Source organism: Kitasatospora sp. NPDC058032 (assembly GCF_042885845.1).
Classification (GTDB): domain Bacteria; phylum Actinomycetota; class Actinomycetes; order Streptomycetales; family Streptomycetaceae; genus Kitasatospora.
Genome location: NZ_JBHVRK010000014.1, coordinates 1 through 57,671 on the forward strand (window position 1 = coordinate 1; position 57,671 = coordinate 57,671).

Annotated in this window: 39 protein-coding genes, 1 rRNA gene and 4 pseudogenes (1 of these 44 running past the window's edge); 21 read left to right on the forward strand and 23 right to left on the reverse strand. The window is 73.1% G+C overall.

The features are described from left to right. The 14 genes and pseudogenes from ACFVUH_RS22200 to ACFVUH_RS22265 all read right to left on the reverse strand — a co-directional run. A 16S ribosomal RNA gene (locus tag ACFVUH_RS22200) occupies positions 1–288 on the reverse strand; the annotation flags it as partial. 565 nt (positions 289–853) lie between these two features. Beyond that, complete coding sequence (locus ACFVUH_RS22205; protein ID WP_355372056.1) at positions 854–1,810, reverse strand: acyl-ACP desaturase; 957 nt, start codon at positions 1,808–1,810, stop codon at positions 854–856. A gap of 254 nt (positions 1,811–2,064) precedes the next feature. Further along, positions 2,065–3,033, reverse strand: a complete 969-nt coding sequence (locus ACFVUH_RS22210) for a GlxA family transcriptional regulator (RefSeq protein WP_387915041.1) — start codon at positions 3,031–3,033, stop codon at positions 2,065–2,067. Then, positions 3,030–3,614 (reverse strand): cysteine hydrolase family protein, encoded by a 585-nt coding sequence (locus ACFVUH_RS22215; protein ID WP_387915042.1) that lies wholly within the window; start codon positions 3,612–3,614, stop codon positions 3,030–3,032. Before ACFVUH_RS22215 ends, ACFVUH_RS22210 begins: the two co-directional genes overlap by 4 nt. A 169-nt stretch (positions 3,615–3,783) precedes the next feature. Continuing rightward, positions 3,784–5,010, reverse strand: coding sequence for a TIGR02679 family protein (locus tag ACFVUH_RS22220; protein WP_387915043.1), 1,227 nt, complete (start codon positions 5,008–5,010; stop codon positions 3,784–3,786). Then, complete coding sequence (locus ACFVUH_RS22225) at positions 5,007–9,092, reverse strand: TIGR02680 family protein (protein ID WP_387915044.1); 4,086 nt, start codon at positions 9,090–9,092, stop codon at positions 5,007–5,009. The genes ACFVUH_RS22220 and ACFVUH_RS22225 overlap by 4 nt, the downstream gene beginning before the upstream one ends. 16 nt (positions 9,093–9,108) lie before the next feature. Beyond that, positions 9,109–10,323 carry a TIGR02678 family protein gene (locus ACFVUH_RS22230; protein WP_387915045.1) on the reverse strand — a complete coding sequence of 405 codons (1,215 nt, stop codon included), beginning with the start codon at positions 10,321–10,323 and terminating at the stop codon, positions 9,109–9,111. Beyond that, entirely contained in the window at positions 10,320–11,834 is a 1,515-nt protein-coding gene (locus tag ACFVUH_RS22235) for a TIGR02677 family protein (protein WP_387915046.1), read from the reverse strand. The genes ACFVUH_RS22230 and ACFVUH_RS22235 overlap by 4 nt, the downstream gene beginning before the upstream one ends. 240 nt (positions 11,835–12,074) lie before the next feature. After that, a pseudogene (vph, locus tag ACFVUH_RS22240) lies at positions 12,075–12,940 on the reverse strand (viomycin phosphotransferase). Between the two features lie 94 nt (positions 12,941–13,034). Beyond that, positions 13,035–13,163: pseudogene (locus tag ACFVUH_RS22245) on the reverse strand (family 1 glycosylhydrolase); the annotation flags it as partial. A 242-nt stretch (positions 13,164–13,405) separates the two neighbouring features. Further along, the gene (locus ACFVUH_RS22250; RefSeq protein ID WP_387915047.1) at positions 13,406–14,200 is read right to left on the reverse strand and encodes a phospholipid scramblase-related protein; all 795 of its coding nucleotides are present in this window, start codon (positions 14,198–14,200) and stop codon (positions 13,406–13,408) included. Positions 14,201–14,334: 134 nt separating this feature from the next. Further along, positions 14,335–14,448 (reverse strand): annotated as a pseudogene (locus ACFVUH_RS22255) (family 1 glycosylhydrolase); the annotation flags it as partial. Between the two features lie 172 nt (positions 14,449–14,620). Continuing rightward, complete coding sequence (locus ACFVUH_RS22260; protein ID WP_387915048.1) at positions 14,621–15,238, reverse strand: hypothetical protein; 618 nt, start codon at positions 15,236–15,238, stop codon at positions 14,621–14,623. Between the two features lie 351 nt (positions 15,239–15,589). Beyond that, positions 15,590–15,720 (reverse strand): annotated as a pseudogene (locus ACFVUH_RS22265) (family 1 glycosylhydrolase); the annotation flags it as partial. A gap of 371 nt (positions 15,721–16,091) precedes the next feature. On the opposite strand from ACFVUH_RS22265, the gene ACFVUH_RS22270 reads away from it, so the two are divergent. The 3 genes from ACFVUH_RS22270 (at position 16,092) to ACFVUH_RS22280 (ending at position 22,409) form a co-directional block, all read left to right on the forward strand. Then, positions 16,092–20,138 carry an AAA domain-containing protein gene (locus ACFVUH_RS22270; protein WP_387915049.1) on the forward strand — a complete coding sequence of 1,349 codons (4,047 nt, stop codon included), beginning with the start codon at positions 16,092–16,094 and terminating at the stop codon, positions 20,136–20,138. Beyond that, positions 20,138–20,980, forward strand: coding sequence for a hypothetical protein (locus ACFVUH_RS22275; RefSeq protein ID WP_387915050.1), 843 nt, complete (start codon positions 20,138–20,140; stop codon positions 20,978–20,980). The genes ACFVUH_RS22270 and ACFVUH_RS22275 overlap by 1 nt, the downstream gene beginning before the upstream one ends. Positions 20,981–21,218: 238 nt before the next feature. Further along, complete coding sequence (locus ACFVUH_RS22280; RefSeq protein WP_387915051.1) at positions 21,219–22,409, forward strand: hypothetical protein; 1,191 nt, start codon at positions 21,219–21,221, stop codon at positions 22,407–22,409. Between the two features lie 12 nt (positions 22,410–22,421). Here the strand turns inward: ACFVUH_RS22280 and ACFVUH_RS22285 are convergent, their stop codons facing one another. The 3 genes from ACFVUH_RS22285 to ACFVUH_RS22295 form a co-directional block, all read right to left on the reverse strand. Next, positions 22,422–23,033 (reverse strand): hypothetical protein, encoded by a 612-nt coding sequence (locus tag ACFVUH_RS22285; RefSeq protein WP_387915052.1) that lies wholly within the window; start codon positions 23,031–23,033, stop codon positions 22,422–22,424. A 277-nt stretch (positions 23,034–23,310) separates the two neighbouring features. Then, positions 23,311–24,651, reverse strand: coding sequence for a GH1 family beta-glucosidase (locus ACFVUH_RS22290; protein WP_387915053.1), 1,341 nt, complete (start codon positions 24,649–24,651; stop codon positions 23,311–23,313). A 127-nt stretch (positions 24,652–24,778) separates the two neighbouring features. After that, positions 24,779–25,540 carry a hypothetical protein gene (locus ACFVUH_RS22295; RefSeq protein WP_387915054.1) on the reverse strand — a complete coding sequence of 254 codons (762 nt, stop codon included), beginning with the start codon at positions 25,538–25,540 and terminating at the stop codon, positions 24,779–24,781. Positions 25,541–27,489: 1,949 nt separating this feature from the next. Between ACFVUH_RS22295 and ACFVUH_RS22300 the strand changes: the two genes are divergently transcribed. After that, positions 27,490–29,157: an FAD-binding oxidoreductase gene (locus ACFVUH_RS22300; protein WP_387915055.1), complete on the forward strand. Its 1,668-nt coding sequence runs from the start codon at positions 27,490–27,492 to the stop codon at positions 29,155–29,157. A gap of 133 nt (positions 29,158–29,290) precedes the next feature. On the opposite strand, the gene ACFVUH_RS22305 is transcribed toward ACFVUH_RS22300, so the two are convergent. Continuing rightward, positions 29,291–29,851: a hypothetical protein gene (locus ACFVUH_RS22305; protein ID WP_355372020.1), complete on the reverse strand. Its 561-nt coding sequence runs from the start codon at positions 29,849–29,851 to the stop codon at positions 29,291–29,293. Positions 29,852–29,977: 126 nt separating this feature from the next. Between ACFVUH_RS22305 and ACFVUH_RS22310 the strand changes: the two genes are divergently transcribed. From ACFVUH_RS22310 to ACFVUH_RS22320, 3 genes are all read left to right on the forward strand, one after another. Beyond that, positions 29,978–30,655, forward strand: coding sequence for a TetR family transcriptional regulator (locus tag ACFVUH_RS22310; RefSeq protein ID WP_387915056.1), 678 nt, complete (start codon positions 29,978–29,980; stop codon positions 30,653–30,655). A 183-nt stretch (positions 30,656–30,838) separates the two neighbouring features. After that, on the forward strand, positions 30,839–31,033 hold the full coding sequence (locus ACFVUH_RS22315; protein WP_355372015.1) for a DUF1918 domain-containing protein: 195 nt from the start codon (positions 30,839–30,841) through the stop codon (positions 31,031–31,033). A gap of 65 nt (positions 31,034–31,098) precedes the next feature. After that, positions 31,099–32,952, forward strand: coding sequence for a SpoIIE family protein phosphatase (locus ACFVUH_RS22320; protein WP_387915057.1), 1,854 nt, complete (start codon positions 31,099–31,101; stop codon positions 32,950–32,952). Here ACFVUH_RS22320 and ACFVUH_RS22325 read toward each other — a convergent pair. Continuing rightward, positions 32,949–33,692 carry a PIG-L deacetylase family protein gene (locus tag ACFVUH_RS22325; RefSeq protein WP_387915058.1) on the reverse strand — a complete coding sequence of 248 codons (744 nt, stop codon included), beginning with the start codon at positions 33,690–33,692 and terminating at the stop codon, positions 32,949–32,951. The genes ACFVUH_RS22320 and ACFVUH_RS22325 overlap by 4 nt on opposite strands. Before the next feature lie 275 nt (positions 33,693–33,967). Here ACFVUH_RS22325 and ACFVUH_RS22330 point away from each other — a divergent pair, with 275 nt between their 5' ends. The 5 genes from ACFVUH_RS22330 (at position 33,968) to ACFVUH_RS22350 (ending at position 39,566) form a co-directional block, all read left to right on the forward strand. Further along, positions 33,968–34,990: a zinc-binding dehydrogenase gene (locus tag ACFVUH_RS22330; protein WP_387915165.1), complete on the forward strand. Its 1,023-nt coding sequence runs from the start codon at positions 33,968–33,970 to the stop codon at positions 34,988–34,990. 36 nt (positions 34,991–35,026) lie between these two features. Beyond that, positions 35,027–35,407, forward strand: a complete 381-nt coding sequence (locus tag ACFVUH_RS22335; protein ID WP_355372064.1) for a MerR family transcriptional regulator — start codon at positions 35,027–35,029, stop codon at positions 35,405–35,407. Positions 35,408–35,480: 73 nt separating this feature from the next. Then, positions 35,481–36,170: an ArsR/SmtB family transcription factor gene (locus ACFVUH_RS22340; RefSeq protein WP_387915059.1), complete on the forward strand. Its 690-nt coding sequence runs from the start codon at positions 35,481–35,483 to the stop codon at positions 36,168–36,170. Next, entirely contained in the window at positions 36,167–37,462 is a 1,296-nt protein-coding gene (locus ACFVUH_RS22345; RefSeq protein WP_387915060.1) for an MFS transporter, read from the forward strand. Before ACFVUH_RS22340 ends, ACFVUH_RS22345 begins: the two co-directional genes overlap by 4 nt. A gap of 115 nt (positions 37,463–37,577) precedes the next feature. After that, positions 37,578–39,566: an FUSC family protein gene (locus ACFVUH_RS22350; protein WP_387915061.1), complete on the forward strand. Its 1,989-nt coding sequence runs from the start codon at positions 37,578–37,580 to the stop codon at positions 39,564–39,566. Between the two features lie 84 nt (positions 39,567–39,650). On the opposite strand, the gene ACFVUH_RS22355 is transcribed toward ACFVUH_RS22350, so the two are convergent. Both ACFVUH_RS22355 and ACFVUH_RS22360 read right to left on the reverse strand, forming a co-directional pair. Beyond that, positions 39,651–40,046: a chaplin gene (locus ACFVUH_RS22355; RefSeq protein ID WP_387915062.1), complete on the reverse strand. Its 396-nt coding sequence runs from the start codon at positions 40,044–40,046 to the stop codon at positions 39,651–39,653. Positions 40,047–40,223: 177 nt separating this feature from the next. Next, on the reverse strand, positions 40,224–41,648 hold the full coding sequence (locus ACFVUH_RS22360; RefSeq protein ID WP_387915063.1) for an amidase: 1,425 nt from the start codon (positions 41,646–41,648) through the stop codon (positions 40,224–40,226). 366 nt (positions 41,649–42,014) lie between these two features. On the opposite strand from ACFVUH_RS22360, the gene ACFVUH_RS22365 reads away from it, so the two are divergent. After that, a complete protein-coding gene (locus ACFVUH_RS22365) occupies positions 42,015–43,847 on the forward strand; it encodes a beta-galactosidase (RefSeq protein WP_387915064.1) in 1,833 nt (610 codons plus the stop codon). 118 nt (positions 43,848–43,965) lie between these two features. Further along, complete coding sequence (locus ACFVUH_RS22370) at positions 43,966–45,120, forward strand: serine hydrolase domain-containing protein (protein ID WP_387915065.1); 1,155 nt, start codon at positions 43,966–43,968, stop codon at positions 45,118–45,120. Between the two features lie 90 nt (positions 45,121–45,210). On the opposite strand, the gene glmS is transcribed toward ACFVUH_RS22370, so the two are convergent. Both glmS and ACFVUH_RS22380 read right to left on the reverse strand, forming a co-directional pair. Then, a complete protein-coding gene (glmS, locus tag ACFVUH_RS22375; protein WP_355371991.1) occupies positions 45,211–47,037 on the reverse strand; it encodes a glutamine--fructose-6-phosphate transaminase (isomerizing) in 1,827 nt (608 codons plus the stop codon). Between the two features lie 46 nt (positions 47,038–47,083). Further along, on the reverse strand, positions 47,084–47,368 hold the full coding sequence (locus tag ACFVUH_RS22380) for a hypothetical protein (protein ID WP_327683601.1): 285 nt from the start codon (positions 47,366–47,368) through the stop codon (positions 47,084–47,086). 203 nt (positions 47,369–47,571) lie between these two features. On the opposite strand from ACFVUH_RS22380, the gene asnB reads away from it, so the two are divergent. From asnB to ACFVUH_RS22415, 7 genes are all read left to right on the forward strand, one after another. Beyond that, complete coding sequence (asnB, locus tag ACFVUH_RS22385; RefSeq protein WP_355371988.1) at positions 47,572–49,422, forward strand: asparagine synthase (glutamine-hydrolyzing); 1,851 nt, start codon at positions 47,572–47,574, stop codon at positions 49,420–49,422. Positions 49,423–49,688: 266 nt separating this feature from the next. Next, positions 49,689–50,825 carry a hypothetical protein gene (locus ACFVUH_RS22390; RefSeq protein ID WP_355371986.1) on the forward strand — a complete coding sequence of 379 codons (1,137 nt, stop codon included), beginning with the start codon at positions 49,689–49,691 and terminating at the stop codon, positions 50,823–50,825. Positions 50,826–50,948: 123 nt separating this feature from the next. Next, positions 50,949–52,457 (forward strand): pyridoxal phosphate-dependent decarboxylase family protein, encoded by a 1,509-nt coding sequence (locus tag ACFVUH_RS22395; RefSeq protein WP_387915066.1) that lies wholly within the window; start codon positions 50,949–50,951, stop codon positions 52,455–52,457. 56 nt (positions 52,458–52,513) lie between these two features. Then, complete coding sequence (locus ACFVUH_RS22400) at positions 52,514–53,974, forward strand: GNAT family N-acetyltransferase (RefSeq protein WP_387915067.1); 1,461 nt, start codon at positions 52,514–52,516, stop codon at positions 53,972–53,974. A gap of 294 nt (positions 53,975–54,268) precedes the next feature. Beyond that, positions 54,269–55,531, forward strand: a complete 1,263-nt coding sequence (locus ACFVUH_RS22405; RefSeq protein ID WP_355371978.1) for a MurT ligase domain-containing protein — start codon at positions 54,269–54,271, stop codon at positions 55,529–55,531. Between the two features lie 64 nt (positions 55,532–55,595). After that, positions 55,596–56,324: a type 1 glutamine amidotransferase gene (locus ACFVUH_RS22410; protein ID WP_387915068.1), complete on the forward strand. Its 729-nt coding sequence runs from the start codon at positions 55,596–55,598 to the stop codon at positions 56,322–56,324. A gap of 370 nt (positions 56,325–56,694) precedes the next feature. Next, positions 56,695–57,671: the 5' portion of a 6-phosphofructokinase gene (locus ACFVUH_RS22415; RefSeq protein WP_355371973.1), read on the forward strand. It continues 49 nt past the right edge of the window; only the first 977 of its 1,026 coding nucleotides appear in the window; it begins with the start codon at positions 56,695–56,697; the stop codon falls past the right edge of the window.

A 57,671-nucleotide genomic window follows, 5' to 3' on the forward strand; every position in this document is an offset into this window, starting at 1 on the left:
AGGCCGGCTACCCGTCGTCGCCTTGGTAGGCCATTACCCCACCAACAAGCTGATAGGCCGCGGGCTCATCCTGCACCGCCGGAGCTTTACACCCAAGACCATGCGGTCCCAGGTCATATCCGGTATTAGACCCCGTTTCCAGGGCTTGTCCCAGAGTGCAGGGCAGATTGCCCACGTGTTACTCACCCGTTCGCCACTGATCCACCCCGAAGGGCTTCACCGTTCGACTTGCATGTGTTAAGCACGCCGCCAGCGTTCGTCCTGAGCCAGGATCAAACTCTCCGTGAATGCTTCATCCACGAGAGCGGCACGGCAACCACCGGAATAGGGCGGTCCCGCGCACTGCGTCCTCGCTAGTGTTATTTCAAAAGGAATCTCCAACCCCGAAACAAGTCCGAGGCCGGGGATGTCAACATATCTGGCGTTGACTTTTGGCACGCTGTTGAGTTCTCAAGGAACGGACGCTTCCTTCGAGCCGCCTTCCAGCGAGCCCTCCGGGCGCTTCGTTCTTTCGTGTTTCGAGCTTATCAGACGTTTTCCGTGCCGTTCCCGGCACTTCCTTCGTCCAACTTGCCGACGTCTTCTGTGGCTTGACGCCCCGTCCGACGTTTCAAACTCTAACCGATCCCCGCTCCGAAAAGCGAATCGGCCGCAATCCAATAAAACGCGCACACCACATAAGCACCGGGCCGCAACGCGAACACGCGAAAGCGACCCGGTCCGAACCGAGAAGTGTGTTTCAAAGGATTGGCCGCCCCGGGACCGTCCGCGCCGATGCGTGTCCGGTACTCCCTGTCGAGCGACTGGGAGACTCTATCCCTACTTCCGCGCCTGATCCAAACGCCCCGGCAGGTCAGCCCTTGGCCGCGGCCCGCCGAGCGCGGATCGCCGCCTGCCGTTCGTCGAACCGGGCCGCCTGGACGGCCAGACCGTCGAGCATCAGCCCCAGCTCCGTCTGGGCCTTCAGCCCGTCCGGCCCCAGTCCGCCGACCTCCATCACCTTGAGATTGCGCAGGACGGGCAGCAGCACGTCATCGAGGTGGACGCGGAGGTTGTACACGCCGTCGACGGCGATCCGAGCGGCGGCACGCTCGAAGCCGGGCATGCCGTGGCCCGGCATGCGGAAGTTCGTCACCACCTCATTGACGGCCTGCATCGCCTGGTCGGGGGCGAGTTCGAACGCGGCCCCGAGCAGGTTCCGGTAGAAGATCATGTGCAGGTTCTCGTCATTGGCGACCTGTGCCAGCATCCGGTCACAGACCGGGTCGCCCGAGGCGTGCCCGGTGTTGCGGTGCGAGATGCGGGTGGCCAGCTCTTGGAAGGCGACGTACGCGACCGTGTGGAGCGGCGAGTGCCGGTTGTCGGAGACGAAGCCGTTCTGCATGTGGGTCATGCGGGCGCGCTCCAGCTCCACCGGGTCGACGGCGCGGGAGGCGATGAGGTAGTCGCGCAAGACCATCGAGTGCCGGGCCTCCTCACTCGTCCACTGGTGCACCCACGTCCCCCAGGCCCCGTCCCGGCCGAACAGGGTCGCGATCTCGTGGTGGTAGCTCGGCAGGTTGTCCTCCGTCAACAGGTTCACCACCAGCGAGACCCGCCCGACCTCGGTCAGCGGCGACTGCTCGACCGCCCACGCCTCGCCACCGAGCGGCCCGTCGAAGTCCCGCCCCCGACTCCAGGGCACGTACTCGTGCGGCATCCACTCCTTGAAGACCCGCAGATGGCGGTTGAGCTCCCGCTCCACCACCTCCTCCAGGGCCTGCAGGAGTCGGGCATCGGTCCACCGGACGTGGGAGGAGGTGCTGCTCACGGTTCAACTCTCGATCGACGAACAAACCTACGGTTCCGTAGGTAACGCCACCGTAGGTTCACCACCTCGGCGCTGTCTGGGGCCCTTCGACCCCATTCGTCACAGCCAGGGCTCCCCGGCGCGTGGCGGATCCGGTGGAGGCCAGGCCCCCACCGGAGCCGCCGAACCCGTCGCTCGTCAGCCAAGCCTCAGCCCAGGACGCGCACGAACGGGCTGTCATTGCCGCAAGGCCCTGATCGGCAGCCACGGGCCGATCAGGTCGACCATCCGGCGGAGGAGTTGCCGCGCCCCGCCGGCACGTCCACTTCGCGGACGGCTCCGGCGCGTGCCCGTAGGCGGCGGAGCATCCGGGCGTCCTGGAAGCCGGCCGCGCGGGCGGCGGCCTCCGTGGTGGCGCCGTGCGCGATGAGGTGTTCGGCCCGCTCGACGCGCAGTTCCTGCTGGTAGCGCAGCGGGGTGCGTCCGGTGGCCTCGGTGAAGTGGCGGGTGAGGGTGCGTTCGCTGACGCCCGACGCGCCGGCCAGGTCGGCGAGGCTGAGCCGGGCGGTGAAGCGGGCGTCGATCAGGTCCTGCACCCGGTGGACGGCGTCGACCAGGTGGGCGCGGTGCCGGAGCATCACGCTGACCTGCCGCTCGTCGCCGTTGCGCCGCGCGTAGACGACCATCTCCCGCGCGATCCGGGCGGCCGCCGCCGGCCCGTGCCGGACGGCGACCAGGTGCAGGCTCAGGTCGATGCCGCTCGCGATGCCGGCCGAGGTCACCACCCGGTCGTCCACCACGTACAGCACGTCGCGCACCACGACCGTCCTCGGGTGGCGGCGGGCCAGTTCGTCCTGCAGGTCGTGGTGCGTGGTGCAGCGGCGCCCGTCCAGCAACCCCGCCCGGCCGAGCGCGTCCGCGCCCGCGCAGACGCTGGCGACCGTACCGCCGGCCGCATGGTGGGCGGCCAGCCGCTCCAGCGTCGCCGGGGAGAGGTCCCCGTGCGCCCGCAGCGTCGACGCCCGCCAACCGGGGACCACGACCAGGTCGTCCGGCGTGAGCCGCGGCCACTCGACGGAAGCCCGCAGCGTGATCCCCTGCGCCGTGGGGACGTCCTCCTGCTCGGCCACGTGGCCGACCGCGTAGCCGAGCCCGTGGTCGGCCGCCGTCGAGAACACCTGGGCGGGCCCGGCGAGGTCCAGCAGGTGCAACTGCGGGACCAGCAGGAAGACGACACGGGTCACGATCCGGTCAGCTCCTTCACGGTGGTGACGGTGGCGAAGCGGCCCGCCAGAGCGTACTCGGTACGGGCGATGATCTCCTCCGTGGGGAGCGTGCGCGGATCGGCGAGGATCTCGTCGAGGCTGCGACCGACGGGGGCGTCACGGTGCTCGATCGGATGGGTGGCGGTCGCGTCGACCACGAACGTGACCTCGTAGCCGAGGTCGGCCGCCACCCGGGTGGTGGTCTCGCAGCACTGTTCGGTGCGAATGCCGCTGACCACCAGTTCGCGGATCCCATGCTGGGTGAGCAGCTGCTGCAGATTGGTGGTGGTGAACGCGTTGTGCGAGGTCTTGGTGACGACGGGCTCGCCCTCCACCGGCTCCAGCCCCTCCATCAGGCGGACGTGGCCGAGGGCGGGGTCGAACACCGTCCCGGTGCCGGGCTCGGCGTGCAGGACCCAGACGACGAGGTCGCCCTTGGCCCGGGCGTACTCGACGAGCCGGGCGACCTGCCCGACGATCCCGGGGTCGGAGACGGCCGCCCAGTTCTCGCGGCGGCGGAAGGATTCCTGGACGTCGATGACAAGGAGTGCGTTGGTCATACCCCGATCCTCACCGCCCCGGGGTGCCCGGGCGAAGACCCCATCGGGCCTGGATGCGGAACGATCCGGTCAGGTTGCTCGGGGGGTGCGGCGCCGGGTGGCGACGTCGGCGTGGACGAGACCCCGAAGCGTTGGTGGTGGCCCTCAGGCCGTCGAACGGGCTGTGACCCTATCTGCGGCGGTGTTCTGCCAAGTCGTCGAGGAGCAGGTCCGCGACCACCTCCTCGACCACTGCGGTGCGCAGCTCCGCCATGGAGTCGACGAGTGCCCGGTCCCACGGTGCGGGCGTGAGGCGCCCCGGGTCGGGGCCGACGGGAACCCGGGGTACGGCGGCCCGGTAGTCGTCGGCCGACATCCGCCAGGGGACGGCTCCTGTCTTGGCCAGGACATGGGCCGCTATGCGGACCCCCTCTCCGTCGAAGTCGCCGTGGTAGTACAGGGTTGCGCCGTCGTCGGCGAGTCGGCGCAGCAGGTGGATCACGGCCGTGTTGGGCCACCCCGAGGTGCAGACCAGCGGCGGACAGTGGTGGCCGAATCGCCGTAGGGCCAGGGCGAGCACGCTGGGGTTCTCGGTGAGGTGCACGGGGCCTGCGGGGCCGGTGAAATCACCGGGTGCGCGCAGTTGGGCGAGGGTGAGGCTGACGGGGTGGCCGGCTCCGGCGCAGATCCGGGCGATCTCGGCGACCGGGCCCCCTCCCTGGGGGCGGAGACCGGCGGCGAGCACGCTGGAGGACAGTCCGTCGTCGGCCACGCCGGCTCGACTCCAGAGTGCGCGTCGCTGCTCGGCGGCGTCCGGCACGGCTGTCCCGTACAGCACCGCCAGTGCCCGCAGCACCAGGGAGGACAGCCGGGTGCCGTCGTCGAGGGCATGGGAGTCACCGTCGAGGAGGCGGGCAGCGAGGACCGGAAGCGGCTCGCCGTCGGCCGGGAGCGCGGCCAGGACGGTCAGCGCGGCGGTCAGCAGGCCCCGGGTACGGTCGGGTGAACCGTCGACGAGGCCGGTGGTCCGCAGGTGGCCGACCCAGTCCAGGAGAGCGGGCTGGGCGGTGACCACCTCGTGGCCGGCCAACCACTCCCACAGGGCGTCGCGTTGGCCGGTCCTGCGTTCGCGCTCGGCGGCCCGGTCGTGGATCGGTCCGAGGATCAGGGCCACCACGTCCCGGACGGGTCGGCCGCAGGCGTCCAGCACGGCGTGGTCGAGTCCCGCGAGGGGGATCGTCGGTTCGGTACCGGGGAGCCGGTCGAGTCCGAGGAGGTCGGCCAGTGCCTCCCGGCCCGCGTCGTCGAGCGGTCCGGACCGTACCCGGCTGACGGGGCGGCCGGTCGAGAGGCGGTCGTGGACGGCCGACCAGAGGGGTCGGAGCTCGGGGAGGTCGAGGGGGTGGCGGTCCGTCATGCCGGTTCTTCGGTGTCGGCTTCGTCGGGCAGCAGTTCGGTGCCCGTCCAGGTGAAGCGGGCGCTGGTGACGGCGTCGTCGCCGTCGCCGCCGGTGATCAGCTGGTGGACGGCGATGCCGGAGAGTTCCCGGTAGGTGCACCACTCGTGGTCGGAGGTGAGCACCAGGTCGAGGTCGAGTGCGGCGAGGAGGCCGAAGACCTGCCCGCGGTTGACGGTGTCGACGCCGACGAAGACCTCGTCCAGCAGGATCAGTCGCGGGGACTCCGGTACCGCCTCGTAGTGGGCGGCCACGGCGGCGAACAGCGGCAGGTGGAGGGCGATGGCCTTCTCGCCGCCCGAGAGCGCGCCGTGGAGCTTCTTGGTGAGCAGTTGCCACCCGGCGCCGTTGGCGCGGTCCAGCTTGACGACGAACTGGTGCCAGGCCGTGTAGTCGAGGACCTCGGCGAGCTGCTCCTCCCACGTCGCCGCCGTGTTGCGGGTCTTGGCCTCCTCGATGCGGCCCCGGAAGAAGGCGTGCAGGGCCTCGCGGTCGGCTTCGGTAATCCGGGCCGGGTCCTTGAGCAGCAGTTCACGGGCCGTCCGGGTGCCGGCGGGCAGGTCGGGGTGGATCTGCCACACCAGGCGGACGGCCACCCGTGAGGCGGTGCGGACCCGTTCGAGGTGGCCGTTCATCCGCTCGACGAGGTCACCGGCCTGGCGGATGCGGGAGGCGAGGTGGCGGCGGGTGTCGCCGGTGAGGGTGCGGTCGAAGAGGCTGCGCTCGGCGGTGGTGATGTCGTCCTGGCTGCGGTCACGGTCGCCGGTGAGGATGGCGAGGAGGCCGGTCGCGCCGATCCGGATGCCGTCGATGGTGGCGGTGAGGACGTGGACGTCCTCCTCGGCTTCGAGTTCGAGGTCGGCACGGTTGCTGAGGCTCTGGCGGGCGCGGTGCACGGCCTCGGAGAGTCGGTTCAGCGAGTCGCCGAGGTTCCTGGTGCCGTGCGGCAGGTCGGGCCACGCGGCGGCGGTCGAGCGTGCCGCCTCAAGGGTGGCGCGGGTGCCGTCCACGGCGGTGAGGACGAACCCGAGGCCCGCGTCCTCGGGGAACCCCAGGACGCACAGGCGCCGGAAGCCGTGGGCGGCCTCGTTCCGGACCAGCACGGCCTCATCGCGCCGGGCCGCGTCCTGGGCCGTGGTGGCGCCCAGCGCGCCGATCCGGCCTTCGAGGGCGAGGAGCGACCGGTCACTGGTGTCGATCTCGTGGCGGGTCCGGTCGAGCAGCTTTCGGAAGTCGCTGATCCGGGCGGCCACTTGGCGGTAGTCCTCGCCGACGGTGCTCTCGACGGCGCGGAGCGCGGATCGGATCCCGCGGGCGGCGGCCTCGGCGTCCTCGGCCTCGCCCAGGCTCTCGGCTGCCGCGCCCCGGGACGCCTCGGCGTGGCTGCGGGCGGTGTCCCAGGCCTGGTGGGCGGCCGTCCAGGCCAGGTGCACGTCGAGCCAGACGTCTGCCTGCTCGCGCAGCGCGTCGACCGCCGTGGCGGTCGCGTCCAGGGCGGCGCGTTCGGTCGGCAGGGCGTGCTCGGCCGAGGCGACGGCGAGTACGCGCAGCGCGTCCGCGACCGCCTCCTCCTGCCGCGCCAACCGTTCGACGGCCTCGCGCACGGCGTCCTCGCGGGCTCCCACCTCGGACTCGGAGCGTTCCCAGACCCGTTTGGCCTGCTCCACCTCCCGGTGGCGCGGCCGGGAGCCGAGGTCGGCACCGAGGCGCGTCCGGCGGTCGGCGAGGGCGCGCAGCCGCGTCTCGAAACCGGTGACGCCGGCCTCGGCCTCGGCCAGTTCGGCGGTGAGTTCCGCGATCCGTCGCTGCCTGGCGCGCTCCCGGGCCGCGGCGCCGATGTGGCTGGACTCTTCCTTGGTCCAGGAGCCGACCACCGTCGCCAGCCGCCAGCTTCCGTCGGCCGCCACGGCGGCGGGGTGGCCCGCCGGGAGCGCGGGGCCGTAGGCGATGCCGGCCAGCAGCCTCTCCACCCGGCCGGACGGCACCGGGCCGTCGGGTTCCGGAGCGAGGACGTCGAGCAGCGAGGGACCCGGTGCGGGAAGGGCCGATGCCGGATCGGCCAGGGTGTCGTGCCCGGCGACGGCGAGGCCTCCGTCGGGGGTCATCCAGGCGTCGAGCAGGCCGGCCGCTTCCAGGGCCGCTTCGATGCCCGCCCGGTCGGCAGGCGGCACGTCCGGCCGGAACACCAGCAGTCGCCACAGTGGCGCACCCGGCAGGACCGACCGGTCGGCGGTGCGGGTCCGCGGCGGCGCCGGCGGGAGATCCGCCGCGGCGGCGGTGCGCTCCAGGTCCCCGACGACCAGGTCACGCCGGGCGCGGGCGTCGTCCCGGCCCGCGCGGGCGGTCGTCTCGTCCGCGGTGATGGAGCTCTCCGCGGCGCGGGCGGCGGCTTCGACCAGCGCGAGGACGTCGGTCTCGACGGCGGCGCGGGAGGCGACTTCCTCGACGTCGTCGATCGACAGCTCGGTGCAGTCGGCCGTTGCCCACCGGCGCAGCCGGTCGGCGTGGGCGTCGACGGCCGTCTCGTAGGCGTGGGCGTTCCCCTCACGCTTGGCGGTCGCGCCGGCCAGCCGTTCGCGCGCCGTGTCGAGGTACTGCTCCGCCGCCGTCCGGTCCGCGAGGGAACGCTCATGACGCTCGACGGCGGTGCGGACCTCCGCGATCTGGCCGTGCCGCGAGACGACCGCGCCGCGCAGCAGGCGGCGTGCCGTGCGCCCTTGCTCCTGCGCGTCCCCGGACGGACCCGGTGCGGCGCCGAGCAGCGTCTGCACCTCGGCGCAGACGGACTCCATGGCTGCTCGCCGCGCCGCGCCGCGCGTCTCCTCCCGGGCCACGCGGGTGTGTTCGGCCCGTTGCTCCGAGCGCAGCCGTGCATCGTCGGCACGCCCGGCGTCCTCCTCGGCCGCCTGAACCTTCCGGTCGGCGGCGGCGCGGGCACGGGCGGCGGTCGCGGTGGCCTGGTCGGTCCTGCGACGGAGCTGGTCGAGTTCCTGCCCCTGCCGGTAGGCCTCGGAGTCGAGCAGTCCCTCGATGGTGCCCTCGATCTCCTGTCGCCGGTGTTCGAGTTCCTCCCGCGCCCCTCTGTCCTCATCGCGCCGGCGCAGGGCTTCGGCGTGCTCCTTCTCGCTCTCCCTGGCGACGCGGGTGAGGTTGTCCATCTCGGTCGTCGCGGAGATGAGCGCCGCCGCCCCGGCGCGCAGGATGCGCTGGGCGTAGCCGCGTTGCTGGGCCGCGACGGCGGTGGCCGCGGCCACCTCGTCGTCCAGGGACTTCAGGTGTTCGCGCTGGCGGTCGAGGCGCTCGAAGCCCTCGGCCAGTTCGGTGAGCTCGCCCTGGCCGAGCGGGGGCAGGGCCCGGGAGAGCAGGGAGGACAGCAGCGACGGATCGAGGCGCTCGGAGAGTTTGGGGGTGCGGAGCTGGAGCAGGGCGGTGATCAGGGCGTCGTAGCGTTGCTCGCTCAGTCCGGGGAAGAGCGTGCTGCGGACCGTGTTGCGGTAGTCGGCCGGTGATCCGTGCAGCTCGCCCCGGCCTTGCAGGGCTTCGGTCAGGGCGGCGCGGGTGAGCGGCTGGCCCGCGTCGTTGACCAGGGAGAGGCCGCCGGGGCGGTCGATCCGCGCGTCGGTGGTGAAGTGGTCGACGGTGACACCCGTGGTGTGCACGCTGGCCTGGAGCCTGGCGCCGCAGGTGAACCGGCCGGGAGCGCCGTCGCCACGGCCGAACTCCAGCCACACGTACCCGACGCGGGTCTTGCCCGAGGTGCCCTCGCCCATCAGGTTCCAGTGCATGGTGCGCTCGGAGCCGCCGAAGGTGGAGAGCCGGTTGGGGCGCAGGCTGGCGTCGAGCAGGAACGGCAGGAGCACCTCCAGGGCCTTGGACTTGCCGGTGCCGTTCTGTCCCCGCAGGAGCAGGCGGCCCTCGTGGAAGGTGAAGGTCTCGTCGTAGTAGCGCCAGACGTTGAGGATGCCCGCCCGGGAGGGCCGCCACCGTGTCGCCCCGGCCGACGTCCGTGACGTGGAGGGCTGCGGAAGTCGTGTCGCGGTCATCGGAAGTCTTTCCTGGTCAGGTCGCGGGGCCGTCGGCCACGCTGCTGCGGTACCGGAATGCCGCCGGCCGGGGTATCGTGCGGTCGCCGATCCGTCGGGCGAGACCGAAGTCGCCGAGGACACGGACGGCATCGGCCGTGAGGCGCTGGGCGCCGTCCTCCGACTGGTAGCTCTTCGCCCACTGCGGGAAGCGCCGCAGGAGTTCGGCCGCCTCGACGGCGAGCTGTTCCGGTGTCAGCCCGCCCGGAGCGGCGGTCAGCGGTTCCAGCAGGAGCAGGGCGGCGACCCGGGCCGTTGCGGAGTCGTCGGGGAAGCGGCTGTCGGTGGCGATCCCGTCCGGGTCGACGAGCAGCAGGCCGTCGGCCCGTTCCTCCAGCACGAAGCCGCCCTGCTCGGCGGCGCGCCGGACGATCTGGCGCCCGGTCGGCGAGGTGAGGTAGGCCAGTTCGTCGGCGCCCAGCTCGTCGTGGTGGACGACGGGATCGTCGAAGAGCCGTCGCAGCACCGAGTGCCGCAGCCGGAGGTTGCGCTGCGCGTCGGAGGCGTCCGCGCCGCCGTACCGGCTCTCGCGCACGGTGCCCCGCAGGAGTTCCTCGAACCGCAGCGGTACCTCCTCGGCCGCGGCGGCCAGTCGGGACGGTCCGACGGGCGCCGCGAGCAGGCGCATCACCACGGTGGCGTCCACTCGGTAGAGGACCTTGGCCTTCGCCGAGTCGACGAAGCTGTCCGTGACGCCGTCCACGGTGAGGAGCGCGCCGTAGGACTCCAGCAGTTTGAGGACATCGACGAAGGCCATCCGCTCGGGCTTGCTCGCCGTGTCGAAGGGCGGCAGCGCCTCGTCGGTGGCACAGGCCTGGACGACGCGGTCGGCGAGCAGGCCGACCGTCGTCACCGGGACCGGGAGCAGCTCGGCCGCGACGACGCACAGCAGGGTGTAGCGGCGGCGGTCGAACGGAGCCCTGCCGGACCGCAACCGACGGGCCGGGCGCGAGGCATCGGGGACGGTCCGGATCTTGAGCAGGCGCGCGTACCCGAGGCGCGGCTCCACCACCAGCTGCCAGCCGCAGTGGTAGTCGAACCACTTCGTCAGCGGGCCCTGCCGACGGCGGATCAGCTCGAAGGCCGGCGGGTCGCCGCGCTCGGTGATCAGCGGCCGGCCGAGCAGCAGTCTGATGGCCCGGGCGACGTCCTGCCGCTCGGCCAGGACCAGTTGGTTGGCGAGGGTGCTCATGCTCCGTCCTTTGCGGCGGACGACCGCGGGCCACTGGGTCTGCGGACCTCCACCAGGTAGTCGGGCGCCTCCAGCCTTCCCCGAGCGGTCCGCAGGACAGCTCGCCCGCTGTCGGGAGGCAGCCGGAGCACGATCTCGACCCGGCCGTCGGAGGTGACCGTCCGGCGCGTTCCGTCGGCGTCCGGTCGTACGGCCAGCGCCCGGCCGAGGAGGTCGAGCAGCCGCTCGAAGACGGCGTGGTCCAGCATGCCGAAGCCGGAGAGCCGGACCGGACCGTCGGTGCCCAAGACGTCCCAGGCCGCTTCGAGTTCCGCACGTTCCTTGCGGGCCCGCTCGGCCCGGGCCGCCTTGATCCCGCCGATGTCGCGCACCTTCCCGGTACGGGTGAACCGCTCGGTGCGGCCGCTGGTGCGCAGCAGGGCCGACACTTCCACCGGCGGGGCCTCGGCCCAGGTGCCCGATGACGGCGCCAACTCCGGGTCCGGGTGGGCGAGATGGGCATGACGGGCCGGGCCCAGGCCGAAAGCGGCCGACCAGAGGCGGTGCAGGTCGTCCTCGGTGGGCGCTGCGGCGAACCAGCGGGCCAGCTCCCGGAAGTCCTGGACGGCGCTGGAAGAACGGCGCCGCGACTCGGTGATCCGGTCGAGGACCTGAAGGAGCGTCACGATCGCACGGCGCGCCACGTCGTGCAGCTGCTCCACCCGGGGTCGCGCCCCGTCCACCGGCCGGAACCAGGCCTGCAGCCCCTCCCAGCGTGCCCGGCGCCGCTCCAGCCAGGCCGGCGCAGGATCGCCGTCCGCGACCGGCGGCAGCTCGGCGCCCCGCAGCGCCCGCTCGTGCAGCAGGCCCAGGCCGCGGTGCTCGACCCGCTCCACGGCGGAGGCGACCGTCTGTCCGCGCTGGTCGAGGTTGACGAGGAACTCCTGGAGATAGGCCACCGTCGCGGCCTTCACCTCCCGGAAGATCGCCAGGTCCGCGCCCTCGGCGCGCAGCAGGCGCTGCAACTCGCCGTTGAACGCCTTGGTGTTGGCCAGCAGCGCTTCCAGGTGGCCTTCCAGCTCCTGCAGCGTGCTGAACACCCGCCGGTCCGAGGACGTGCGGTCCCCCAGCAGCACGTACAGCTCGTCGAGCCGGTCCGTGATCGCCTCGAGCACCGCCGTCTGGAGCGCCCCCGTCGAGGCGAGCACGGACAGGGCGTGCTCGACCCCGGCGAACGCGGCCTCACCGCGCCGGGTGAGCGAGTACTGGAGGTTGCGGCGCTCGTACTCCTCCGCGGTGCGGTAGTTCTCCGCGTGGTTCTGGACGACATCCAGCAGCTGCCACTCCCTGAGCTTCCGCAGCGCCTCCTGGAGATCGTCGTCGTGCACCGCGTCGAGCCACCCGACCGTCCGCAGCCGGGCGCGGACGTCATCCAGCCCGAGCGCGGTCTCCAGCCGCTCGTTGGCTGCGCCGAAGGCCTGGAGGATCGCACCGTAGAGCTCGGCCTTCTCCCCCGTCGTGAACCGGAACATCTCCGGCGGCACCCTGCGCAACAGCTCCCCTCCCGTCCATCGGGCACCACACTACGCGGCCGTTCAGCAGAGCCGATCGGACCGCCTCCGGTCACCCGTGCCCGGCAGGAACTCGACCACCACCGGGCAGAACGCCCCCGAGGCCCTGGCGGGCAGGGCGCGCACGGCTGATGCGCCGTACCGGAGGAAAGCCCCGGCATCAACCGTGGCCGCGCCGCCGACGGTGCGTGGCACATGTGCTCAGCGGTAGCCGGCCAGCCCGTCGGCCAGTTCCCCCTCATCACCGTCGCGCCGTGCCTGGAGGGCCTGTTGGAGGGCGAAGGTGCCCCGGATCGCGGCGATCCGGGCGGCCGCGTCGCCGCCCTCCGCCCCGCCGCCGAGGGCGAGCACCCGGCCGAGCAGTTCCTCGCCGTAGCCGGCACCGATCGCAGCGAGGTCCTCGGCCTGATCGCCGAGGGTGACCTCGTCCCAGTCCACCACACCGCTGAGCCTCGGCAGGCCGTCGACGGTCTCCCACAACACGTTCTCCCCGCCGAGGTCGCCGTGGACCACGGCGGAGGTGAGGTGGGGCAGGCCGTCGAGGGCGGCGAGCTCCCGCGCGGCCCTGACCCGGCCGGGGTCGTGCATGAGCGCGAAGAGCTCCGCCCTGACCCCGTCGGAGAACTCCCGCCACTCCCCTCCGAGGGCGTGCGGAAGGACCGCGCGCGCCCGATCGTCGCCACCGGCCGCGGCCAACGCCGACAGCAGCGCGGCGTACTCGGCGGCGACCGCCTCCGCCGCCTCGGGGTCTTGAAGGACGTCCTCCGCCAAGGCCGCCCCGGGTACACGGGTGCACACCAGGTACGCCGGCTCGTCCGTGCCCGCGCAGCCTCCCTCCTCCAGCGGCTCGGGGGTACGGAAACCGAGGCCGAGCCCGGCGAGGGCGCGCAGGCGCGCCGCCCGGCCGGGAAGCCGCTCGGCCGCGGCCCGGGTGCGGGCGAAGCACACGACGCGCTCCGCCCCGATGACCACCTGGTGGACTGCCCTTGACGAACCGCCAGGCCGCGCGGATCCACGCCGGGCAGCAGCCTGCGGAGCAGGGCCGAATGCGTTTCGGGGAACTCCATGGCGCGTGAACTCTCTTTCGGCAAGCGCTGATCGGGAGGCCGCCCGACCGGGCGCCCCCAAGAGACCGTACGCTCCGCCACGGTTGCAGGCCGCCTACCGCGACCGCCGCGCCCGGTGGGCGGCGATCAGATCGCGGTACCAGGCGTAGGAGGCTCGCGGGGTGCGGCGCTGGGTGGGAAAGTCGACGTGGACCAGGCCGAAGCGTTGGTGGTAGGCCTCGGCCCGTCGAACGCCCTGTCGTTCCATTCGTGACGGCGGTCTGCCAGATCGGCAGCTGGAGAGCGACGGCCCGAGCGGCCGCCCCCGCTCCTCGGCGAGTTCGGCCGCGTCACCAGCGTCGGGATCGACGCCCTGTGACGCGGCCCCGCTCTCCACCCCGCCCGCGCCGGACACCTGCCGGCTTCGTGCCCCACCCCCTGGCCGGCCGGGGGGTGGGCACGAACAACCAACGGGTGCGGTCGCGGCTATCCGAGGCCGCGGGCATCCTGCTTCAGTGCGGTGTCCACGGTCAGCGCGGTCGCCACGACGAGGCTGAGCAGCGGGTCGGCGAGCGGGCGGTGGATCTGGAGCACGTAGTTGTCGGCCGTGGTGAACATCGTCTTCGCCAGGCCTTCCCAGGTCTTGGTGATCCGGGCGATCTCGGCGTCCGTCTCGTCGACGATGGAGAAGTTCCAGGCCCGCCAGTTCTCGGCCTTGACGGCGCCGACCTTCCGCCCGCCGACCTCCAGCGCAAAGTTGATCTTCCCAATGGCGTTCTGCTGAACGATCTGGCCGACTTCCTGGCCGTTCGGAAGCTGCACGACCACCCGCGACTTGATGAACTTCGCCGGGCGGGTCAGCAGCAGCACCGGGCTGCCGTGCGCGTCACGGATCTCCAGCTTGTGGGTCAGATACTGGTCGAGGGAGGTGAGCAGTCGTACCGCCTTGCGCAGACCGCTCTGGCCGACCTGGACCACCGAGCCCAGCGTGGCGCCCTGCTGGTCGAAGACGGCGTACTCGTTGGTCAGCTCGATCAGCTTGGCCTTCTGGTTCACCACAAGGACCGGCTCGGAGAACAGGGTGCCGCCGCCACCGGAGACCGGGCCGACACCCGCCTGCTGCTGTACCTGGCGCTGCACCTTGGCGGAGTCGCCGACCGGAGCGACCGGCTGCCCGGGGAAACCGGGAGTGTTCGTGTTCTGGGACATGGCGGGCAGGCTAGGCTCAATCCTCCCCGGATAGCCAGTTCGTTCGACCGCCGCGGTTTGTCCACGGACCACCCGTTCCGCCCGTGACCTGCAGCTTCTGCGGCTGCGAGCGCCAGTTGTCCGCCACCCGACGGCGGCGGCATGACCGACGTCACACCCGGGACGGCGGCTCGGGCCCGGCCGAGACACCTCAACCGCTGCGTGCGTCAGGCCCGGTGGGCCGCGATCGGGTCGCGGTACCAGGCACAGGAGGCCCCGGGGGTGCGGCGCTGCGTCTCGAAGTCGACGTGGACGAGGCCGAAGCGCCGGCGGCAGCCCTCGACCCGTCGAACGCCCTGCCATCCTGCGCAGGCCGGCACATCGTCAGCCCGGGGAGAACATCCGGGCACCGGTGGCCAGCAGTCAGGTGCGCCTGCTCGCACCGGTCGTGTCCATCCGACGGACCTCGTCGACGAGGCGGCCGCTCACCACAGGCCGGTGTACCCGCCTCGCCTATTGCAGGATGTTGATCGCGCGGGCGATCACCAGGGCACCAAGGATGAGGGAGGCCGCTGCCTCCACCATCATCAGCAGCTTCGCCCATGTCCTGACCGCGGAGACATCGGCCGGGCTGAACGCCGTGGCGGTCCAGAAGGCCAGCGACAGGTAGTCGGCGAACGTCGGCACCCAGTCGGCCGTCGCGTGGGCCGAGTGCTGCATCTCGGGAAAAACGAAGCTCGGGCTCGGCTGGAGCGGGTGGGCGCGGGCAGCCGCACCGCCTCGGTCGAGGTCCCAATACCACAGCGCGAAGGCGATCACGTTCGTGGCCCAGGTCACTCCCCCGGTGGCCAGCAGACCGGTGGCGTTGTCGGCGAACAGCTTGTTGTTGGTCAGGATGTCCACCACCAGGTGGACACCCGCATAGAGGTTGGCCGCGGTGATGAAGCCGATCATGACGTCGGTGACCACTCTGAGCCACCGCTTCTGCCGATCGATCCGCCCCGGGTCACCAAGGATCAGTGCCCCCAGCAGGGTGAGCATGACCACGGGAACCGTCCATGCGGGGTCCAGCCGGTACGCGGCGGGCAGCGCCACGTGGAGCATCGCGGCCGTGACGATCGCCAGTGCCACCGGCCACCAGCGCTCGCCCCGCGCGGCGGCCTGATCGAGTGTCGCCGACGGTGAACCCGCCGGCCCAGGGCTTGATCCCATGCCTCATTGTGCCGACGCCCGCCGCGTGGGCCTCGGACGGCACACCAACCCGGACGGGTGGACCAGGTGATCTTCACGGTCCTGCGGTCCTCCACAGGCCGCTGAGCCATCTGCCGGACAGGCCGCTCGAGCACCCGCCAGGACCCTGGCCACCGAGCCGGGCTGCTTCGGCACCACCGCCAACGCCGTCGCCTCGGGCTTCATCGCCACCGACATGGCCCGCCTCCTGGGGCTGGACCGTCGCGTTCCACCACGGACCCCGAAGGCCAACTACCGTACGTGGCAATTCCAGTGCGCCATGATCAGGTCGCGGTACCAGGCGTACGAGGCCTTGGGCGTGCGCTTCTGCGTCTCGAAGTCGACGTGGACAGGCCGAAGCGTTGGTGGTAGCCCTCGGCCCATCGAACAGACTGTCATTCTATCGGTCGACCATGAAGACCTCATTGTCTACGGTTCGGAGAGGTCAGCGCCTCTTTCGCAAACGAGCTGGCCGGTCGGCCGACCACGACCGAATGACACGGCCAGCAGGGCCGAACGCCTGGCGGCCGTGGAAGCTAGAACCCACACTTCGCCTGTCGCTGAGTGGGAGAGGTGCCCAATCCCGGCCCAGCGCACGGGGGCGCAAAACCTCAGGCAAGTAGCACTCCTATGCGCTCCCCCCAATCTCCGATCAAACTCCGAATTCGTACTCGTCGTCTCAAGTCGCTCCGTATTCTGGTGCGTTCGCCTACCGACCAGGTGAGCTCAGGACGACGGACCGGAGGGTCAGCAAGTGGACGGCACCGCCAGCCGCGCGAGGGAGGAGGCCGTGGCCTCCCAGGCTCAGCGATGGGCCGACGAACTCATTGATTTCGGACCGCGCAACACATTGCTGCACTTCAAGGACACCAAAACTGGCAGTCTCGACCTGACTGCCGTCTCCGCCGAGGCACAGCACGCACTACTGACCGGCCGGAAAATCCGGCTCGTGAACCTGGTCCCCGATCCGTCCGACCACAAATCCGCCTGCCTCCGCGCACGCTACCTGCGACGCCGGATCCTGGAACTGGACGAGGAACAGGGTGTCGAGGCCGGTCGCCTGGCCTGCGGACTGCTGAACGTGGACCCGCCGAAGACACGGGGCACAATCACCGTCCTCCCGCTGCGCGCTCCCCTCGTGCTGCTGCCCCTGACGATCCAGCCGCGCACAGCCACCGAGAACGACTTCGTCCTCCAGGTCGACGGCGAGCCGGAGATCAATCCGGTCCTGCTCTACGCGCTGAACCGCCAGTACGGCCTGGACGCCGACCTCGACCAACTGGCCGACCAGGCGTCAGCCATGCTCGAGGAGCAAACGGATCCGGGGACCAGGGTGCGCGCTGTGTACGACCTCCTCGCCAAGGCCCTCCGCCGGAGCGGGCTCTCCGCGTCGTTCGAGGAACGCCTAGTGGTCGGGGCCTTCAGCTTCGACCGGCTGCCCATGGTCAACGACCTCAAGAACTCGAGCTCGTTGCTCGCCGAGCATCCCGTCATCGCCGCCATCGCAGGTGACATCACGGCGGCCCGCTCGCTGTTGAAGGAGGGCCCTCCTGCGGGAGGCGAGATCCCGCCGCGGGAGGAGTTCCTCGTCCACGACGCCGATGCCTCTCAGCAGCAGGCGATCCGCGCCGTGCTGGCTGGTCGACATGTGGTCATTGAAGGCCCTCCCGGAACGGGCAAGAGCCAGACCATCGCCAACCTCATCGCCGCACTGGCCGCTGAGGGACGCCGCATCCTCTTCGTTGCGGAGAAGCGCGCCGCGATCGAGGCGGTCACCGACCGACTCGCCCAAGCCGATCTCGACGGACTCGTTCTCGATCTCCACGGGAACAAGCTGAACCGTCGCCAGCTCGCCCAACAGCTTCTTGAGACCCTCGACCGGTCCGGCCAGGAGCCGCCGCCGCGCCCTGAGCAGTTGCACGCCTCACTCGAGCACTTTCGCAGTCAGACCGGCCGGCACGTCTCCGAGTTCCACCAGCCGCGGTCCCCATGGGGGGTCAGCGCCTACCAGGCCCTGACGGCGCTGTCGGGAGTTCCGCCCGAGCAGCAGACCCGCTGGCGCCTGCGCGGCGGCGTCCTGAAGCACCTGGACCTGGCTGGTCGGCAGCAGGTGGAGCAGGACCTGCACAAGTTCGTCAGCCGGAAGGGGCCGCAGATTCGGCGCGGCCAGTCTCCCTGGGCGCGCACCCGCGTGCGGGACGCCACGGAACTCCGTCCCATCCTCGAACGACTCGACCAGCTGGCGGGCACGGCCTTCGTGGACACCCGCCGGGAGATCGAGGCGCTCATCACCGCAGCGGGGCTGTGCCAAGCACAGGACATCCACGGCTGGCAGCACTTGCTGGACCTCCTGCAAGCCGTGTCCGGCACCTTCGAGGAGTTCACTGCGGAGGTCTTCGGACCACAGCTCGACCGGCTCGTCGCCGCCACCGCCGACCGGGCTTGGCGCAAACAACATGGGCAACCCATCGGCTGGTGGCAGCGGCGCTCCTTGGTCCGTGAGGCCAGGGCCGTCTGTCGGGACGGACTGCGCGACCGCCAGGTTCTCCACTCCCGGCTGGTCCAGGCCCAGGAGCAGCGGGCCCGCTGGCAGAGCGTTTCGCTGGACGGCACACCGCCGTCCGCTGTCCCTGAACTCGGCGCCGCTCTGAAAAACTTCACCGAACTTCGCGACCGGCTCGCCGCAGTTGCCCTCTGTGCCGGTGTCGACGACTGGGCGAAGACGCCTGCCGACGAGGTCGCCGAGATCGTACGAGAACTCGACGCCCACCGCGCGACGCTGTACCAGATGCCCGAACTCAACCAGCTGACCGACCGTTTGGAGGATGCCGGGCTCGGCCCGCTGCTCGACGAGCTGGCCCGGAGCCTCCCCACGCCCGAGGCGGCGGTCGCCCAGTTCCGTCACGCCTGGTGGTCATCCGTTCTCGACGAGATCAAGATGCATTCCCAGCACGTTCGCACCTTCACCGGACGGGAACACGATCACGCTGTCACACAGTTCCGCCGCACCGACAGCGACCACATGGCCGCCAACGCCGGCCGCGTGCGGTACTCCGTGGCGGCCCGGCTGCGAAAGGCCCGCGATGCTCACCGCGACCAGAACGCCGTGGTCCGCGACCAGGCCGCCCGAAAGACGCGCCACCTGCCCCTGCGCAAACTTGTCGCCAGAGCCCCCGACGTGCTGCTGGCGGCCAAGCCCTGCTGGGCCATGTCGCCGCTCGTGGTCAGCCGGGTGCTACCGGCCGCCCGGTTGTTCGACGTGGTGGTCTTCGACGAAGCCAGCCAGATCCTGCCACACGACGCCATGACGTCGATCATGCGGGGTCGCCAGGTCGTCGTCGCGGGCGACCGGAACCAGCTGCCGCCCACCTCGTTCTTCAGCCGCGTGCTAAGCGGCACCGACAGCCAGGAGAACGCTGATGAGGAGGACGGGAACGATCCCGGCGTGTTCGAATCGCTGCTGGACCTGCTCAGCAGTCGGCTGCCCGGCGTCCACACCCTCCGCTGGCACTATCGGAGCAGTGACGAGAGGCTGATCGCCTTCTCCAACCGCGAGATCTACAGCGACCGTCTCGTCACTTTCCCGGGGACCGCCGTCGAGAGTCCGATCCGTCTGGAGGTCGTCGACGGCCACGCTCTGCCTGGCCAGGACGGCTCCGCACCTCAGGAGGTCGAACGAGTGGTAGAGCTGGCACTCGACCACGCCGCCCGTACCCCCGACCTCAGCCTCGGCATCATTACCATGGGCCAACGGCACGCCGATCGCATCGATCTCGTCCTGCGCAGAGCCCTCGAGGAGCAGCCGGACCTGCAGGACTTCTTCAGCCCCGAGGCAGGCCCCGGCCGACGCTTCTTCATCAAGAATCTCGAACGCGTGCAGGGCGACGAACGCGACGCGATCATCCTCAGCATCGGGTACGCCAAGGCCGCCAACGGCCGGCTTGCCCAACGTTTCGGGCCGCTCAACAACGAAGGGGGAGAGCGTCGGCTCAACGTCGCCATCACACGCGCCCGCAAGCGCATGACGGTCGTCAGCTCGTTCTCCCATCACGACTTCGGCCCGCGTGTCGAAACGAAGAACCGCGGCCCCGAACTGCTGCGCCTGTTCCTTGAATACTGCGCTGTCCAGGGTGACCTCTCCCGGTCGGGCGGCCGCCAGGAGACGTACGAGCTGAACCCGTTCGAGAGGGAGGTTCTGGAGGCCCTGCGGTCCTCGGGCGTCCCCGCCGTCCCGCAATGGGGCGTTTCCGGCTACCGTATCGACTTCGCACTGGCCCATCCGGAGCGACCCGGTCAGATGCTGCTCGCTGTGGAGACGGATGGCGACCGCTACCACCGCACAGAGAGCGCACGAGACCGTGACCGGCTCCGCCAAGCACACCTGGAACGGCTCGGATGGCAGTTCCATCGAATCTGGGCCGCAGACTGGTTCACTGACCCCCAGGCCGAGACGGACCGACTCGTCGGTGTCTGGCAGGACGTCGTCCGCGCGGCCGATGAGCCGCCGAACAGCAGAGTTCAGGACCCGGTCCCCGCTCCGCGCCGGGCAGAAGAGCCGTCGACTCGGCGAGGACCTAAGCCGTCGTTGAGGCCCGGTGGCAGCATCGGCGCCTACTCCGATCTGGACCTCCGCGCGCTCGCAGGCTGGATTCTCAGCGACGGCTACCAACTCGACCGTGATACCCGGATCAGTCAGGCCATGACCGAACTCGGCTTCCGGAAGCGAGGACGGGTCATCGTCGAACGCCTCAACCAGGCCTTCGATCACTCTCAGCAGTTCGCGGACAAGGAGCACATCTGATGCCCCAGCTCGATCCCATGACCATCCAGCGCATCGCGCGACTCGTCGTGGACACGGACGGCCCTTTCGAACGCCCCGGCTACCAGCTGACCGAGCTGCTGAAACGAGCGGCCTGGCCGGTACCCGTTGAATACGACGGCACGGCGCGGGTGCCCTGGCTGACCGAGACGATCACGGAGTCGTCCCATGACGAAGCCGCCGTCAGCCGCCTCCTCTGCCGCATCTGCGATCCGCTGGAGTACGAGGACGGCATGGCTTCCGCTGACCTCCTCAGGCAGGGAGTCAACCAGGTCCTCGCCGCAGAGCAGCTGTCGATCACTTACGTTGGCGGCCGCCCGATGCTGGGTGCGCTCGGCGAGGACGGCCGATCGACCACCTTCAGTCCACCCGACGACTTGGAGGCGCGTGTCCGACGACTGGTCAGCAGCGACGAGATCACTCGTCAGCTCATGCAGCGGGTGAACGAAACCCGTATCTGCGCGGACAACGGTGCATACGTCTTCGCCCTCATCGGCATCGGAAGCTTCACCGAAGGTCTACTGCTCGACGTGCTGACCAAACGCGAGCCGAGCCTGGCGCAGGGATTCCCGAATCCCAATGGAGGAAGGCCGGTGCTGGCCGCGAAGGCCAGCCTGGCACTGCTACTCGACACCGCACGGTCCCGGGGCTGGATTCAGGTCGACGCTCACGACTTCATGAAAATCGTCCGCGAGTACCGCAACTTCGTCCACCTTCGTCAGCAGCAGGAACGCGGGATCGACCCCGACCACGACACCGTCATGATGTGCTGGGGCCCGGCCCTCGCTGTCCTCAACGATCTCGAGTCGAGCCACCTGCAATAACTACTACCTAGTATATCGCGGCCTGGAGGGTGGCGACCGGGTCGCAGTACCAGCCGCACGACGCCCCCTGCCCCCGCAACACATGACGTCGTCCTGGCCGCAGCCATCTGACCTTCGGCCAACTCTTGCTTTTTCTACGGTGATTGGTATCACTGCGAACCGCGGAGTATCGGTCCGCTCCGTACAGTAGAGCCACGAGTACGTCGTCGAGTGTTTCCGCCGATTCGAAGGCGAGGCCATGTCCGACTCCTCCATCCCGCGCTCCCGTTCCCGCGGATCCTCCCGACGCCGGAGGTCCCGTTTCATCGACCAAGCTCTTTTCACCCAACCGGAGTTGCTCGCCGAACGGCTGCTCATCCATGTGGACGCCACGCGGGCGGGGTGGGTACGGGACCACCTCAACACCGGCAGGAGCGGGCTCGTGATCGGTGGGCCGAAGGCCCTCAGGAAGACACTGGACCTTCGGGAGGAGGGCTACGAGGACGTACTCCTCGCCGACCCGGCGTTCTACGAGCACGGTGTCGCGACCGCGGACCTGCCTTACCTGCAGCGGGCCGGCGAGTTCCCCACGACCGACCCGCTCGGTCAGGCAGTCCAGGAGCAGCTCGCCGTCGGCGCGACGGCGGCGCTCACACCGACCGGGTACCTCCGAGCCGGGGACACTGCCGCTGTGCGGGCTGCTGTGCGCGAGGTTGCCGTGCGCGAGGATCCTCGAATCGTGCTCGCGCTACCGATCGACGTCGGCTGGCTGCAGATCGACATGATCGACCGCCTCATCGATGAACTGAGCGCAGCGCCGGGATCCAAGGCCATCATGCTCGGCGGCCAGTTGGACCCGCTGGCGAGCTTCCCCGACGCTCTCACCGGCCTGACCCGGGTCCTGGCCCAGATACCGGGCACCGCCCTGCTGCGGGCCGATCTCGCGGCGTTCGGCGCGCTCGCCGGAGGCGCGGCATTCGCCGGCTACGGGCTTTCGGGGCGCCTCCGGCACGTCGTACCGCCCGGCGAGCCGGCGAAGAGCTCAGGGTTCGCCGACTCCCCGTCCGTTCTGTTCCCCGAGTTGATGGCCCTGTTCCTCGGAAAGACCCTCGCACGCCGCTTCGCCGCTACGTACGCACCCGTGTGCGAGTGCACGGCCTGCGGCCATCGGCCGCTGGACAGCTTCCCGAGCAATCGTGACGGCCGGCCAGCAGCACAGCACAACACGTCCGTATTGCTGTCCTGGCAGCAGGCGCTGCACACGCTGGCACCCGGGCCCGACCGCCAACGGTGGTGGCAGGAACGCTGTCGCACTGCAGTGAACCGCTATCCGCTCGTCAACGCCGCCATCCAGCAGCCAAACGGCTTCAAGGTCCAACCGCAGCTGCTGCGATGGTCCCTCCTCAATATGGCGGCGCCTTCGACATCGACGGGCGCAGGAGCAGACTGAGGCGCGGGCGATTCAGCCAAGTCGTCCGTACAGCTCCTCGACGAAGTGCCAGGCCGCTGCGGTGTGCCGCAGCGGCCGGTACACCTCGGGTTGCAGGGCCATCCGGATCCCGTCCTGCTCGTGGACGAACACGCCGATGCCGTAGAAGGCGGCTTCCGTCAAGATCTCGTCCAGCCCCGCGCCCGGGGCCGAGCGGAGCAGGACGGCGCGGCGGCAGAACGGTGCAAATCGGCCCGCACGCTCAAGACCCGTCCGCCAGTCGGCGGCCAGCACAACCGCGAGGTCAACGGCGAGCGGCCGGACCGCTCGACGTTTCACCAGATCCGTGTCCAACTCGACCGCTCCGTGAGGGAGATGACGAACCTCTACCCACCGCGGGAGCGATTCCACCGGAACGGGAAGGTCGACCGGAAGACCGAGCAGACACTCCAACACGGGGATGCTGTCCAACTGCTCAGCACCAACCGCTTCCCGCCTGCGATGCTCAGCTTCATCAATCCGGTACAGCAGGAGGGCACGGGTACCCAGGACCGATAGCGTGATGCCTTCGCTCTCCGAGGACACCTGCGAGAAGGCCGCCTCGCGGATCGAACGCCAAGCCGCAGGATTCGCCACACTTGCCATGGACCCCACCTTGCCGTACCGCGCGGCAGCACGGCCAGGAGCCTCCTGGCACCAAGATGCTTCCGGCCGGGCGCGAGGTAGTGAGCCCTGAAGTCGCAAGGCCGCCCGTCCCTGCGCAACCAGCCCGCAGCTGAACCGCTGGGGACGGGCTACGGACTCATCGAACACCCTGTCCTCTGCCTTGAGTCCGGGGCGCAGCTGCTGCGGGCCGCGCCATCGAGATGGCCTCTCGGCCAGCGCCGAGGGGCTGCACATCCCGCGGCAGCTGGAGGTCCAACTACATTGAGCGACGCGCCCGATGGGCGACGATCAGGTCGCGGTACCAGGCGTAGGAGGCCCTGGGGGTGCGGCGCTGGGTGGTGAAGTCGACGTGGACGAGGCCGAAGCGTTGGTGGTAGCCCTCGGCCCATTCGAAGTTGTCGAGGAGGGACCAGGTGTAGTAGCCGCGGATGTCGATGCCTTCGGCGGCGGCCTGGGCGAGGGCGTCGAGGTGGGTGGCGAGGAAGGTGATGCGGGGGTGGTCGGGGGCGGTTTCCTCGGTGACGGAGCAGCCGTTCTCGGTGATGGTGATGGGTGGGAGGGAGCTGCCGTACGACTGGCGGAGGTCGAGGAGGAGTTGGCGGAGGCCTTCGGGGACGACGGGCCAGCCGAAGGCGGTGTGGGGGACGTCGGGGATGTCGAGGAGGTCGAAGGGCAGGGCGGGATCGGTGGGGGCGGCGACGCGGGTGGGGTTGTAGTAGTTGACGCCGAGGCCGTCGAGGCCGGGGGTGTGGATGAGGTCGAGGTCGCCGGGGCGGACGGCGCCGAAGATGTCGTCGGGGACGCCGAGGGCGGTGAGGTCGGGGTAGCGGCCGAGGAGGAGGGGGTCGGTGAAGAGGCGGTTGTGGAGGGCGTCGTAGGCCCTGGCGGCGGCTGTGTCGGCGGGTGAGGGGGAGGCGGGTCCGACCGGGGTGAGGTTGTTGGAGATCAGGACGTCGAGGCCGCGGTCATGGAGGGCCGTGGCGGCCAGGCCGTGGGCGAGGAGTTGGTGGTGGGCGGCCGGGAGGGCGTCGAACATCAGGGTGCGGCCGGGGGCGTGGATGCCGAGGGCGTAGCCGAAGACGGTGTGGACGAAGGGCTCGTTGAGGGTGATCCAGGCGGGGACGCGGTCGCCGAGGCGGTCGGCCATGACGGTGGCGTAGTCGGCGAAGCGGTGGGCGGTGTCGCGGTCGAGCCAGCCGCCGTTGTCTTCGAGGGCCTGCGGGAGGTCCCAGTGGAAGAGGGTGGGGAGGGGGGTGATGCCGGCGTCGAGGAGGGCGTCGACGAGGCGGTCGTAGAAGGCGAGTCCGGCGGGGTTGACGGTTCCGGCGCCGGTCGGCTGGATCCGGGGCCAGGCGATCGAGAAGCGGTAGCCGTCCACGCCGAGGCCCTGGAGCAAGGCGATGTCCTCGGGCCAGCGGTGGTAGTGGTCGCAGGCGACCGCCCCGGTGTGCCCGTCCCGGATGGCGCCGGGGCGGGCGGTGAAGGTGTCCCAGACGGAGGGGCCGCGGCCGTCCTCCCCCACCGCGCCCTCGATCTGGTACGCGGCGGTGGCGACACCCCAGCGGAACCCCGGTGGTAGGTCGTAGCGGTCCGGCATGGCAGCCTCCCGGGAAGAACATGAGGACTGCTCATGTTACTGGCGCCATGGCGAAACACCAGGGGTGCCGGGCCACTGTCCGGGGACGGCCGGCCCCTTGGACAGGGCAGGTCCGCCGGCCCTCGGGTCAGCCTCCGACACCGACCCCGGCGAAGGGCGCGGAACTCAGGCCGAGCAGGCCGCCGAAGGGGGAGTTCAGGGCGTAGATGAAGACGACCATGAACGCGATGAGGCTGGTGAAGCCCACGACCAGGACCAGATGGGTGCGGGTGCGCTGGATGCCGAAGAGGAACATCAGGCCCAGGGTGAGCGCACCGCCGGCGAGCAGGCCGAACCACATCACGCCCGACATTCCTCCGCTGCCGGCCGACTCGCGTCCGTGGCGCGACTGGTAGGCGACGGAGATCTGCCCGAACGCCACCTGGTCCACCTGCTGTTGCACGTTGGTGGAGGGTTCGAAGGACGTCCACGCATTCTGCACGTCGTGCAGCAGCGTCCAGCCGCGCGGGCCCAGCGCCTTGCGCTCCTCCATCAGGGGCCACTCCTCGGTCCGGACGTAGGTGGCATACGCGACCGCCGCCGATCGGGCCTGCTGAGCGGCCTCGGGCGGCAGCGCGTCGGCAAGCAGATACGTCTGGTGCAGCGCCCCTGCCTCGGCGCTGATGTTGGCACCAGCGTCACCCTTGGCCTCCCACACCGCGACCAGCGCCACGCCCAGCACCAAGGCGTACAGCACGCCGACCATCATCGTCAGGTACTCGGCGGTGTCGTCGCGGGCCTCGTCCTCCGGCTCCGATCGCCTGATCCTGCGGCTGTTGAGCAGGGCGGCGCCCCCGGCGACGGCGGCGAATCCGACGACGATTCCGATCACTCCGATTACGTGTTCCATGGCGCCCCTGAGGTTGGGCCGGGTCGGCGGCGCGGCCTACGGCGACGCCGCGCGATGGCTACGGCGGCGATCGCGGGCATGAGGAGGACCAGGAGGAACAGGAGGAGGAAGCGCTGCTGCAGAGCGGTGGTCGTCGTGCGGGTGGCGGACCGGCCGGTGTGGAGGAGGGGTGACGTCACGTGGCCTCCCCCCGTGCCGGGGCCAGGGGAACGTGAGGCGGAGGCGGAGGTGGAGGCTGAAGGGGATGGCGAGGGCCTCGGGGACGCGACACTGGAACCACCGCTCGGCGAGGTCTGCACGGGTCTGCGCCCGTTGCCCGGCGCAGCGGCACCGGGAGCACCCGGGACGGAAACACCCGGGACGGGGGCGGCGGGCGCAGGGACGGCCGGGGCGGCAGGGGCGGCGGGGGCCGGTGGAACGGCGGCGGCCGGTGCGGCGGCAGCGGGTACGCCTGCGGGGGGAACTCCGGGTGCAGGAGCCCCGGGTGCAGGAGCCCCGACGGCGGCGGCGCCGACTGCGGGAGCTCCGGCTGCCACAGCTCCCGCTGCGGGTACCGCGACGGCGGCGGCCCCACCTGCCGGCACCCCCGGTGCCGCAGCCCCGGCCGCAGGCGCCCCGACGGCGGCGGTCCCGCCCGCCGCCACCCCAGGTGCCGCAGCCCCCGGTGGAGGAGCCCCGGCCCCGGGTGCGGCAGCCCCGGCCGCGGGCGCCCCGACGGCGGCGGTCCCGCCCGCCGGCACCCCAGGTGCCACAGCCCCCGGTGGAGGAGCCCCGGGTGCGGCAGCCCCGACCGCAGGCGCCGCAGGCGCAGGAGCCCCGCCGACCGCAGCCCCGGCTGCGGGCGCCCCGACGGCGGCGACCTCACCTGCGCGTACGCCCGCCACCGCTACCGCTACCGGTGCCGGTGCTCCGGGTCCCGGGGCAGCGGCTGCGGGAACCCCGGGCGTGGGACCACCGGGCACAGGACCGCCCGGCGCTGCCGCTCCGCCCACCGGGGTCCCCGGTTGGGGAGCACCGACTTCGCAACCGGGTGCGGCAGGTGTTGCCGGAGCGGGCACCGGTGCTCCCGTCGCCCCGGCCGCCGGCGTGGGTGTCCCTGCACTGGGTGTGCCCGCACTGGGTGTGCCTACGGTGGGTGTGCCTGCGGTGGGTACCCCCGCGCCGGGTGTCCCAGCGCCGGGTGTCCCCACGGCGGGCACCCCCGCGCCCGGTGCTGCCGCGACGGAGGGAGCGGCCGGGCTCGCGCCCACGGCGGTGTAGCCCGAGTGTGCCGTGCGGGTGAGGACGTAGTGGCCGTAGACGAGCACACCGCGGGCGGTGACCAGGCCCTCGTGTTCGCCGGGGAGGGCACGCACGGTCGCCGTGCAGACAAGGGTGGCGACCGGGGGGAGTCGGAGGTTGCCGTCGGCGTCCCGGCCCGGGCAATGCGGCTCGATCCCGGGAGCGAGGGTGTCGGTGATCTGCAGGTCGACGACCGGGGCTTCGCCGTCGTTGCGCAGTTGGTAGCTGATCCGCACGTCGTCGCCGGCCTTCACCACGGGGGTGCCCGCACGGCCGTCGACGGTCACCGTCAGCGTCAACGCGCCGGCGCCCGGGCCGCCGTAGGGGAGGTTGGCGGCCGAGTTGGCCAGCGGCGGACCGGTGGCCGATCCGGCCACCACCAGGACGGCGGCAGCCGCGCAGAAGGACAGTTTCCAGCCGGGCATATGAGCTAGTTATTACCCCGAACGCCGCCCGCGTCCTTCCGACACGCCCTCCGAGGGGGATCGGCCCGCGCCGATCACACCACAGGGGTAACGGCAGCGGGGCGTGGGGCCTGCGGGCCGAAGAGGCGCTCCGCGAGCGCGCACCACGGGATCCGCCGACACGTCCGGCCAGACGCTGGCCGCGACCCGGCACGAGCGCGCATGCTACCGGGGAGACCGGCTTTCACCCCCGGGGAGCTGACGATGCATCGAGAACCCACGAACGCGGCGAGCCCGGGACGGCGCGCGCTGCTCACCGCCGCCGGCGGCCTCGCCGCCGCAGCGGTGACCGCGACGGCGACCGCGACGGCGACGGAGCCCGCCGGGGCGGCCGGGCACCGCGAACCGGTCCCCTTCGGTCCGGCCGTCGTGCGCCCCGGTGACCCGCGCTACGCGAGCCTGCTGAAGGGCGACAACCAGCGCTTCGTCGGACGCCCCGACGAGATCCGGGTCGTCGGCACCACCGAGCAGGTGGTGCGGGCGGTGCAGGAGGCGGTCCGCGACGGTCGGCGGATCGGCGTACGCAGCGGCGGCCACTGCTTCGAGGGCTTCACCGCCGACCCCGCGATCCGGCTGCTGCTGGACCTCTCCCCGTTGGACGCGGTGGGCTACGACCCGGGAAGGCGGGCCTTCGAGGTGCAGCCGGGCGCCACGCTCGGCCGGGTGTACCGGACGCTGTTCCGGGGCTGGGGCGTGACCGTGCCCGCCGGCGGTTGCCCGGAGGTGGGCGCCGGGGGGCACCTGGTCGGCGGCGGGTACGGGCCGCTGTCGCGGCGCTACGGCTCGGTGGTGGACCACCTGTACGGCGTGGAGGTGGTGGTCGTCGACCGCGACGGAACCGCCCGCGCCGTGGTCGCCACCCGTGAGCCGGACGACCCCGACCGCGAGCTGTGGTGGGCGCACACCGGCGGCGGCGGGGGCAACTTCGGCGTGGTCACCCGGTACTGGCTGCGCTCGCCGCAGGCCGACGCCGAGGCCCGTTCGGCGGCTCCCGACCCGTGCCGTCTGCTGCCGCCGGCGCCCGCCGAGATGCTGGAGGCGCTGGTCGAGTGGTCCTGGGACAGCCCTCGGACGACCCGGCGGGCGTTCACCACCCTGCTGCGCAACTTCTGCGCCTGGCACGAGCGCAACAGCGACCCCGATTCGCCCGCTGTAGGCCTGTACGCGGTCCTGCGGCTCAACCACCGCGAGGCGACCACCTTCTCGATGGTGGTCCAGATCGACGCCGGGATCCCCGGCGCGGCGGACATGGTCAAGGACTTCGTCGACCAGGTGAACGCCGGCACCGGTCTGGACATCGACGGCGGCAGCGCGACCGTCCCGTGGCTCTACCCGATGACCTGGCCGGGCAACGGCGAGGCCGGCGACATCATCACCCGCCGGTACAAGGGCAAGGCCGGCTACCTCAGACGCTCCTTCACCGATGCCCAATTCGCCACGATCCACCGCCACTTGACCAACAACACGGGCAACGCCGCCTGCGGCATGCTGCTGGTCGGCTACGGCGGCCGGGTCCGGGCCGTGGAGCCGGGCGCGACCGCGGTGGCCCAGCGGGACGTGGTGATGAAGGCGGTCTACCACAGCGTCTGGGCCGGGGAGGAGGACGACGGCGCCAACCTCTCCTGGGTACGCGCGCTCTACCGGGAGGTCTACGAGGACACCGGCGGTGTGCCCGTACCGGGGAGGGTGAGCGACGGGTCGTACATCAACTACCCGGACGTCGACCTCGCCGACCCGGCCTGGAACACCTCGGGCGTCCCCTGGTACACCCTCTACTACAAGGACGACTACCCGCGCCTGCAGCGGGTCAAGGCCCGGTGGGACCCGCGCAACGTCTTCCGGCACGCCCTCTCGGTCACGCTCCCGGAGTAGGCGTCACTGCGCCGGGATTGGAGGTGCCGGGGCGGTCCTGGTCGCCGTCGACACCGCCGCCCCGGGCGTCACCCTGGTCGTGGCAGCCGGTCGGCGTGTGCCGGCCGGCCGGCCGCCACGACCGGTGCGGGCGTCAGCCCAGCGTGGCGCCGCGCTCGCGGGCCAGGTCCTCCAGGCCGTAGCGGGTGACGTGCTCGGCGTTGGCCAGGTCGACGGTACGGACGCCCTCGGCGGCCAGCCGCTCGTTGATCTCGTCCAGGTGCTGTCGGACGAGCTGCTTCTCGGCGTCGGTGGTACGGCCCTTGTGGGGGCGCCCGGCGTGCTCCAGGCTCGCGTAGTTGACCCGCTCGCGGGCGGTGGCGGCGACGGCCGGCGCGCCGGGGCCCGGGACGGCGGGGGCGGCCCGCTCGGCGCCGCGCAGCACCTCGGCCATCGGCGCGACCGTGGCCAGCCGGTCGAACGCCTCGACGGTCATCACGACGGTCTCCGGCTCGTCCCCGTCCGGGTGGTGCAGTTCGACCGTCACCAGGTCGAGCGCCAGGTCCGCGACCCCGGCCAGCTCCCCGGGCAGCGCCTCGATCTCGACCGGACCGTCGACCAGCTCGGGGTGCTCCCGCACGACGATCCGCACCAGGCCCTCCTCCTCCGCGTGCCGGCCGGTCAGGTCCGAGAACCGGATGATCTTCTGCCCCATGTCTTCCTCTCCCTGCCCCTGGTGATCAGCGCAGAGCCTATGGCCTGCGCCGGACCTGCGGGGACCGTCCCGAGGACGGCCCCGCGCAATTGGCCCGGCGAACGGCCGATGCGGCACAGTGGCCCCATGAGCGCGGACACGAGGAGTCACCCGGCCCCCGGGCGGACCGGCGCCGGGCGGCGGCGGCCGGTGCAGCAGCGCAGCCAGGAGCGCTACGAGCGGATCCTGGACGCCTGTGCCGCGCTGCTCGACGAGGCCGGGGCGGCGGCGCTCACCACCAAGGAGGTGGCCCAGCGCGCGCAGGTGCCGATCGGCACGCTCTACCAGTTCTTCGCGGGCAAGGAGGACCTGCTGGCCGCGCTCGCCGGCCGCAACCTCGACCGCTACCTGGACCGGCTCGACGGCCGGCTGCGCGCCGAGCCGCCCACCGGCCCGGCCGGATTCACCGACCTCGCGGTGGAGGAGTTCGTCGCGATGAAGCGCACGGTCCCCGGCTTCGGGCAGGTGGACTTCGGGTTCGCCGGTCCGGCCGCGCCGAGCGGTGTCCGGGACGACCGGCACCTGCTGGACACCGAGGTGGACAACAACACGGCGGTCGCGCTGCGGCTCCAGGCGCTCGGCGGCGAACTCTTCGCGGCGGCCGACCCGGTGGCCCTCACGCTCGGACTGCGGGTCGCGCTGGAGGCGGCGGACGCGGTGCTCAAGCTCGCCTTCCGCGGCGACCCGCAGGGCGATCCGGCGATGATCGCCGAGTGCAAGCGGCTGGTCCGCGGCTACCTCGTCGAGCAGCTCGGCCCGCACTGAGCCCGCGCGGACCGGAGCAGGCCCGCGCGGGTCCGGTCGGGTCCCGGCGCGGCTCGCCCGGCCCCGGCGGAGCCGGCGAGCCGTTGCGGCCCGGGCGGGCCGGAAGCACAGTGGAGACAGAGGAACGGGGCAACGGCCGCCCCGCCGGTCCCGGCGTCCGCACACACCGCGAGGAGCACGACCATGCACGCAGCAGTAGGCGACCAGCTCCACATCCACAGCCGGGCGGTGGGCATGACCGACCAGAAGGGCGAGATCGTCGAGGTGCGCGGCCAGGACGGCCAGCCACCGTACGTGGTCCGCTTCGAGGACGGCCACACGGGCCTGATCTACCCCGGTCCGGACTGCAACATCGAACCCCGCGAGGCGATCCACTGACGCCACCGGCCACCGCCCCGCGCCCCTGCGGCCCGCGGCGGTGAGCCGTGCCGCTTCCGGCCGCCTTGGCCGCCTCGGCTGGCTCGGCCGCCGACGGCGCACCGGCCCTGCCGGGGCCGCTGGCCGCGCTCGCGCCGCTGCTGGAGCACTACGGCTACCCGGCGCTGGCCCTGTTCGTCCTGCTCGACAACTGCGCGATCCCCGCGCCCGGGCAGACCGTCCTGGTGCTGGCCGCCGTCTTCGCCGGCACCGGCCACCTGGACCTCGCCGCCGTGGTGGCGATCGCCTTCGCGGCGGCGGTGCTCGGCAACACCCTCGGCCATCTGATCGGCAGCACCGGCGGGCGCGCCTTCGTGCACCGCTGGGGCCGGTACGTGTGGCTCACGCCGGAGCGCACGGCCCGCGCCGAGGTGTTCTTCGAGCGGCACGGCGGCAAGGTGGTGACGGTCGCCCGGTTCTTCGACGGGCTGCGGCAGACCAACGGCATCATCGCCGGGACGACCGGCATGCCGTGGCCCCGGTTCCAGGTGTTCAACGTGATCGGCGCCGCGCTGTGGGTGGGCGTGTGGGCCGCCGTCGGGTACCTGGCCGGCGCCCACGTCGGCACCGTCTGGCGGACGGCGGTGCGCTACCAGCTGTGGCTGCTGCTCGCGCTCGGCCTGCTCGCCGTCCTGCTCGCCGCCCACCGGCTGCTGCGCGGCCGCCGGGGGCGCGCGCGGTTGCGACGCGCGCCCCAACCGGTGAGCCTGGAAACGATCACCTGGGAGGCGAGGATGGCGGAACACGGGGCGCGCGGGGGTCCCGGGAGCGACGGGGCGCTGCGCATGCCCGCCAACCGGACCGTCGTGCTCGCCGTCCTGCTGGCCACCGTGCTGGTGCTCGCCGCGCAGGCGGCGGGCGGCACCAGCGCCCGGCTGGTGCTGCTGCTGGTGTTCGTCCCCGCGCTGCTGGCCGGTCTGGGCACGCTCGCCCAGACCGTCGCCGCCGCGGTCTGGGTCACCGGCGTCATCATCATCAGCTCGGTGTTCTTCCCCCCGGAGTCGGTCAACGGCCGGGCACTGACGGTGGCCACCGTGGTCGGCTCGTCGGGCGTCGCGGTGGCGCTGTGCGCGCGCCGGATCCAGCGCGAGCGCGACCTGCACCGGATGCGGCAGAGCGCCGTCGCCCTCCAGCGCCAGCTGCTGCGCCCGCTGCCCGCCCTGACCTCCGACGTGCTGCTGCACGGCTGCTACCGGCCGATCGAGGAGGACGCCATGGTCGGCGGCGACCTCTACGACATCGCCGAGACGCCGTACGGCACCCGGGTGGTCATCGGCGACGTCCAGGGCAAGGGCCTGCCGGCGATCGGCACAGGCTTCGCCGTGCTCGGCGCCTTCCGCGAGGCGGCCTTCCGCGAACCCGCGCTCACCGACGTCGTCCTCGCCCTGGAGGACGCGGTCACCCGGCACAACACGTACGCGGCGCAGAGCGGCGAGGCCGAACGCTTCGTCACCGCCACCGTGTTCTGCCTGGACCGCACGGCCGCCGTCCAAGCGGTCAACTGCGGCCACCTCGCCCCGTACCTGCTGGCCGACGGCGGCGCGACGGCCGTCCAGCTGTCGCCCGGCGTACCGCTCGGGCTCGCCGACCTCGCCGGGGAGGTGCGCACCGTCCAGTGGTTCGACCTGCCCGCCGACGGGACGCTGCTCCTGTTCACCGACGGGGTCACCGAGGCCGCGGACGGCAACGGCGTCTTCTACCCGGTCGAGCGGCGGCTGCCCGCCCTGGCCGGGCACACCCCGGACACCCTCCCCGAGGCCGTCGACGAGGACGTCCGCCGCCACAGCCGCGGCCGCCGCCGGGACGACCTCACGATCCTCGCCCTGCGCCGCAACCCGGCCCGCTCGGCGGCCCACTCCCCGGGCGACGCGACGCTCTAGCGGAGCGGGAAGACCTCGAAGGCGACGGCGAAGCGCGTCCCGAGGCGGGTGCCCGCGCCGCGGCCGACGCCCTCCAGGAAGCCCCGGGCGTCCGCCATCGCGCCGCCGAGGCCGGCCAGGTAGGCCTTGTGGGCCTCCAGCGAGGCGACGCCGCGGTCGAAGTGCTCGGTGGTGTCCGCCGCGTGCGCGGACCCGGGCGAGCCGGCCGCCCAGATCTCCTGGACCCCGTCCCACGGCTCGTACCCCTCGTCGACCAGTTCGCGGAAGACCCAGCGGTTGCCCGCGTCCCGCACGGCGTCCAGGGTGGCCCGGCCGACGGCGATGTGGTCGGCCTGGTTGAGGAAGACCCCGCCCCAGGTGTCGCGGAAGTTGCTGGTGATGACGATGTCCGGGCGGTGGCGGCGCACCGCGCGGGCGATGTCGCGGCGCAGCGGCAGGCCGTACTCGACGACGCCGTCCGGGTGGCCGAGGAATTCGACGGTGTCCACGCCGACGAGGGCGGCGGAGGCGATCTGCTCGGCCTCGCGCAGCGGGCGGCAGCGCTCGGGGTCCATGCCGTCGATGCCGGCCTCGCCGCTGGTGGCCATCACGTAGACGACCTTCTTGCCCTGGTCGGTCCAGCGGGCGACGGCGGCGGCCCCGCCGTACTCCATGTCGTCGGGGTGGGCGACGACCACCAGGGCGGTCCGCCAGTCCTCGTCGACGGGCTGGAGGGGCGTGGGTGCCTGCTGCTCGGTCATGGTGGTGCTGCCTTTCCGTGGTGCCGGTGCGTGCGGTTGTGCGGTCGTGCAGTTGTGCGGTCGTGCAGTCGTGCGACGGGGCGGCCGTGCGGTCATACGGCCATACGGTCACACCGGGCGTGACTCCAGAAGATCACCGGACGGCCCGTCGGGCGATCGCAGCGCGCGGTGACGGACTTGCCCCTGACGCGCGGGGCAGGGGTTAGCGTCCCCGCACCGCGCGGCGGAACGGCCGCCGCACGGCGAACCCACCGCCCCGCACACCCTGGAGTCCGATCGTGCCGTCCTTCCCCAGTACCGTCCGCGAGATCCGGCTCGTCGCCGAGCCCGCCGGTCTGCCCACCCCCGAGAGCTTCGCCCTGGTCGAGGGCCCGCTCGCCGCGCCGGGCCCGGACGAGGTGCTCGTCCGCAACCGGGCCTTCCTCGTCTTCCCCGGTCTGCGCACCCTGATCGGCGGCGACTTCGCCGACGCGCCCTTCACCATCGGCCCCGGCGACGTGCTGGCCGGGCCCGCCCTCGGCGAGGTGCTGGCCGCACCGGCCGGCGGACCGCTGCGGCCCGGCGACCTGGTCACCCACCTGCTCGGCTGGCGCGACCACGCGGTGGCCGAGGCCGCCGCGTTCACCCGGGTGGCCGACGGCTTCCCCGACCCGCTCGCCCTGCTCTCCCCCGGCCTCACGGGCTACGGCGCGCTGACCCGGGCGGCGCGAGTCCGGGAGGGGGACGTCGTGCTGGTCACCGGCGCGGCGGGGGCGCTCGGCACGGTGTCCGGGCAGGTGGCCCGGCTGCTCGGGGCGGCCCGGGTGATCGGCACCGCCGGCTCGGCCGCCAAGGCACGGCGGCTGACCGAGGAGTTCGGCTACGACGCCGTGCTGGTGCGCGGGGCGGGGCCGATCGCCGGGCAGCTCGCCGAGGCCGCCCCGGACGGCGTCGACGTGCTGCTGGACATGGTCGGCGGCGAGCAGCTGACGGCGGCCGTCGACGCCGCCCGTCCTGGCGCGCGGTTCGCGCTGATCGGGACGCTGGCCGGGCAGATGGACCCGGCCCGGCGCGGCGCCGACGCGCCGGCCGTGGTGGACACCTTCCGGCTGCTCACCCGCAGCGTCACCGTCCACGGCGTCAGCGGGCAGCGGTACGCGGAGCTGGAGCCGGAGTGGCACGAGCGGCTCGACGGCTGGCTGCGCGCCGGCGAGCTGGTCGTCCCCCGGACGGTCCTGCCGGGCATCGGGCAGGCGCCCGGGGCGTTGTCCCGGCTGATCGACGGTGACGTCTTCGGCGCCATGGTCGTGGAGCTGTAGGCAGGGACGCTCGGGGAGGGGCGGATGACGGGACGGATGAGGATCGGGGACGCGGCGGCGGCGGCCGGCACCACACCGCGGGCGCTGCGCTTCTACGAGGAGCGCGGCCTGCTGCCGCCGCCCGTGCGCACCGCCGCCGGGCAGCGCGAGTACGGACCGGACACGGTGACCAGGGTGCGGGTGATCCGGGCGCTGCTGGCCCTCGGGCTGACCGTCGAGGACCTCGCCAGCCGGGCGCACCGGCTGGACCTGCTCGCCGCGGACCCGCCGCGCAGCTGCGCGTCCGAGGGGGACTTCGGGCCGGACACCTTCGCCCCGGTGATCGAGCAGCGCCTCGCCGCCCTGGACGCGGAGATCGCGCGGCTGACCCGGCTGCGCGAGGCCCTGGCCCGGCACACGGGAACCGTCGAAGCGTAACCGCCCCTCACTTCCAGAGAGTTCTCTGCAGAGACCCCTATGCAGAGAACTCTCTGCGTCCTACGATTCCGTCATGCCCACCGAGGAGAACCCCACCACCGACCGGCCGATGCGTCGCCTGGACGCGCGCAGCCTGCGCGGGCTCGCCCACCCGCTGCGGATGAAGATCTTCGAGCTGCTGAACCTCGACGGCCCGGCCACCGCCACCCGGCTCGCCGAGCGGCTCGGCGAGAACACCGGCACCGTCAGCTGGCACCTGCGCCACCTCGCCGAGCACGGGTTCATCGAGGAGGAGACCGGCCGCGGCACCAAGCGCGAGCGCTGGTGGCGGCGCGTTCCCGTCACCAACCAGCTCAACACCACCGACTTCCGGGACGACCCGGACTCCCGCGGCGCGGTCTCGCTCTACCTGCACGAACTCGTCGGTCAGTACTTCAGCCGGATCAACACCTACATCACCGAGGACTGGCCGGACGAGTGGCGCAGCGCCGGCACCATCTCGGACTGGAGCCGGCTGCGGCTGACGCCGGCCCAGCTCCGGGCGCTCAACGACGAGCTGTTCGCCGTCGTCCAGCGCCATCTGCCGGACCCGGACGCCGAGCCGGACCCGACGGCGCTGCCGGTCGTCGTCCAGCTCCAGTCCTTCCCGCGCCGCCCGCAGCCCCCGGGCACCGGCGAACCCGGAAGCACCGCGAGCGCCGCGAGCACCGAGGACGCCGCAAGCACCGAGGGCGCCGAGGGCCGGGCAGGGGGCGCCGAGTGAAGCGCGACGCCACCGCCCCCCGCAGCCTGCTGCGCCGCCACCGCGACTTCCGGCTGCTCTGGTGCGGCGAGACGGCCGGCAAGTTCGGCGCCTCCGTCACCGGCGTCGCCATGCCGCTGATCGCCGTCTCCGAACTGCACGCCTCCACCTTCGAGATCGGCCTGCTCAGCGCCGCCTCCTGGGCGCCCTGGCTGGTCATGGGCCTGCCCGCCGGCGTCTGGGTGGACCGCTTACGGCGCCGCCCGGTCATGCTGGCCGCCGCGGCCGTCTCGCTCGTCCTGTTCGCCGCCGTGCCCGTCGCCGGGTGGGCGGGCCGGCTCAGCGTCGGACTGCTGCTGGCCGTCGCCCTGCTCACCGGCACCGCGGCCGTCTTCTTCCAGACCGCCTACACCGCCTACCTGCCCGACCTGCTGTCCCCCGCCGACCAGCCCGAGGGCAACGCCAAACTCCACGGCAGCGCCTCCGCCGCCCAGATCGCCGGCCTCGGCTCCGGCGGCCTGATCGCCCAACTCGCCGGCGCCGCCAACGGCATGTTCGCCAACGCCGCGACCTTCCTGGTCTCGCTGCTCTGCCTGGGCCGGATCCGGCACCGTGAGACACCGCACGAGCCCGCCGCCGACCGCTCGCTGCGCCGCGAGGTCGGCGAGGGCCTGCGGCTGCTCACCGGGGACCCCTGGCTGCGCACCTTCGCCCTGTTCGCCAGCGCGTCCAACCTGGCGCTGATGGGCTACCAGTCGATCCAGGTCGCCTTCCTGGTCCGCGAGGTCGGCCTCGCACCGGGCACCGTCGGCGCCCTGATCGCGACGGTCAGCAGCGGCGGCGTCCTCGGTGCCTTCGTGGCCCGCCGGGTCTCCGCGCGGATCGGCACGGCGCGCGCGATGATCCTCTTCGAACTGGGCCTGTGCTCGTCCGCCCTGCTGATCCCGCTCACCGGTCCCGGCGCGGGCGTGCTCTGCTACGTGGCCGGCGGGTTCGGCATCTCGGTCGGCGTGGTGGCCGGGAACGTCATCAAGTCGGGTTTCCAGCAGCGCTACTGCCCACCCGAGCTGCTCGGCCGGATCAGCGCCGGCGGGGCCGTGCTCAGCTACGGCACCATCCCGCTCGGCGCGCTGCTGGCCGGTGTCCTCGGCACCGTGCTCGGCCTGCGCCCCGCGCTGTGGATCACCACCGCCGGAGTGCCGCTGGCGGCGCTCGTCCTGCTCCTCTCCCCCGTCGGCCGCACCCGTGACCTGCCCTCCACGCCCCGCCCGGCCGACGCCCCGTTCCCGGCCCCGGAGACCGTGACCGCCTGACGCGGGTCCGGCGCCTCGCCGACGCGGCACCTCGCCGGGCCGGCGGGGCGCCGCCCCGGAACGCCCGCGCGTGCCGTGGCCGGGGCGGGCCGCGCGGGCGCCGTAGGTTGACGCCATGGCACAGGACGCGCCGGGTGGCCGGCTCTCGCCCCCGAAGTGGCTGACCGCCGGGATGCGGCCGCAGCCGGCGCCCGTCCCGTGGGCGGCGGTGGCCCGGGCCGCCGCCGGGCTGGCGGCACCGCTGGCCGTCGGGCTGGCGGCGGGCAGGCCCGCGTACGGGGCACTGGCGTCGATGGGCGCGCTGTCCGCCGTCATCGGCGACACCGCCGACGCCTACCGGATGCGGGTGTTCAACATCGCCGTGCCGCAGCTGTTCGGCGCCGCCGGCATCGCCCTCGGCACCCTGGTGTTCGGGCGCGACTGGACGGCCGTCGCCGTCCTCACGCTGGTCGCGCTGGTCTCCGGGATGATCTCCTCGATCGGCTCGGTCGCCTCCGTCTGCGGCCTGCTGCTCCTGCTCAACGCCGTCGTCGGCGCCGGCCTGCCGATGCCGCGCCCGTGGTGGACGGCGCCGCTGCTGCTGCTCGCCGGCGGGGCCGTGGTGCTGCTGCTCACCCTGTTCGCCTGGCCGCTGCGCGGCGGCCTGCCGGAACGGGCGGCGGTGGCCGGCAGCTACCGGGCGGTCGCCGCGTTCGTCCGCGCCGCCGGCACCCCGGAGCACGACGAACGGCGGCTGGCCGTCACCCAGTCGCTCAACGCCTCGTACGACCTGCTGCTCGCCCACCGCACCCGCCGGCACGGCCGCTCGCCCGGACTGGCCCGGCTGATCGCCCGGCTCAACGCGCTGATACCGGTCGTCGAGGCGGCCTCCGCCGCCAAGCTGCGCCCGGTCGCCCGGCTCGGCCCGCTGCCGGAGGCCTACCCGGCCGCCGTCCTGGCGCTCGCCGACTCCGTCGAACGCGGCCGGGCCGCCCCCGCCCCGGGCGAGGACCCCGCCGCCTTCCTCGCCCTGCCACCGCCCACCGGCCCCTCCGAACGGGCCCTGGACCAGGCCCTGCGGTACGCGGCCGCCGTCGACGCCGAGCCCGGGCGCGCCGACGCCGACCCCGACCGGCTCGGGCGCCCCGCCGCCCCCGGCGAGCGGGCCCGGCGCGCGACGCGGGCGGCGCTGCTGTCCGGCGCGTCCTGGCGCTACGGCCTGCGGCTGGCGCTGTGCATCGGGCTGGCCCAGGTGCTGGTCTCGGTGCTGCCGGTGCCCCGCTCGTACTGGGTCGCGCTGACCGTCACCTTCGTCCTGAAGCCGGACTTCGGCTCGGTGTTCTCGCGCGCCGTGCTGCGCGCCTTCGGCACGGCCCTCGGGCTGCTGATCGCCGTCCCGGTGCTCGCCGAGGTGCCGCGCGGCTGGTGGGACGTGCCGACGGTGGCACTGCTGGCCACGCTGATCCCGGCGTTCTCCGCGAAGGGGTACGCCTTCCAGACGGCGGCCATCACCCCCGTCATCCTGCTGCTCTCCGACCTGCTCAACCACCAGGGCTTCGGACTGGTGCTGCCCCGGCTGTACGACTCGCTGATCGGCTGCGCGATCGCCCTGCTGGCCGGCTACCTGTGCTGGCCGGAGTCCTGGCACACCCGGATCGGCGACCGGCTGGCCGACGCCGTCGCGGACGCCTCCGGGTACGTGGCGCTGGCCTTCGCCGCCGCCCCCGGCCGCGACCAGCCGTCCCGGCCGCGCCGGCGCCGGCGGCTCTACCGGGACCTCTCCGCGGTCCGCTCCGAGTTCCAGCGCGCGCTCACCGAGCCACCGCCGACCGGCACCCGGGCGGCGGCGTGGTGGCCGCTGGTGATCGCGGTGGAGCGGGTGGTGGAGGCGACCACCGCCACCCGGGTGCGGGTCGAGCACGGGGTGCCGGCGCCGCCCCCGCAGGAGGTCGCCGCCATCGCCGCCGACCTCGCCGCGCTGGCCGAGGCACTGCGGACCGGCACCCCGCTGCCGGCCCCCGAGGAAGCGACCGGGCCCGACCGCAGCACCGCCGACGACGTCCTCGCCCCGCTGCGCCGCGAGGTCCGCGCGGCCTGCGCCATCGCCTCGCCGGTCCTCGGCTGACCCGCCCGACCGGCGACCGGCCCCCGGGACACGAACGTCGGCCCCGGGACCCGTGCGAGGGTCCCGGGGCCGACGGCGTCCGTCCTAGTTGTTGCCCCCGCTGCTGTTCCCGCCGCCGCCGTTGTTCCCACCGCCACCGTTGTTCCCGCCACCCCCGCCGTTCCCGCCGCCGTTGTTCCCGCCACCCCCGCCGTTCCCCGGGTTGAGCAGGCCGATGATGTCGATGGTGTTGCCGCAGACGTTGGCCTGGAGGTTGACGGGGACCTGGATCTGGTTGCCGGACAGGACGCCCGGTGATCCTGCGGCGACGCCGTAGGCCGCGGCGTCGCCGTGCGCGTTCACGCACGTCGTGCCCGCGGGCAGGGAGTAGGCGCCGTGTCCGGGCTTCCCACCGTGTCCGGCGGCCGCGGGGCCCGCGGAGAGGGCGGCCAGTGCGACCGCGAGACTGCCGGCGAGCAGGTACCTGCTGGTGTTGGTCATGGCGAAAGGAGTAGCCGGACGGACCGGGCGCGCGCGGCAGCCCGCGCGGGCGATCACCCGTTCGCGGGCCCGTTCGGCCACCGATGGAGGCGCCCCGCCACCCGGTCGGACCACGGTGCCCCGACCGTGCCCGCCCGCCCTAACCGCCGGAACCGCCGGAACCGCCCGGAACGGGCCTCAGTCCTGGATCCGCCGCCAGGGCCGGTCCGCCTCCAGCGCGAACGCGAGTTCCAGGAGCAGCCGTTCCTCGCCGTGGGCGGCCGACAGGTGGACGCCGATCGGCAGGCCGTCGGGGCTCGCGCCGGCCGGCAGGGCGATGGCGGGGCCGCCGGTGACGTTGTTGACCGGGGTGAACGCCACGTAGCGGGTGAGCCGTTCGATCAGTTCGTCGAACGCGACGTTCGGGCTCAGATGGCCGATCGGCGGCGCGACGTGCGCCAGCACCGGCGACAGGATCGCGTCCTGGGTGCGGAACAGCTCCGCGTACGTCCGCTCGGCCGCGCGCAGCCGCCGCACCACACCCGGGACCCGGGCGAACTCGCGGTGGAAGAGCCGCCGCAGGCCGGTGGTCAGCCCGTCCAGCCGGGACGCCCGGAAACCGGGGTCGACGACCAGCCGGCCGGTGGCGGCGATCAGGAAGGCGATGTAGCCCCAGTAGAGGACGAAGTCGCGGGAGAACTCCTCCCCGAACGGCAGCCGCACCTCCGTCACCCGGTGGCCCAGCGCGGCGAGCCGGGCGGCCGTCTCCTCGACCACCGCCCGGGTCGGCGCGTCGGTGGTCGCCGTCGGGGAGTCCACCACCAGGCCGATCCGCAGCCGGCGCGTGCCGGGGCCCTCGACCAGGCCGAGCGGGGGCAGCGCGAGGTTGCGGTGGTGGCGTTCGGCGGCGGCGAAGAACGCGGCGGTGTCGCGCACGGAGCGGGTCAGCACGCCGTCGGTGACCAGGTCGACCGGCAGCCGGCGGCCCTGGGCGTTGGGCACCGTCCGGCCGCGGGTGGGCTTGAGGCCGACCAGTCCGCAGCAGGCGGCCGGGATCCGTATCGAGCCGCCGCCGTCGTTGGCGTGCGCGATCGGGACGACGCCGGCGGCGACCAGCGCCGCCGCGCCGCCCGAGGAGGCGCCCGGCGAGTGCGAGGTCCGCCAGGGGTTGCGGACGGGGCGGGCCGCGGCAAACTCGGTGGAGGCGTTGAGGCCGAACTCCGGCAGCCGGGTCTTGCCGAGGACGGACAGTCCGGTGCCGAGGAACTGCTCGGCGAAGCCCGCGGTGCGGCGGGCGGGCTTGGCGCGGAAGGCCGAACTGCCCTGGCCGGTGGGCATGCCGCGCAGGTCGGTGTTGTCCTTGAGGTAGCTGGGCACGCCGTACAGCGGCGTGTCCGCCCCCGCGCTGGGCCCGCCGTGGCCGCCGTCCACGCCGTACGGCCGGCCGTACGCGGCGAAGGCGACCGGGGCGAGCGCCGCATCGACCCGTTCGGCCCGGGCCGCGGCGGCCGTCGCCAGCTCGGCGGGGCTCACCTCGCCGGACCGCACCAGGGCGGCCAGGGCCACCGCGTCGTGCTCCCCCAGCGCGTCGTCCCCGTAGGCGTGCACCCGCTCGTCGGCCATCCGGACTCCCCTTCCCTGCCTGCTGCCGGTCGGTGGCGGCACCCGCGGACACCTGCCTACCCGCCGGTACTGCCGTGCGAGCTGAGCAGTCTAGGGCGAGGCGGCCCCGGCGGACACCCCGTGTTCCGCACCGCGGACGGGCCGCCCGGGCGTCGGCGGCCCCGCCTTCCTCGCCGGTCCTCACGGCGAGTCCGCCGGACCCCGCGCTCGACGGAGCCGGGGCGTGCCGAAACGCAGGGGCCGGGCGTCCAACAGCTCGTATACGCTGGCCGGACGAGGGCCGGCACGGTGGGCCGACGCCCCGGGGCCGGCTCCGACGCAGCAGCACCCGACCGAAGCCCGCGTCACCACCGAAAGCTGGTCCGCATGATCGAGCTCGACTTCGACGCCGGCGGCTTCCGCCGCAACGGCGCACCGCACCGCATCGTCTCCGGCGCCCTGCACTACTTCCGGGTCCACCCGGACCTGTGGGACGACCGGCTGGCCCGGCTGCGCGCTCTCGGCGTCAACACGGTGGACACCTACATCCCCTGGAACTTCCACGAACTGCCGGACGGCGAGGTGGACTTCACCGGCTGGCGGGACATCGCCCGGTTCGTCCGGCTCGCCGAGCGGCACGGGCTGGACGTCATCCTGCGCCCCGGCCCGTACATCTGCGCCGAGTGGGAGTTCGGCGGCCTGCCGGCCCGGCTGCTGGCCGTGGACGGGATCCGGCTGCGCTGCTCCGACCCCGCCTTCCTGGCCGCGGTGGACGGCTGGTTCGACGCGCTGGTGCCGCAGCTGCTGCCGCTGCTGGGCAGCCGGGGCGGACCGGTGGTGGCCGTCCAGGTGGAGAACGAGTACGGGAGCTACGGCACCGACGCCGCCTACCTGGCGCACCTGCGGGACGGCCTGCTGGCGCGCGGGGTGGACTGCCTGCTGTTCACCGCCGACGGCTCCGAGGACTTCATGCAGCAGGGCGGCGCGATCCCGGGCCTGCTGGCGACCGCCACCTTCGGCTCCCGGGCCCCCGAGCGCTTCGAGGTGCTGCGCCGCCAACAGCCCGAAGGACCGCTCGCGGCCATGGAGTTCTGGATCGGCTGGTTCGACCGGATCGGCGATCCGCACCACGTCCGGGACGCCAAGGAGACCGCCGAGTCGCTGGACGAGCTGCTCGCCACCGGCGCCTCGGTGAACCTCTACATGGCGCACGGCGGTACCAACTTCGGCTTCTGGGCGGGCGCCAACCACTCCGGCACCGGACCGGACACCACCGGCTACGAGCCGACCGTCACCAGCTACGACTACGACGCGCCGATCGGCGAGGCGGGCGAGCTGACCGAGAAGTTCCACGCCCTGCGCGCCGTCATCGGCCGGCACGTCCCGCTGCCGGAGGGCGAACTCCCGCCCCGTCCGGCCCGGCTGGCGCCCCGTCGGCTCGACGGCGCGAGCGGCCGGGCCCGGCTGCTCGACTCCCTCGACGCCCTGTCCGCCCCGGTCCAGCGCCCCACTCCCGAGCCGATGGAGCGCCTCGGGCAGTCCTTCGGCCTGATCCACTACCGCACCCGCGTCCCCGGCCCGCGCCCCGAACTCCCGCTGCGCATCGACGGGATCGGCGACCGGGCGCAGGTGTTCGCCGACGGCCGCCCGCTCGGCGTGCTGGACCGCAACGCCCCGGGCGCGACCCTCCCGCTCGCCACCGGTCCCGACGGGGTCGCCCTGGACATCCTGGTCGAGGCCCTCGGCCGCGCCAACTACGGGCCCCAGATGGACGACCGCAAGGGCATCCGGCGCGGTGTCTCGCACGAGCGCCAGCGCCTGCACGGCTGGGAGATCCGCCCGCTGCCGCTCACCGACCTCGGCCCGCTCGCCTTCCACGACGACGGCCCGGACCCCGTCGACGGCGATCCGGTCTTCCACCGCTTCGAGACCGGCCTCGACGCGGCCGGCGGCACCGGCGGCGCCACCGGCAACGCCCCCGCCGACGCCTTCGTCGCGCTCCCCGGTTGGGGCCGCGGCCTGCTCTGGCTGAACGGCTTCCTGCTCGGCCGCTACACCGACGAGGGCCCGCAGCGCACCCTCTACGCCCCGGCGCCGCTCTGGCGGCCGGGCCGCAACACCCTCGTCGTCCTCGAACTCGCCCGCCACGGCCGGTCGCTGGAACTCCGCGACGAGCCCGACCTCGGCCCCACCACCCGCGCCCCCAGCGCCGACTACTGAGCCGCCACCACCGGTGGTGCTCGCCCGTCCGGGGCCGGAATAGTCCGGCCCCGGACACAGTTGACGGTCCGGCAGGCGGTGATCACGTTCACCGGGGAGCAGCGGACGAGGGGGAAAAATGGCAGCCGGAGACACCGTGGGCGGAAGCGTCGCACCGGGGTTCGAGCGGGTGCGGGAGGAGTTCGCCGCGGTGGTGGCCGAGGAGCCGGCGGGCGGCGGCGCCCAGCTGGCGGTCCACCTGGACGGCCGCCGGGTGGTCGACCTCTGGGCCGGCGAGGGGGTGTCGGGCGAGTCGCTGTTCGCGCTCTACTCCTCCGCCAAGGGGGCGGCGCACCTGGTGGTGGCGCTGCTGGTGCAGGAGGGCGTGCTCGCGCTGGACGAGGAGGTGTCCCGCCACTGGCCGGAGTTCGCGGCGGAGGGCAAGGGCGGGCTGACCCTGCGCCAGCTGCTGGAGCACCGCTCGGGGCTGATCGGCGTCGAGGGCGGTTTCACCCCGGAGGAGCTGGCGGACGACCGGCGGCTGGCCGAGCGGCTGGCCGCGCAGAAGCCCTACTGGGAGCCCGGCACGGCCTACGGCTACCACGCCTTCGTGATCGGCGCGCTGACCGGCGAGGTGGTCCGCCGGCGGACCGGTCGCACGATCCAGGAGCTGTTCGAGGAGCGGATCCGGGCGCCGTTCGGGCTCGACTTCTTCCTCGGTCTGCCGCAGCAGCTGGAGGCGCGCTACCTGCCGATCCTTCCGGCGGTCCCGGTGCCGGGGCGGCCGGCCGCGCCGCCGGCGCCGGACAGCCTGATGGCGGTCGCCTTCAACCTGAACGCCACCCCGCCCACCGACCTGGTGGAGTTCGCCAACCGCCGGTCGGTGCGGGCACAGGGCCCGGCCTCGACCGGCAGCGTGGGCAACGCCCGGGGCCTGGCGGCGATGTACGCGGCGGCGGCGCAGGAGTCGGACGGGCGGGCGCCGCTGCTGACCCCGGCCACGATCGCCGAGTTCGGGCGGGTCAGCACCCGGGGCACCGACGTGGTGACCGCCGAGGAGGACCACTTCGGCCTCGGCTTCGAGGCGCAGAGCGTGCGCTTCCCGTTCCTCGGGCCGGAGGCCTTCGGGCACAGCGGCGCGTCGGGTGCGCAGTCCTTCGCCGATCCGCGCAGTGGCGTCGCCTACGGCTACACCCGGCGCCGGTTCACCTCGCTGCCGCTGGGTCCGGAGAACCACCGGCTGGCCGAGGCCGTGGTCCGCGCCGCCGAGGCGGTGCGCGGGGCGGCCGGCTGACCGTCCGGCGGGCCTGCCCCTCCCGCGAAATCGGGCCCGGGGAGCGGCGCGTGCGACGCGGCCGGTCCCCGGGCTCCACCGTGCCCGCGGCTACTCGACGGTGACGCTCTTGGCGAGGTTGCGGGGCTTGTCGACGTCGCGCTTCAGCGCGACCGCGGCGTGGTACGCGAGCAGCTGGAGCGGGATGTTGAGGAGCAGCGGGTCCAGCTCGGGCTCGCTCCTGGGGACCAGGATGCAGTGGTCGGCGAGCCTGGCCTCGGGGCGGCGGTGGGCGACGGCCAGGACGCGGCCCGAGCGGGCCTTGATCTCGCCGAGGGTGGTGAGGTTCTTGTCGAGCAGCTCGTCGTCCGGGACGAGGGCGACGGTGGGCAGCTCGGGGCTGATCAGGGCCAGCGGGCCGTGCTTCAGCTCGCTCGCCGGGTAGGCCTCGGCGTGCACGTAGGAGATCTCCTTGAGCTTCTGCGCGCCCTCACGGGCGACGGGGTAGCCGCGCACCCGGCCGATGAACATCATGCCGGTGGAGTCGGCGTACTCGGCGGCGAGGCGGGCGATCTCGTCGCTCTGGGCGAGGACCTCGCGGATCTGGCCGGGCAGCGCCTTGAGGGCGGAGACGATCCGGCGGCCGTCGGCGGGCGAGAGGTCGTGGATCCGGCCGAAGTGCAGGGCGAGCAGCGCGAAGGCGACGACGGTCGAGGTGAAGGCCTTGGTGGAGGCGACCGAGATCTCCGGGCCGGCGTGCAGGTAGATGCCGCCGTCGCACTCGCGGGCGATGGCGCTGCCGACGGTGTTGACGACGCCGAGCACCCGGCCGCCCTTGCGCTTGACCTCCTGCACGGCGGCGAGGGTGTCGTAGGTCTCGCCGGACTGGCTGACCGCGATGTAGAGGGTGTCGGCCTCGATGACCGGGTTGCGGTAGCGGAACTCGGAGGCGGGTTCGCTGTGCGCGGGGATGCGGGCCAGCTCCTCTATCAGCTGGGCGCCCATCTCGCCGGCGTAGTAGGCGGATCCGCAGCCGAGGATCTTGACCCGGCGGATCTCGCGCAGCTCGCGGGCGTCCAGGTTGAGGCCGCCGAGGTGGGCGGTGGCGAACCGCTCGTCGAGCCGTCCGCTGAGGGTGCGCTCGACGGAGCCGGGCTGCTCGTGGATCTCCTTGAGCAGGAAGTGCTCGTAGCCGCCGGTGTCGTAGGAGTCGATCTCCCAGTCGACGGTGGACGGCTGGCGGTGGGTGGTGCGGGCGTCCTCGGTGAAGGTCCGGAAGCCATCGGCGCGCACGGTGGCCAGCTCGCCGTCCTCCAGGTGGACGACCTGGCGGGTGTAGCGGACCAGGGCGGAGACGTCGGAGGCGACGAACATCTCCTTCTCGCCGATCCCGAGCACGATCGGGCTGCCGTTGCGCGCGACCACGATGCGGTCGGGCCGCTCGGCGTCGAGGACGGCGATGCCGTAGGTGCCGACGACCTTGGCGAGGGCGGCGCGCACGGCCTCCTCCAGCTCGACGCCCTCGGCGGCGTGGGCGGCGACGAGGTGGGCGAGCACCTCGGTGTCGGTCTCGGAGCGGAAGACGGCGCCGTCGGCGGCGAGCCGTACGCGCAGCTCGTCGGCGTTCTCGATGATGCCGTTGTGGACGACGGCGATGCGCTCGGCGTTGTCCAGGTGCGGGTGGGCGTTGGCGTCGCTGGGGACGCCGTGGGTGGCCCAGCGGGTGTGGCCGATGCCGGTGGCGCCCTTGAAGCGGGCGGGGATGTCGGCGGCGAGGTCGGCGACCCGGCCCTTGACCTTGCGGACCTTGATGCCGCCGCTGCGTCCGGCGACGGCCACGCCGGCGGAGTCGTAGCCGCGGTACTCCAGCCGGGCGAGGCCTTCCAGCAGGAAGGGCGTCGCGTCCTTGGGGCCGATGTAGGCCACGATTCCGCACATGGTGGACTCCTGGGTCGGTGAGGTCGGTGAGGTCGGGGGCGGCCGGTCAGCCGTAGACGATGCGGCGCAGCTGCCGGGCCGAGAGACCGGGTGCCGCGACCCGGCGGGCCGGCAGCTCCTCGGCGAGCCGGGCGAAGATCCGTTCGTTGGTCAGGCCGCGTGCCTGGAGTTCGCCGTGGCGGCGCCGGACGTACTCCTCGGTGGTCTCGGAGAAGTACGCCAGTACCTCGGCCACCACCCGCGCCGCCTCCCGGGGCCCGAGCGGGCTGGTCCGGGTGAGGTGGGCGAGCAGGTCTTCGTGAGGGTGCGAGGGACCGGGCGAGCTGGACACGAGTGGGGAGCCTAGGCGCCCCTCCATCGAAAGATCAAAGATCCTGCCCGATTTCGGGCAGGATCTTGCCGTGTTCGATTCATGAACGGGGGTCTTGTAGCCGACGCGAGTGACCACGTAGCGTGATGACTTGCTCACACACCGGGGGGCCGGGGGAGGAAAGGGAGCGTCGGAAGAGTGTCGGAAGAACGGGAGGCCTGCTGATGTGCGGGATCACCGGATGGGTCGCCTACGACCGTGACCTGACCCTTGAACATGCGGTGCTCGACGCCATGACGGGCACCCAGCTCTGCCGCGGCCCGGACGCCGGCGGCGTCCACCTGGAACGGCACGCCGCGCTGGGCCACCGGCGCCTCGCCGTGCTCGACCTGGCGGGCGGCGTCCAGCCGATGACGGCCGAGCACGACGGCCGGCTGCTGGCCGCCCTCAGCTACAGCGGGGAGGTGTACAACCACCGCGAGCTGCGCGCCGAACTGGAGGCCGCCGGGCACCGCTTCCGCACCCGCAGCGACACCGAGGTGGTGCTGCGCGCCTACCTGGAGTGGGGCGAACACCTGGCCGAACGGCTCAACGGCATGTTCGCCTTCGCGGTCTGGGACGCCCGCACCGAGGAACTGCTGCTGGTCCGCGACCGGATGGGCGTCAAACCGCTGCACTACCACCCGGTGCCGGACGGCGTGGTCTTCGGCTCCGAGCCGAAGGCGCTGCTCGCCCACCCCGCGGTGCGCCCGGTGGTCGACCTGGACGGGCTGCGCGAACTGCTCACCCTGGCCCGCACCCCGGGGGTCACCCCGTACCGGGGCATCTTCGAGGTGCGTCCCGGCCATGTGGTGCGGGTGCGGCGCCAGGGCATCACGGTCCGGCGCTACTGGTCGCTGGAGGCCCGCGAGCACACCCAGGACCTGCCCACCACGATCGGTACCGTGCGGGCCCTGCTGGAGGACATCGTCCACCGCCAGCTGGAGTCGGACGTGCCGCTCTGCTCGCTGCTCTCCGGCGGCCTGGACTCCAGCGCGGTCACCGCCCTGGCCGCCCGCACCCTGCGCGCCGCCGGCGCCGGCCCCGTGCGCTCCTTCGCGGTCGACTTCACCGGCCAGTCCGAGCACTTCGCCCCGGACGCCGTGCGCACCACCCTGGACGGCCCGTACGCGGAGCTGCTCGCCCGCCACGTGGGCGCCGACCACCGGGTGATCGAGCTGGACACCGCCGCCCTCGGCGCCCCGGCCCAGCGGCTCGCCACCCTGCGCGCCCGCGATCTGCCGGGCGGCGTCGGCGACATGGACGCCTCGCTGCTGCTGCTCTTCCGCGGGGTGCGCGAGCGCTCCACGGTGGCGCTGTCCGGCGAGTCGGCGGACGAGCTGTTCGGCGGCTACCGCTGGTTCCACGACCCGCGGCTGGTGCACGCCGACGACTTCCCGTGGGCGGCCGTGCTCAGCAGCCTCGGCGGCACCGGCAGCGGACCGCGCGAACAGCTGCTGGACCGCGAGCTGCTCCGCAAGCTCGACCTGGACGGCTACCGGCGGGCCCGGTACCGGGAGGCGCTCGCCGAGGTCCCGCACCTGCCGGACGCCGACCCGTTCGAACGGCGGATGCGGGAGGTGTCGTACCTCAACCTGACCCGCTTCGCCTGCATCCTGCTGGACCGCAAGGACCGGATGAGCATGGCGACCGGGCTGGAGGTGCGGGTGCCGTTCTGCGACCACCGGCTGGTGCAGTACGTCTTCAACACGCCGTGGGCGATGAAGCACTTCGACGGCCGGGAGAAGAGCCTGCTGCGGGCCGCGGTGCGGGACGTGCTGCCGCCCGAGATCGCCGACCGGATGAAGAGCCCCTACCCGATCGTGCAGGACCCGCGCTATCCGCAGCTGCTGCGCGCGGAGCTCGCCACGCTGGCCGCCGATCCCGCCTCCCCCGCCCTCGCGCTGCTGGACCGGCGGGCGCTGTCCGACGCGCTCGCGCCGGACACCGATCCGCAGACGGTCCGGCTGGCGACCGATCTGGCCCTGGACCTGGACGCCTGGCTGACGGAGTACCAGGTGTCGCTGGAGCTCTGAGCCGACCCCGGGGGCGACCCCGGGCAACCTCGGGCGACCCTGGACGACCCGCCCCGGGCGGCGCGCACGCCGCGCCGCCCGGGGCCCCCGACGGCCCGCCGGGGCCCGTCCCGTGACCAGCCGCCAACCCGCGTCGTTGACCCGGCAGGACGTGCGATAGCGTCGCCGACACCTCCCGAATGGCGGTCGATAACGCGGAATCCGAAGCCCGTGCCGTCAGGATGGGGAGAGTCCCGTCCGTCTCGATCCGCCGGGGGATCTCCGTCATGCAACCGCGAGCCTTCGCGATCCTCACCGCCCTGCTGCTCGGGGTGCTCGGCCTGGGGTCGGTGGCCGTCACCGACTGGACGCCCGAGCCGGTCACCGCCGCGGTGGCCGGGCAGCCGGCCGCGCCCGGGGCCGGCACCGCGCAGCCGGCCACCGGAGCCACGGCCGCCGGTGTCACGGCCGCAGGCGGCACGGCGACGGGGGACCCGGCGGTGTGGACCCGCTCGACGCTGCGCAACAAGCTGATGGCCGAGATGGACGCCAGCGACCCCGGCGTCGCGCTGGCCGACCTCGACCGGATCACCAAGCAGCTGCCCTACACCGTCCGGTTCTGCCACCCGATCGCCCACGAGCTCGGGCACGCGGCCGTCAAGCGCTTCAACGCCGACTTCCAGAAGGTCATCTCCTACCCGCACGAGACCTGCGCGGCCGGCTACCTGCACGGCGCCGTCGAGGAGATGCTCAACGCCTCCCCCCAGCCCGAGACCGACCTGGTCAAGCTCTGCGCGCCCAAGAACAGCGGCCCGTGCATCCACGGCGTCGGCCACGGCACGATGTTCGTCGCCAAGCAGGACGTCGCCAAGGCCCGCGAGCTGTGCAACAAGTTCACCACCGACCAGAACCGGATCCGCTGCTCCGAGGGCCTGTTCATGCAGCTGTTCGGCCCCGACGAGGAGGACGAGAAGGCGAAGGCCAACCTCCCCGCCGACAAGCTCGCCCAGGACCCGCTCTACCCGTGCAAGGACCAGCCGTCGCTGTTCCAGTCCGCCTGCTACTTCTACGCGCCCACCTTCTACCTCTCCTCGCACGACTACCCGAACCACCCCGAGGTGTACGCCGAGGCCCTGAAGTGGTGCCTCAACGGCAAGGCCTCCGGCGGGGCGGTGGACTGCAGCCGGGGTGTGGGCTCGCGCACCATGAAGTACAACCTGGACCGCGAGGACTGGGCCGCCCAGCAGTGCGCGACCGCCGCGGACGGCTGGCAGCGCAAGGCCTGCGCGGAGGGCCTGGTCAGCTACTACACGGTCAACTACACCGACGCGGGGGCGGCCGGCCGGCTCTGCGCCAAGGTCACCGACAAGGAGATGCAGGGCTACTGCCGCTCGGCGAGCGGGCTCTCCGCCTCGCTGGACTGACCGCCGCCCGTCCTGCTCCTCGGGCCCGCGCCGCACGGCGCGGGCCCGTTTCCGTAGGATCACGGGAATCCGGGTGCGCCGAGGACGCCGCGCCACCAGGCCCGCACCACCCCGGAGCCGCACATGACCTCCGACGCCCCCCGCACCGACGCCGCCCACGCCGCCGAGGCCCCCCGCACCGCCGACGGCTTCCGCGCCGCACACGACGACTTCCGCGCCGCCGCGCACACCGCCGCCGACCTGGCCGCCGACCACCTCGCCGGGCTGGCCGCCCGCCCGGTCTGGCAGCCGATGGACGACGCGGCCCGCCGCGCCCTGCTGGACGCCCCGCTGCCCGCGGCCGGCCGCCCGCTCGCCGAGCTGCTGGAGACCGTCGGCCGCGACGTGCTGCCGTACCCGATGGGCAACGGCCACCCCCGGTTCTTCGGCTGGGTGAACTCCGCCCCCGCCCCGGCGGGCGTGCTCGCCACCCTGGCCGCCGCCGCGATGAACCCCAGCTCGGCCGGCGGCGACCACGCCGACGTCCACCTGGAGCGGGCCGTGGTCCGCTGGATCGCCGAGCTGGTCGGCTTCCCCCACCCGCCCGGCGGCGGACTGCTCACCTCCGGCACCTCGATGGCGACCATCGTCTGCCTCGCCGCCGCCCGCGACCGGGCCGCCCGCGCCGCCGGGTGGGACGTCCGCGCTGACGGCCTGGCCGGGATGCCCCCGCTGGTCGGCTACGTCACCGGCGAGACCCACTCCTGCGTGCGCAAGGCCGCCGAGCTGCTGGGCCTCGGCAGCCGGTACCTGCGCACCGTGCCCACCGGCCCGGACGGCCGCCTCGACCCGGCCGACCTGCGCGCCGCCGTCGCCCGCGACCGGGCCGACGGACTGCTGCCCTTCCTGGTGGTCGCCTCGGCCGGCACCGTCGGCACCGGCGCGGTGGACGCCTTCGGCCCGCTCGCCGACCTCTGCGCCGAGGAGCGCCTGTGGCTGCACGTGGACGGCGCCTACGGCGCGTTCGGCGTGCTCGACCCGGTGATCGCGCACCGCTACGCCGGGCTGGAGCGGGCCGACTCGCTCGCCCTCGACCCGCACAAGTGGCTCGGCGTCCCGGTCGACTGCGGCTGCGCGCTGGTCCGCGACCCCGAGGGGCTGCGCGCCGCCTTCAGCCTCGTCCCCTCCTACCTGCGCGACGAGACGGCCGGCGAGCTCGGCTGGTTCTCCGAGTACGGCACCGAGCAGACCCGCCCGTTCCGCGCCCTCAAGGTGTGGGCCACCATCGCCCACCGCGGCCGCGACGGCCTCGCCCGGGACATCGCCCGCACCACCGCCCTCGCCCGCCGGCTCGGCGAACTCGTCTCCGCCGACCCCGGTCTGGAACTGCTCGCCGAGGTGCAGACCTCCATCGTCGCGTTCCGCCTCCGCCCGCCCGGCCTGACCGAGGCCGCCCTGGACGCCCTCAACCGCGAGCTGCCCGCCGCCGTCCAGCGCCGCGGCCGCGCCTTCGTCACCGGCGCCCGCCTGGCCGGCCGCGAGATCCTGCGGGCCTGCCTGCTCAATCCGGCCACCACCGAAACGGACCTGCGGATCCTGCTCGACGAAGTGAAGGAGGCGGGGCGCGGCGCAGCCGATGGGCGGCACCATTAACCGTCAGGTCACGGGGGATTCGTGATCGTGAAACACCGAAGCGGCAGATTGATGGCATGGAGCACCTGGAGAAGCCGAAGCCCGAGAACGTCCAGTCCCCGAACCCCTCCCGTGCCCAGCGCCGCGGCGGCCGTACCCACCGGTGGCGGCGCGACGCGGTGGAGCTCGCCGCCGTCTTCGTCTCGGTGACCACCGCCGACCTGGTGGCCAAGCTCGTGGTGCACGGGCCCGACGGGCCGGTGGTGCTGGCCGCGTCCGCCACCGCCCTGCTCGCCACGGCGCTGTTCCACACCTGGTGGTCGCACCACCACCGGCTGCACGGACCGCCCGCGCCGGACGCGCCCGCGCCGCCGGCCGGGCCGGCCGCGCAGGTGCAGGCCTCGCAGGCCTCGCAGGTCGCGCAGTCCTCGCAGGCCGAGCCGCTGAAGGGGCCGCTGCACGACTTCGAGGAGACCGCGCTGTGGCGGGTGCGCACCACGGTGCGGGACTCCCCCGGCAGCCTGGCCCGGATCTGCGCGGCCTTCGCGGCGCGGCAGGTGAACATCGTCTCGATGCAGTCCCACCCGCTGCCGTCCGGCGCGGTCGACGAGTTCTTCGTGCGCGCCCCGCGCTCGCTGGCCCGGGCCGACCTGGCCGCGCTGGTCGCCGGGGCCGGCGGCGACGACATCTGGACCGGCCCGGCCGACGCCCACGACCTGGTGGACCTGCCGACCCACGTCCTGGCGCTGGCCACCCGAACCGCGCTGGACGCCGCCGAGCTGCCGATCGCGCTGCGCCGGCTGTTCGGGCAGTGCGGCATCCGGCAGTACCCGGGCGCCGCCGCGCGGGCCGCCGCCGGGGTGGACGGGCACGTGATGCGGCTGCCGGTGCCCTCCGGGGACCTCGTCGAGCTCACCCGCCCGCAGCTGCCGTTCACCCCGACCGAGTTCGCCCGGGCGCAGGCGCTGGTCGAGCTGGACGCCCTGCTCGGCCCCCGGGTGCCGGACGTCCGGGCCCGGCTGAGCCTGCCGGCCGGCGCCGACCTGACCGTGCGGCGCGCCGACGCGGCGGACAAGGAGGCGGCGCTGGCGATGCACCACCGCTGCTCCCCCGACACGCTGCGCAAGCGCTACCACGGGCCGGTCCGGGACGCCGACCGCTACCTGGACCACCTGCTGGACGCCCGGCACGGCCAGACCCTGGCGGTGGAGACGGCCGACGGGCGGATCGTCGCCCTCGGACACCTGATGTGGGACGACGAGGGCGCCGAGGTGGCGGTGCTGGTCGAGGACGCCTGGCAGCGGCGCGGGCTGGGCCTGGACCTGATGCGGCGGATGTCCGCGCTGGCCCTGGAGGCCGGGGTGGACACGGTGTACGCGGTCACCCAGTCCTCCAACTCCGGGCTGATCGCCACCATGCGGCGGCTGGCGGCGCCGCTGGACTACCAGGTGGAGGACGGGACGCTGGTCATCACCGCGCACCTGGCGGAGGCGGCCGAGGAGCTGCCGGTGCCCTGGCAGACCCGCCCAGGCCGGTAATCATCTGGTCATTTCTTCACCACACCCTCACCAAGGGCCCCTCCCGCCCCGGCGGCCGGAACCGCCGCACCCCGGTGGTGCGTCCCCGACGGCGAACGGCCCCTCCGTACACCGCCGGCCCTGATCCCGTGTCAGGACCGCCCGGACGGGCTCTCCGGGCGCTCCGCAGCAGGCGGCACGGGGTCCGGGGCGCCGAGCCGGGCAGCGGAGTCGGTAGGCTGATCCCGTCCCCGCCGCCCGACGGCCCGTAGTCCGGCCCCCGGGCGGTGCCGCAGCAAGGAGGAACCACTGAGCATGGCAGGCACCGAATCGGAGCCCACAGGCGCACGCGACGCCTCGCTGCCGGCGCGCGCGAAGATCGCGGTGACCGCCGGCAAGGTGGCCGCCGCCGTCTCCCGCAAGGCCGGGCGCGGCAGCGGATCGGTGATCGGCGGCAAGGTCGCCCTGAGGCTCGACCCCGATCTGCTCGCCACCCTCGCCGAGAACCTCGACGTGGTGCTGGTCAGCGCCACCAACGGCAAGACCACGACCACCCGCCTGATCGCCGAGGCGCTGCGCGCCGCCGGCCCGGTGGTCTCCAACGCGCTCGGCGCCAACATGCCGGCCGGCATCACCTCCGCCCTGGCCGGCGGCTCCGAGGCCCGCTTCGGCGTGATCGAGGTCGACGAGAAGTACCTGGCGATGGTGGCCCGGGACACCCGCCCCAAGGCGATCGCCCTGCTCAACCTCTCCCGCGACCAGCTCGACCGCGCCGCCGAGACCCGCATGATGGCGGAGAAGTGGCGCGAGGGCCTGCAGGACACCGAGGCCGTGGTGATCGCCAACGCCGACGACCCGCTGGTGACCTGGGCCGCGTCCTCCTGCAAGAAGGTGGTCTGGGTGGCCGCCGGACAGGCGTGGAAGGAGGACGCCTGGTCCTGCCCCGCCTGCGGCGGCGTGATGCAGCGCCCCGGCGACGACTGGTTCTGCCAGGAGTGCGGCTTCCGGCGCCCCAACCCGCACTGGGCCCTGCAGGGCACCCACGTCATCGACCCGCAGCGCGGCGCCTGGCCGATCCAGCTCCAGCTGCCCGGCCGGGCCAACCTGGCCAACGCCACCAGCTCGGCCGCCGTCGCCGCCGTGTTCGGCGTCTCCCCGCAGGTCGCGCTGGAGCGGATGCGCTCCGTGACCGCGGTGGCCGGCCGCTACGACGTCGTCCAGTACCAGGGCCGCGACATCCGGCTGCTGCTGGCCAAGAACCCGGCCGGCTGGCTGGAGACCTTCTCGCTGATCGACGGCCCGCCGACCCCGGTGGTGCTCTCGGTCAACGCGCTGGACGCCGACGGCACCGACACCTCCTGGCTGTGGGACGTGGACTACGAGCGGCTCGCCGGGCACCCGGTGTTCGTGCTGGGCCAGCGCAAGCTGGACCTGGCGGTGCGCCTGGAGGTCGCCGGGCTGCAGTTCCACGTCGTGGACTCGCTGGAGCAGGCCGTCCGGATGGCGCCGCCCGGCCGGATCGAGGCGATCGCCAACTACACCGCCTTCCAGCAGCTGCGGAAGGTCGTGGCCGGCTGATGCCGGCCACCGGCCCAGCAGCCCCAGCAGCCCACCGCACGTACGTCATGGAAGGCCTTCGAGGATGAGTGAGAGCAGCCTGCGCGTGGTCTGGGTCTACCCCGACCTGCTCAGCACCTACGGCGACCGCGGCAACGCCCTGGTCGTGGAGCGCCGGGCCCGCCAGCGCCATCTCAACGTGACCCGGATCGACGTCCGCTCCGACCAGGCGGTGCCCACCAGCGGCGACATCTACCTGATCGGCGGCGGCGAGGACCGTCCGCAGCGGCTCGCCGCCGAGCGGCTGCGCAACGACTCCGGGCTCGTGCGGGCCTCCGAGAACGGCGCGATCATCTTCGCGGTCTGCGCCGGCTACCAGATCCTCGGCCACGAGTTCATCAACGACCTCGGCCAGCGCGAGCCGGGCCTCGGCCTGCTGGACGTCTGGACCAGCCGCGGCGAGGGCGAGCGCTGCGTCGGCGACGTGCTGGCCGACGTCGACCCGGCCCTCGGCCTGCCGCAGCTGACCGGGTTCGAGAACCACCAGGGCGTGACCCACCTCGGCCAGGGCGTCAAGCCGCTGGCCCGGGTCACCGCCGGCCGGGGCAACGGCACCGGCGACGGCACCGAGGGCGCCTGGCGGGACACCGTCTTCGGCACCTACCTGCACGGCCCGGTGATGGCGCGCAACCCCGCCGTCGCCGACCTGCTGATCAAGCTGGCGCTGGACGTGAACGCCCTGCCGCCGGCCGACACCACCTGGTACGACGCGCTGCGCTCCGAGCGCATCGCGGCCACGACGCGCCCCGCGTAGCACGTCCCGGGCCCGTCCGACCGGGTGCCCGCGATGCGGTCACCCGGCCCACGGGCGGGCCGGAACGTACGACAATGGGGCTGCCCCTTCCCGGGGCTGCCGGCTGCACACCCTCCTCGGCAGCAGGCTGCACTTCCACGCGGGGGCGCCGACGGCGCCGCTCCCGCGTCGGCTCCTGCCCGGCCGGACGCAGGGGCCGTATGCTCGACAACCACGGCCGGTTTCGGACGTTCTGTCCGGATCGGCCGGTCCTTCACCCGGCGGCCATCTCCGCGTCGACCCGGCGCGGGAACGGCTCGCTACGGTGGCGGTCCGTCGTCCCAGCCTGTAGTCCGGCCGTTCCTCGGTTCTGCTCGGGAGTTGCAAAGCAATGCGTATTGGAGTGCTGACCAGCGGCGGTGACTGCCCCGGCCTGAACGCGGTGATCCGCTCCGTGGTCCACCGGGGGGTGGTCGACCACGGCGACGAGATCATCGGGTTCGAGGACGGCTGGCGCGGTTTCCTGGAGGGGCACCACCGGCCCCTGACCCTCGACTCGGTGAGCGGGATCCTCGCCCAGGGCGGCACCATCCTCGGTTCCTCCCGGGTCCAGCCCAGCCACCTGCGCGACGGCGTCGAGCGCGCCAAGCAGTACTGCGCGGACCTCGGCCTGGACGCGGTGATCCCGATCGGCGGCGAGGGCACCCTGAAGGCCGCCAAGCTGATGAGCGACGCGGGCCTGCCGATCGTCGGCGTGCCGAAGACCATCGACAACGACATCGCCTGCACCGACGTCACCTTCGGCTTCGACACCGCCGTGTCGGTCGCCACCGAAGCGCTGGACCGGCTGAAGACCACCGCCGAGTCGCACCAGCGCGTCATGGTCGTCGAGGTCATGGGCCGTCACACCGGCTGGATCGCGCTGAACGCGGGCATGGCCGCCGGTGCGCACGCGATCGTCGTCCCGGAGCGTCCGTTCCACATCGAGAAGCTCACCGCCGTCGTCCGGGAGCGCTTCGACCGGCAGAAGAAGTTCGCGATCGTGGTCTGCGCCGAGGGCGCCAAGCCCGAGCCCGGCACCATGCACTGGGAGGAGGGCACCAAGGACATCTACGGCCACGAGCGCTTCACCGGCATCGCGACCCAGCTCTCCCGCGAGCTGGAGCACCGCCTCGGCAAGGAGGCCCGCCCGGTGATCCTCGGCCACACCCAGCGCGGCGGCACCCCGACCGCCTACGACCGGGTGCTCGCCACCCGGTTCGGCTGGCACGCCGTGGAGGCCGTCCACCAGGGCGCTTTCGGGCACATCACCGCCCTGCAGGGCACCGACATCAACCTGGTGCCGCTGGGCGAGGCGGTGGCCGAGCT

Excerpts from the sequence above, each read along its gene's own strand:
- glmS (WP_355371991.1), bottom strand. The coding sequence starts at position 47,037 with ATGTGCGGAATCGTGGCCTACATCGGCCCCAAGGACGCGACGCCCTTC.
- ACFVUH_RS22315 (WP_355372015.1), top strand. The coding sequence starts at position 30,839 with ATGCACGCAGCAGTAGGCGACCAGCTCCACATCCACAGCCGGGCGGTG.
- ACFVUH_RS22365 (WP_387915064.1), top strand. The coding sequence starts at position 42,015 with ATGATCGAGCTCGACTTCGACGCCGGCGGCTTCCGCCGCAACGGCGCA.
- ACFVUH_RS22335 (WP_355372064.1), top strand. The coding sequence starts at position 35,027 with ATGAGGATCGGGGACGCGGCGGCGGCGGCCGGCACCACACCGCGGGCG.
- ACFVUH_RS22350 (WP_387915061.1), top strand. The coding sequence starts at position 37,578 with ATGGCACAGGACGCGCCGGGTGGCCGGCTCTCGCCCCCGAAGTGGCTG.
- ACFVUH_RS22400 (WP_387915067.1), top strand. The coding sequence starts at position 52,514 with ATGGAGCACCTGGAGAAGCCGAAGCCCGAGAACGTCCAGTCCCCGAAC.
- ACFVUH_RS22280 (WP_387915051.1), top strand. The coding sequence starts at position 21,219 with ATGTCCGACTCCTCCATCCCGCGCTCCCGTTCCCGCGGATCCTCCCGA.
- ACFVUH_RS22360 (WP_387915063.1), bottom strand. The coding sequence starts at position 41,648 with ATGGCCGACGAGCGGGTGCACGCCTACGGGGACGACGCGCTGGGGGAG.
- ACFVUH_RS22300 (WP_387915055.1), top strand. The coding sequence starts at position 27,490 with ATGCATCGAGAACCCACGAACGCGGCGAGCCCGGGACGGCGCGCGCTG.
- ACFVUH_RS22370 (WP_387915065.1), top strand. The coding sequence starts at position 43,966 with ATGGCAGCCGGAGACACCGTGGGCGGAAGCGTCGCACCGGGGTTCGAG.
- ACFVUH_RS22410 (WP_387915068.1), top strand. The coding sequence starts at position 55,596 with ATGAGTGAGAGCAGCCTGCGCGTGGTCTGGGTCTACCCCGACCTGCTC.
- ACFVUH_RS22340 (WP_387915059.1), top strand. The coding sequence starts at position 35,481 with ATGCCCACCGAGGAGAACCCCACCACCGACCGGCCGATGCGTCGCCTG.
- ACFVUH_RS22215 (WP_387915042.1), bottom strand. The coding sequence starts at position 3,614 with ATGACCAACGCACTCCTTGTCATCGACGTCCAGGAATCCTTCCGCCGC.
- ACFVUH_RS22295 (WP_387915054.1), bottom strand. The coding sequence starts at position 25,540 with ATGGAACACGTAATCGGAGTGATCGGAATCGTCGTCGGATTCGCCGCC.
- ACFVUH_RS22355 (WP_387915062.1), bottom strand. The coding sequence starts at position 40,046 with ATGACCAACACCAGCAGGTACCTGCTCGCCGGCAGTCTCGCGGTCGCA.
- asnB (WP_355371988.1), top strand. The coding sequence starts at position 47,572 with ATGTGCGGGATCACCGGATGGGTCGCCTACGACCGTGACCTGACCCTT.
- ACFVUH_RS22310 (WP_387915056.1), top strand. The coding sequence starts at position 29,978 with ATGAGCGCGGACACGAGGAGTCACCCGGCCCCCGGGCGGACCGGCGCC.
- ACFVUH_RS22395 (WP_387915066.1), top strand. The coding sequence starts at position 50,949 with ATGACCTCCGACGCCCCCCGCACCGACGCCGCCCACGCCGCCGAGGCC.
- ACFVUH_RS22275 (WP_387915050.1), top strand. The coding sequence starts at position 20,138 with ATGCCCCAGCTCGATCCCATGACCATCCAGCGCATCGCGCGACTCGTC.
- ACFVUH_RS22305 (WP_355372020.1), bottom strand. The coding sequence starts at position 29,851 with ATGGGGCAGAAGATCATCCGGTTCTCGGACCTGACCGGCCGGCACGCG.
- ACFVUH_RS22325 (WP_387915058.1), bottom strand. The coding sequence starts at position 33,692 with ATGACCGAGCAGCAGGCACCCACGCCCCTCCAGCCCGTCGACGAGGAC.
- ACFVUH_RS22225 (WP_387915044.1), bottom strand. The coding sequence starts at position 9,092 with ATGACCGCGACACGACTTCCGCAGCCCTCCACGTCACGGACGTCGGCC.
- ACFVUH_RS22230 (WP_387915045.1), bottom strand. The coding sequence starts at position 10,323 with ATGAGCACCCTCGCCAACCAACTGGTCCTGGCCGAGCGGCAGGACGTC.
- ACFVUH_RS22405 (WP_355371978.1), top strand. The coding sequence starts at position 54,269 with ATGGCAGGCACCGAATCGGAGCCCACAGGCGCACGCGACGCCTCGCTG.
- ACFVUH_RS22290 (WP_387915053.1), bottom strand. The coding sequence starts at position 24,651 with ATGCCGGACCGCTACGACCTACCACCGGGGTTCCGCTGGGGTGTCGCC.
- ACFVUH_RS22390 (WP_355371986.1), top strand. The coding sequence starts at position 49,689 with ATGCAACCGCGAGCCTTCGCGATCCTCACCGCCCTGCTGCTCGGGGTG.
- ACFVUH_RS22235 (WP_387915046.1), bottom strand. The coding sequence starts at position 11,834 with ATGTTCCGGTTCACGACGGGGGAGAAGGCCGAGCTCTACGGTGCGATC.
- ACFVUH_RS22285 (WP_387915052.1), bottom strand. The coding sequence starts at position 23,033 with ATGGCAAGTGTGGCGAATCCTGCGGCTTGGCGTTCGATCCGCGAGGCG.
- ACFVUH_RS22220 (WP_387915043.1), bottom strand. The coding sequence starts at position 5,010 with ATGACGGACCGCCACCCCCTCGACCTCCCCGAGCTCCGACCCCTCTGG.